This window comes from Nocardia sp. CA-135398, assembly GCF_050955845.1.
Taxonomy (GTDB): Bacteria; Actinomycetota; Actinomycetes; order Mycobacteriales; family Mycobacteriaceae; genus Nocardia.
The window spans coordinates 1,896,604-1,954,274 of record NZ_CP192084.1 but is presented as its reverse complement, the minus strand read 5'-3'; the positions used below and the strand labels follow the sequence as shown (position 1 = coordinate 1,954,274).

Below are 57,671 nucleotides of genomic sequence, written 5' to 3'. Positions count from 1 at the left end.
CGGACCGGGCACGATCGCACCGGATCAGACGGGGGCCAAGCTCCAGATCCTGTGGATCAATCTGTCCAATGGTCGCAGCGGCACCGAGGTGCTTTCCGAGCACAATGACGCCACGGTCGACACAACCATCCGCACCCGCCCGCTCGACACCGGTGGCGGCCTCATCGTCGGCGCGGTCTACGGCACGCTGTGGCACCGCTGGCCCGTCCCGGTCAGCGACGCCCACCCGGACGGTTTCGAGTACAAACTCGCCACCATCTCGGTTCCGTCCTTCGGATCCATCTACAACTGACACCCCGCACCCAAGCCCGGCACGGACGCCCGTGCCGGGCTTTGTGCTGATCGCGGCGGGTCATCAAGATCAGGTGGAACTGCTGGCGGGAGCTTCTCGCGGTTTGCCGCCCATGATCATCTGTCCAGCCCACCTCCTCCGGGGTTGTGTGATGTGGGTCATAGCGCTGATACGGTTGGTGAGACAGGACGGTTGTTCAGATCGCTTGGGCGTGTGCCGATGCGAGTTGCTGTAGAGGTGGTCGACGATGAAGTTGGCGCATGCGCTGGAGGTTGCGAAGGCATTCGGGGTGCTGCGGGCGCGCGGGGTCAGCGATCCCAAGAAGCCGCTGGAAACCTTGCGGACCGTGCGGGAATCGAAGGTCTACGGACCGCAGGCCACCTTGATCCGGCATTCGGCCCGAGTCGTGCCCGATGCCCCCGCGCTGGTCGACGAGCGCGGCGAACTGACCTACCGGCAACTGGACGAGCAATCGACCGCCATCGCGCGCGGTCTGCGACAGGCGAATCTGACCGAGGGGTCCGTGATCGGTGTGCTGGCCCGCGATCATCGCGGCCTCATTCTGGCCATGGCCGCGGCGGGCAAGCTCGGCGTGCGGGTCGCGCTGATGAATACCGGCTTCGCCAAACCACAGTTCGCCGAGGTCTGCGAGCGCGAGAAGGTCAAGGCCGTCCTGCACGACAGCGAATTCCTCGGCCTGCTCGACGCACTGCCGCCGAATCTGCCGCGCTACCTGACCTGGGTCGATGAGGGCACCGAATTGCCCGAGGGCGCACAGACTCTCGATGATCTCATCGCCGCCAACTCGACCGCTGACCTGCCCGCACCGTCCAAGCCGGGCGGGTTCGTCATCCTCACCAGCGGCACCACCGGCCTGCCGAAGGGCGCACCGCGCAGCAAGGTGACCCCGCTGGCCACCGCGCAGATGGTGGATCGAATTCCGTTCCCGGTCAGGGGAACTCAGGTCATCGTGTCGCCGATCTTCCACAGCACCGGACTCGGCACCTACCTGGTCGCCTCGGCGATGAGCAATAAGGTGGTGGTGCGCCGCCGCTTCGACGCCGAGGCCACACTGAAGATGGTGGCCGATCACAAGGCCGAAATGCTGGTCGCGGTGCCGACCATGCTGCACCGGATGACCGAACTGGCACCGGAGATCCGCGCCGAATACGACACCACCTCGCTGAAATGCATTCTGCTCGCGGGGTCGGCGCTCTCGCCGGAGTTGTGCGTCAAGGCCACCCAGATCTTCGGCCCGGTCCTGTACAACCTCTACGGCTCGACCGAATGCGCCGTCGCGACCGTCGCGAACCCGGACGATCTGGCCATCGCACCCGGCACCGTCGGCCGCGCGCCGATCACCTGCGAGGTCCGGCTCTACGACGATAACGACAAGCGGGTCAACGCGATCAACACCACCGCGCGCATCTTCGTCCGCAGTGGTGCGCCGTTCGAGGGCTACACCGACGGCAGGCATAAGCAGATCATCGACGGCTATATGTCCAGCGGCGATGTCGGCCATTTCGACGAGCACGGCCTGCTGATGGTGGACGGCCGCGACGACGACATGATCGTCTCCGGCGGCGAGAACGTCTTCCCGCAGGAGGTGGAGAACCTGCTGCTGGAGCGGCCGGATGTGTTCGACGCGGCAGTCGTCGGCGTCGATGATGTGGAATTCGGCAAGCGACTGCGCGCCTTCGTGGTTCCCGAGGACGGCCATTCCCCAGACGGCGAGGAAATCAAGGCCTACGTCAAGGAGAATCTGGCCCGCTACAAGGTGCCGCGCGAGGTCGTCTTCCTCGACGATCTGCCCCGCAATACCACCGGCAAACTGCTGCGCCGGGTGCTGGTGGAGTACGAAGTCAAGGCTTAGACCTGGGCCCGTAGCCACGCCCACCGGGACAACTGAGATACGTGACACAGCGAGTCACAGATGCTTGCTATTGTTAGCGGCAGCACTGGATCCCGAAGTTGCGGTCCACACCACCCCCGGTCCCGGTGGGTGGACCGCGGAAGGCGTTGACGAATGTCCCTATCCCTGCCTGCGTTGAATGACTCCGTCCGGAAGGCGGGCGATTTCGCCCAAGGCGTGAATGTCATGGTCAAGCGGCGCTTGTTCAATCCGCTCCGACCCGATCACGCGGCACGGTCCGCGTTCAATGTGCTCAAATTCGGCCCGTTCGCCGGTGTCGTCATGCACGCGGCGCAGACCAGACCGGATGCGGCGGCCATTGTCGACGAGCGTGGCGAGGTGAGCTTCGGCCAGCTCAACGAGCAGTCCAGCGCCCTGGCCCGTGGGCTCGAAGCGAAGGGAATCAAGCCTGGTGACGTCGTCGCGCTGCTGGCGCGCGATCACCGCGGCATGGTGTTGAGCCTGCTCGCGACCGGCAAGCTCGGCGTGCGCACGGTGCTGATGAATACCGGCTTCGCGAAACCGCAGTTCGCCGATGTGGCCGCACGCGAGAACGTCAAGGCCGTACTGCACGACAGCGAATTCCTCGACCTGATGAGCGCGATCCCGGCCGAGATCCCCCGGGTGCTCACCTGGGTGGACGAGAAGGACAATGTCGATCCCTCGGTCCCGACCATCGAATCGCTGATCCAGGGCCGCTCCACCACGCCGATGCCCGCCCCCGCGAAGCCCGGCGGCATAATCATCCTGACCAGCGGCACCACCGGCACGCCGAAGGGTGCGCCGCGCGACCGGGTCAGTCCGTTCGCCTCGGCCCAGTTCGTCGATCGGGTGCCGCTGCCCAATGGCGGCACCATGATCATGGCCGCGCCGATCTTCCACGGCACCGGACTTTCCCAGTTCACCCTGGGGCTTGCCCTTGGCAACCGGGTGATCTTCCAGCAGCGCCGGTTCGATCCGGAGCAGACGCTCGCGAATATCCAGCGCTACCAGGCGGATTCGCTGGTCGTGGTGCCGACCATGCTGCAGCGCATCCTCGATCTCGGCGACGAGGTGCTGGCCAAGTACGACCCGCGCAGCATCAAGGTGATCTTCGCGGCGGGTTCGGCCATCGCACCCGATGTGGTCACCCGCACCCTCGACTACTTCGGCGACAGCCTCTACAACCTGTACGGCTCCACCGAATGCGCGGTCATGACCGTGGCGACCCCGGAGGATCTGCGCAAGGCGCCGACCACCGCGGGCAAGGCTCCGGTCGGCATCCGGATCGTGCTGCTGGACGAGAACCGCAAGCCGATCACCGAGCCGAATGTCACCGGAACCATCTTCGTGGACAACGGTTTCGCTTTCACCGGCTACACCGACGGCCGCACCAAGGAGATCGTGGACGGGATGATGTCCAGCGGTGACGTCGGGCATTTCGACGCCGACGGCCTGCTCTACATCGACGGCCGCGACGACGACATGATCGTCTCCGGCGGCGAGAACGTCTTCCCGCTCGAGGTGGAGAACCTGATCGCCGGCCGCGACGATATCTTCGAGGCCGCGGTGGTCGGCGTGGACGATCGCGAATTCGGAAAGCGTTTGCGCGCCTTCGTGGTTCCGGGTCCGGACTGCAAGCGCGACGCACAGGAGATCAAGGATTACGTCAAGGCGAATCTGGCGCGGTACAAGGTGCCGCGCGAGGTGATCTTCCTCGATGAGCTGCCGCGCAATGCGACCGGTAAGTTGCTGCGTAAGCCGTTGGTCGAGATGGAAATCGACGCGAACTGATTTCAGGCTGAGCCGCACACCTGCGAAATTCGGCAGGTGTGCGGCTTTTGCATTTCTTCGGAGCTGGAAACTCGGAGCGTCCCGACCGCCGATCGGGTGGGAATCGGCGGGCAATTCGTCGGATATCATCAGCGCGTGAGTATCGAGTTCGGCCCGGCCGCTGCGGGGCATCGCAGCGCCGTCGCGCGGGTGCGCGGCGCATGTGCCGGTTCGATCTCCGGTGCGATATCCGTTGCGGCACACGGGTGGGCGTCCGGCGGAATGCCGACGGACAGCACTACGCTCGCGCTGCTCGCCGCCGCCTCCGCGGTTGTCGGCGCGCTGGTCGCCGGACTCGCACCGCTGCGCGACACCTCGATCGGACTGATCTCCGCACTCGTCGCCGGTCAGCTGCTCGGACACAGCACCATGGGCTGGAGTTCGGGGCATATGCATCACGGCGACGCCCAGCTCACGCCCGGTATGGTCGCCGCGCACATCGTCGCGGCCGCGCTCGCGGCGGTGGTTATCCGGGGTGCGGAGGCCACGTATCGGATCGGTTGCGCGGTGCTGTCGAGGGTGCTGCCGATGCGGTATCACCCGCCCGCGACACCCGGGCCGCTGCCGCTGCGCGTGACGCATCGCGATCGGGTGATTCTGCGCATATTCGCCGCGGAATCGCTGCGCACACGCGGTCCGCCGCTGGCGTTCGGTCGCTGATTCTCCTTACCCGGTGCACGGGCCCTGCTCGTGCGTCGTCGTTTCCGCGCGACGTCTTTGCGAAGGCGTGATCTCACATGACCATGTGAGATCGATGGCCTTTGCCGGTCGGTATTGCCGCCGATCTCGGCTCGCTTGATTGTTGCGTCGTGCTTCACGTCCGGTACATGCCGGGATCCGCTGTCGTCACCAATTTCGGCGTTCGTCGCCATGACGGGCCGCCAGGGGGTTCCGCCGTTCACGGACGGTCGACGATGTTCCGGGTTCTTCCGAACTCCAGAAACGAAATAACCATGAGCATTACGGACATCAGTCCGCCGGATGCCGAATCATCGGCTCCGACAAAGGAAACACGGCCGCGCAATGGCCTCTATCCCCTCGCGATGCGCTTGCATTTCTATGCGGGCATCTTCGTCGCACCGTTCATCCTGATCGCCGCGGTCACGGGAGCGCTCTATGCCATCTCCCCGACCTTGGAATCGATTACCTCGCAGGATCTGTTGAAGGTCGAGGCGAATGGCGCGATGCGGCCGCTGTCCGAACAGGTCACCGCGGCCGTCGCCACCGAGCCGAATCTGAAGCTGGTCGCGGTGGCACCGGCACCCGAGGCGGATGACACCACCCGCGTGCTGTTCGACGACCCGTCCCTCGGCGAATCCGAACGGCGTGCGGTCTTCGTGAATCCGTATACCGCGCAGCCGGTCGGCAGCGATGTGGTCTACGGCAGTTCGGGCGCGCTCCCGATGCGCACCTGGATCGATAGACTGCACCGGGATCTGCACCTGGGCGAACCGGGACGTGTCTACAGCGAGCTCGCCGCGTCCTGGCTGTGGGTCGTGGCGCTGGCCGGTCTGGTGCTGTGGATCCGGCGGGTGCGCGGACGCCGTAACCGCAACTCCGCCGCCTGGCTGCTGGCACCGGACGGTTCCGAGAGGGGCCGCGTCCGTTCGATGAATCGGCATGGAGCCGTTGGCATTTGGATCATGCCGGTGATCCTTTTGCTGTCGGCTACCGGGATGACCTGGTCGACCTATGCTGGCGAGAACATCACCGAACTGCGCGAGCAGCTCAGCTGGACTACTCCCGCGGTGAGCACCGCACTGCCGGGTGCCGCCACTCAGGAACACGCCGGAGGCGAGCACCACGGCGGCGGCCATGCGGCCGGGCCGGTCGATGTCCCGACCCGGATCGCGCAGCTGGACGGGGTTTATGCGGCGGCCCTTGCCAATGGCATCACCCAGGGTGCCGAGATCGCCATTCCGGCCAAGCCCGGCAACGCATTCGCGGTGAAGGAACGGCGCATGCCCGGCACCTATACCGTCGACGCGGTCGCCGTCGACGGTGCGACCGGCACGGTCACCGACGAACTCGCCTACACCGACTGGCCGATCATGGCCAAGCTCACCAACTGGGGCATCCAATTCCACATGGGCCTGATGTTCGGGCTGCTCAACCAGTTGCTGCTGCTCGCGGTGATGATCGGGCTGATCGTGGTGCTCGTGCTCGGCTACCTGATGTGGTGGAAGCGGCGGCCGACCCGCGGCGCTTCGTGGTTCGCCTTCGGACGCGCACCGCGTCGCGGTGCATTGCGCCGGACCTCGCCGTGGCTAGCGGCTCCCATCGTGGCGGCCGCGCTGGTTGTGGGCTGGTTCGTGCCGCTGGTCGGGCTGAGCCTGCTCGCCTTCCTCACCGTCGACGTCATCGTCGGCCTGGTCGTGGGCAAGCGCGCCACGGCCTGATGCCGCCTGAAACTGCCGGGGCGTGAGGGGCTCCGGCAGTTACATCAGCCCCTAGCCCGGTTGTGGCGGCCTCGGTATCAGACATCGCGTCGAACCTGTCGTCAGCGTCCGCCACGCATGGATTGTTCCGCGTCGGCGGATGTCGTGGTTCAAATCCGGTGCAGCTCAGTGTGATCGGTGTTCTGCGTGCTGCACAGAACAATCGCCGGGGATCAATGCCCGTGACTACCCGACAACCGCCACAGAATTATTGCTGAAGGTTCGCTGAGGTTTCGAACTTCGGCTGATTCCGGGTGGATTCGGTGGTGGCTTGTGAATGTGTCGGTGGTGTGCGGCATCATCTGTGCACGCAGCCATCCACGAATACCGCTCGGAGTGCACCATGCCGTCCCCACGAACGAAACCACAGCCGTTGTCGGACACTGAGATTCAGCAGATCGCCACGGACATCGCTGGCGGTCGCCCGCCGATGGTGTGGTTCACCGCGGCCGCGGTGGGCGTGCCAGAGGGACGGTCCGGCAAGGTGGTCGAGATCGGTGATCGATCCGAGAGTGACTTCCTGCGGGTCAAGCCGACCGGATCGAAGGATGTACTGTCCTTTTCTCCGACCGAAGTCACGTTGACCAAGCCGCCGCGGGACAAGGCGGCAACCACGAGCTCTGCCCAGCCGAAGTCGACAACCAGGAAGGAATCCACTGTGACCCAGCCGTCGACCTTGACGAGCACCGCCACACCCGCCCCGAGCCCTACCCCGCCCGCCCCGGCCTCGAAACCCGCTGCCCCCGCGGCGGAACCGGCCAAATCCGCGACACCCGCGAACACCGCGAAGCCCGCGGCGAAGGCGCCCGCCGCACGGAGCAAGGCGAAGGCGCCCGAGGTCACGGTGACGCTCACCGGTACCGCGGACGGCGAATGGTCGGTCGATGTGGTCAGCGGCAAGAAGAAGACCGTGCGCGGTCTGCCGGTGACCAGCTCCGCGGTGGCGCAGGCGGCCAAGGTGCTGCATCCGGAGGTGGCCGAGGTGGTTGCCGGAATCCTGGAGGCGGCCCGGGTGGTCCAGGAGTCCAAGGTGCAGCAGTTACAGGCGGAGTTAGAGGAAGCGCGGCGACTGCTCGAGGAACTGTCCGACTAGGTCGCGATGCCTGGACCACACTGCTCGACGGATCAGACCGCAGAGCTCGATCGAACAGATTGTGGTGCTCGACAGCGCGCAGCGCTCGGCTGATCAGACCGCGGTGCTGGCGGACTTGCCGCTGGCATTGCGCGACCTGCCGCTCGGGCGCCAGATCCGGCGTCCCGAGTCGGCGCCGCTGTAGCGTGCGTCGGTGCTGCGCGGCTCCGCACCGTGGCGCAGATCGTCGTGGAAGGCGTAGCCGAGCGAGTACTCCTTCGCGTGGTACATCGCCGAATCCGCGTCCCGGATGAGGTCGTAGATGGTGTCGTCGGAGCTGCGCGGGCTGCCGCAGGCCAAGCCGACGCTCGCGGTGATCGGAATTTCGCCCGCGCTCAGCTCGAACGGCCGAACGAAGGCGCCGAGTAGTCGCTCCGCGAGCATGGCGGCCTCGTGTCGGTCCAGCGGTGCGAGCACCACGAATTCGTCGCCGCCGTAGCGGGCCACCACATCGTCGCGCCGGATGATGTGCCGGATCCGGGATGCCGCATTGGCGATCAGCTCGTCGCCGACCGCGTGGCCGTAGCTGTCGTTGACCATCTTGAAGCCGTCGAGATCGATGAACAACAGACACAGCGGCTGCTCGATCCAGTGCTCTCGATTGCGATTCAGCGAGCGCAGCAGCGCGGCCCGGTTCAGCAATCCGGTGAGCATGTCGTGATCGGCCTGGTATTGCGCACGCCGTTCACTGCGCGCACTGCGGACGATCGCGCGTTCGCTGCGCACCAGCACGCCGATGAGCAGCAGCGCACACAATGACGAGACCACCACCCGATCAAGAGTGTCCAGACTGGAGCCGACCACGGGGATCAGCGAGGCCATGATCAATGCGACCGCGATGAAGCTGGCCCGCTGCCGCGAATGGTGCGGGTGAATGTGCCGGGGCGCACCGAGACTCGCCATGGTCGGATGCAGTGCCGCGATGCCGACGATCGGATAGGCCACCAGCAGCGGCACCAGCAGCAACTCGTGCGCGACGGGTGCCCGACCGACGGCGTCGAGACTGTATCCGAAATCGCCGATCAGCACAGCGATCAACCCGACGTGCAGCAGGCGAAGTGAGGTCTCCGAACGAGTCGCGGACGCCATCGAATGCGCGACCAGGGTCAGCAGCAGAGCGTCGAGCACCGGATAGGTCGCGGCCACCAGGGTGTTCGCGGTGCTGCCGTGCGACTGCAGGATCGGTGAGATCAGAAAGGTCCACGAGGCGAGCAGTGCGCCGAGACCGATGAGCGCCGAGTCGAGCAGTAGATCGTAGTTGGGTCTGACCTGGCGTGGGCGCAACCACAGCGCCGCGGCCACCCCGGTGCCGAAATAGCCTGCGAGAGTGAACAGGTCGTCGATCGGATGCAGCCCGTGGCGGTCGGTCTCGCGGATGGCCGTGCCCGCGGCGAACAGCACGGCCGATGCCGAGAGCAGGTACCAGGGCAGCGGCCGCTCGGGGCGATATCGGCGCAGGCCGATGCAGATCATGGTGAGCGCGCCGAGCACCACGGCGGCCATGGTGAGCAGCGACAACGGCCGGACATCAATGCGTAGCAATACCCCGAGACCGACTGCGGTCAGCGCGAGAAGTACTGTGCACCATCGCATTTCGAGGCGGTGCCGAATGGTGGTCGACTGCTCTTCGCTGACGGTCATCAGCCCCCCTTGGTCGCTCCATCCCCAGTGAACCGAGCCGCGTAGTAGGTCTGCGAATCCTCCACCGCGACTTCGACGTCCGCCTCCTGCTCATCGAGCACCGCTCGAATGCTGTCGGCGAAGGAAAACCGAGTGTTGTTATACGAGCAGATGTCCCAACCGACCGCCGCGCGCTCGGCCACCAATACCTGGACAACTGATTTGATCATGGCATGGAACGCGGCCCCTTGTCGGGCACTTGGCGCAACAAGGGTGAAACCCGCGTAATAGATCGCATCGCGCGCCGCGTGTTCGGGATAGCGGGCGGCGAAATACTCCGGACTAATCCACGGGACGGTCTCGAGATGTTTGGTCAAAGTCGTCACCCCGATGGGTTCGCCGGTCGCGGTGCGCGCCACATGTTTGACGACCCGCGGGTCGATCATCTCCGCGCGGAATTCCGACCGGTGCAGCACCTGTCTGGCAATGGCCTTGGTGCGCAAGGGTCCGAAGGCCTCCTCGTACAGCAGGTGGAACATGTCGATCCGGTCGTCCGGAATGGTCGATTCGATGGTGACCGTGAGTTCGGGCAGTGTCGCCCGCCCCATCGAATCGCTGCGCAGTGCGGTCATGGTCGTCCCCACGGTGTCGTGTGGTACGCCGCGAGCACCAGCGCGCAGGTCGGCGTGCCATCGGAGCGGGCTTCGGTGGTGCACAGCTGGATCGGGCCGAAGCGCTCCGGCCGGTTCCGGGTCATATCGGTCAAACTCGCGCGAATCAGCGCCGCGACTTGCGCGGCCGTCTCGGCCTCGTGCTCGACGAAAAGTCCGGCGCCGGAACCGTCGTCGCGCAGCACCCAGCCGATGCCCGCGCCCGCGCGCTCGCCTACCGCATCCGCATGCTGTGCGGCGTAGACGCAGTAGAGACGATCGCCCCAGCGGATCGGCTTGCGGACGCGGCCGGTGCGGGCCAGGACGGCGCGCGGTGGGATGACCGATGACAGGCGGATCAAGTTGGCATCACCTACTCCCAGGTCACGCAGTGCCGCATCGAAGGCCGACATAGCAGTCGGGCCAACCCCCGTCGCCGCGCCGATCTCGATCGTCAGTGGAGCTCCGGAGTCACGCTGATCGCCGCGATCCGGCCTGCCCATGGGCGGGAGTAGTCGATCGATCCACTGCAGCCCGAGTAGGCCGCCGCGTGGGGTTGTCAGAATCATAATGCCCTCCCGAAACCATCGGCCGGATTTTTTAGGCCGGTATTGCGTCAAATTCGACTGTGCGTCAAGACGATCGATCACGCATCCGCGCGGGCCGAAAGACATGATCCGGCGCATGGCTCGTAGTGCATTACCGCTGGTAGTCGAGTGTCGGGCAGAGGTGCGAACGGACGGGCAGGCCCGGGTGGTCTCGCGGCAGCGGCCGGGCGAGACGGTGCTCGTCGCGGTGAGTGATCTTGCCGCCGAACGGGATCGGGTGCCCGGATGGTCGCGATATCCGCTGGGCGTTGTGTCCGAAGTTGGTGATCGATACCGGACAGCCGCACACACTGATCGATGGTGGTTACGCACGGCGGCGCGCCTAATGCGAGGCGGCCGCAGCGGCACTCGACGTGCCCGCGCTGCGCGATATCGAATCGGCGGCGGCCGTGCACCGCATCGACGATGCGGTGCTGCGGCGCCGAGCGCGACATGTGGTGACCGAGAATGCCCGAGTGCTCACGATTGCCGAAAAATTGCGGAATGGCGCGGATCCGCGCGAGATCGGTCCGATCCTGACCGCGGCACACGAGTCACTGCGCGATGATTTCGAGGTTTCGACACCGGCACTGGATGCCGCGGTATCCGCCGCGCGCGACGCCGGAGCGCACGGCGCGCGCATGGTCGGCGGCGGGTTCGGCGGCAACGTGATCGCGCTGGTCGATCGGGACGACACCGCGTCGGTCGCGGACGCGGTGCGAGATCGGTTCGCGCGATCGGGTTTCGAGGCACCGCGCACCTTCGTCGTCGTGCCCGGTGCGGTGCGCACCGCATCGTTTGACCAACTGTCCAACTTTTGTGCGTGAATGTGCCGCGCGGGTACGGCACAATCACGCACAGTAGAACGCGAGACGCCCGGTTTCATCGCCTGGAGGGACGACGCTGTGCCGCTTGCCGATTCGACCGCTTTCTCATCCGCGCTCGATGCCGTCTCGGTACAAGCTGAGACGACGTTGCGCCTGGACGCGCAGCCCGTCGACTATGCGCTGGTAGCGCTGTATTTCGTCTTCGTACTCGGCATCGGTCTGCTGGCCAGGCAGCGGGTCTCGTCCAGTATCGACTTCTTCCTGTCCGGACGTTCGCTGCCCGCCTGGGTGACCGGCCTCGCCTTCATCTCCGCCAATCTCGGCGCGGTCGAGATCATGGGCATGTCGGCCAATGGCGCCGAATACGGCTTCCCCACCTTCCACTATTTCTGGATCGGCGCGGTGCCCGCCATGCTGTTCCTCGGCGTGGTGATGATGCCGTTCTACTACGGCTCCAAGGTGCGCAGTGTGCCGGAATTCATGCGGCGGCGCTTCGGCACCGGCGCCCATCTGGTGAACGCGTTGAGCTTCGCGATCGCGCAGGTGCTCATTGCCGGGGTGAATCTGTATCTGCTCGGCTCGATTCTGAATGTGCTGCTGGGCTGGCCGCTATGGGTGTCGGTGATCGTCGCCGCGGCCATCGTGCTTTCCTACATCACCCTCGGTGGATTGTCCGCGGCGATCTACAACGAGGTATTGCAGTTCTTCGTGATCGTCGCCGCGCTGCTGCCGCTGACTCTGGTCGGCCTGCACAAGGCCGGTGGCTGGGATGGGCTGCGCGACAAGGTGACCGCATCATCCGGCGGTGGCGCGCAACTGGAGTCCTGGCCGGGCAATGCGCTCAGTGGGTTCTCCGATAACTTTCTTTCGGTGGTCGGCATCGTCTTCGGGCTCGGATTCGTGCTCTCGTTCGGTTACTGGACGACCAACTTCGTCGAGGTGCAGCGCGCATTGGCGACACATTCCATTTCCGCCGCGCGACGGACGCCGATCATCGGCGCGTATCCGAAGATGTTCATTCCGTTGATCGTGGTGATTCCCGGCATGATCAGCGCGGTGCTGGTGCCGCAGATGAGCGAGTACAAGGCGGCGGTGACGGCCGATCCGAACTACTCCGGTGATGTCACCTACAACCAGGCGCTGCTGTATCTGATGAAGGACGTACTGCCGAACGGGCTGCTCGGCGTCGGGCTCGCCGGATTGCTCGCGGCTTTCATGGCGGGTATGGCGGCCAATATCTCCGCCTTCAATACGGTGTTCAGCTATGACCTGTGGCAACAGTATGTGCGGCGGGACCGGCCGGACGGGTATTACCTGACGGTCGGTCGCCTCGCGACGGTCGGCGCGACCGTAGCGGCGATCGGAACCGCTTTCATCGCAAGCAATTTCAGCAATATGATGGATTACCTGCAGACGCTGTTCAGCTTCTTCAACGCGCCGCTGTTCGCGACCTTCATTCTCGGTATGTTCTGGAAGCGGATGACCCCGACGGCGGGTTGGATGGGCTTGGTCTTCGGAACCGCCTCTGCCATCGTGATTTTCATTCTGCACAAGGCCGCTGTGTTCGAATTGTCCGGTCAGGGTTCGAGTTTCGTCGCGGCCGGTGTGGCGTTCGTGGTGGATATCGTGGTCAGCGTCGCGGTCACCCAGGTGACGCAGTCGAAACCGGATGCCGAGCTGGTCGGGCTGGTGTATTCGGAGACGCCGAAGCAACTGCGCCACGATCCGGATGAGGCGGATCTGCCCTGGTATCAACGGCCGGTGCTGCTGGCCGGGATCGCGCTGGTCCTGGTCATCGCACTGAATATCATCGTCGGATAAGGAGGCCAGTCGATGCTTTTCGATATCCGCACCATTGTCGGCGCGCTGCTCGGCAGTTACGCCGTCATCCTGGTCGTGACCGGGCTGGTGCACGACACCGGTGCCGAGGAGGCCAAGACCGGCGGGGTGAATGTGAATATCTGGGCTGGTCTCGGGATGGGGGCGGTGGCGGTCGCGTTCCTGGCTTGGGTGTTGTTGCGGCCGGTCGCGGTGCCGACCAAGGTGGACGCCGAGGCGCCCGATAAGGATGCACCGCCCGAGGCGTGACTTTCCGCTCGCGATTTCGCCGGTGTTACGGTCGGGGCATCCGAGATTCGCGAAGCGGTTGTAGGAGAGAGCATTGCGCCACGCCGACCCATTCCCACTTCAGCCGACACCGATTCACGTACCCGACGCGGTGCTCGCCGATCTGCGGCAGCGACTCGCGCTGACGCGCTGGCCCGATGATGTGGGCAACGATGACCGCTACTACGGCGTAGATCGCGGCTACCTGCAAGAACTCGTCGAGTATTGGCTGCACGAATTCGACTGGCGCAAGGCCGAAGCCACGATCAACGCCTATGAGAACTACCTCGTCGAGGTCGATGGCGTTCCGGTGCATTTCCTGCGCAAACCCGGTGTCGGGCCGAATCCGATTCCGCTGATCCTCACCCACGGCTGGCCGTGGACATTCTGGCACTGGTCCAAGGTCATCGATCCGCTCGCCGATCCGGGCGCTCATGGCGGCGATCCCGCCGATGCCTTCGATGTGATCGTGCCGTCCTTCCCCGGTTTCGGTTTCTCCGGTCCGCTGCCGAGGCATCCGGATATGAACTTCTGGAAGGTCGCCGACCTCTGGCACACCCTCATGACCGAAACCCTCGGGTACACCAGGTATGCGGCCGCAGGGTGCGATGTCGGCGCGATGGTCACCGGTCAGCTCGGCCACAAATACGCCGATGAGCTGTACGCCATCCACATCGGTTCGGGCCAGAAGCTGACATTGTTCGAGGGCGACCGAGCCTGGGACATCAGCGGCGGGCGTCCCATTCCGGACGGCCTGCCCGATGCCGTCTACGCCCGAATCATCGAGCTGGAGCATCGTTTCGGCGTCCACCTCGCGGCGCATGTCCTCGAACCGAGCACCCTGGCCTTCGGCCTGTCCGATTCACCCGCGGGGATGCTCGCCTGGATACTCCAGCGCTGGATGAAATGGAGTGACGACGGCGGCGATATCGAAACCGTCTTCACCAAGGACGATCTGCTCACCCACGCGATGATCTTCTGGGCCACCAATTCCATCGGCACCTCGATCCGCACCTACGCCAATAACAATCGCTACCCCTGGACCCCGTCGCACGACCGCCACCCCGTCATCGAGGCCCCCACCGGGATCACCTTCGTCGGCTACGAGAATCCACCCGGCGTCAGCACCGCCGACCGCGTCGAGCACTTCCGCACCAGCGATCGCGGCCCCTGGTACAACCACGTCAACCTGACCGCCCACGACCAGGGCGGCCACTTCATCCCATGGGAGATCCCGGACCTCTGGACCGAGGACCTGCGCCGCACCTTCCGCGGCCGCCGCTAGTGCCGCCTTCGGCAGGTCGCCGAACGTAGTGATATGGCGGTCGAATGCGGCGCGGGCGACCACCATTCGACTACGCTCGACGGGAACCCGCGCCCGAGCAGCGGGCGGCGCTAGCTCGGTTCGGGGGCTTGCAAGGCCGGGAACCAGATGTCGGTGAGGACTTCGGCGGCCTGGTCGGCGGAGACATCGATGGTGCCCTGCATGGCCCAGCGGGTGAAGAAGCGTTCCAGTTGGGCGACAAGGAGTTCCACGCGTAGGCGGGCCTCGTCTCGGCGGTTTTCGGGCCACCGCGCCAGGTAGGAGGTCATGGCATTGGGCAGGGCCAGGATGCCGCGGCGGGCGATTTCGCGGAATTCCGGCTCCAGCGCGGTGGCCTCGTCCCAGGCGGGCAGAAGGTCCTTGTATTCATGGAACCAGGCGATGGCGCGGGTCACCCAGTCCACGAATTCCGCGCGGGAGCCGGAGTCGAGCACCCGATCCAGATCCTCGTAGAAGTGCAGTGCGGTCGGCGCGGTGCTCTGCTCGGCAATGGCGCGCAGGAGCTCGAGCTTGCCACTGAAGTGCAGGTAGAAGGTGGCGCGGCTGCAGCCGACGGCGGCGGCGATGTCGTCGACCCGCACCGCCGCATAACCGCGTTCGGTGAACAGCGCCTTGGCGCCGTCCATCAGTTTGGCGCGGGTCTGCAGCTTCTGTTCGTCGCGCAGGCTCAGTCCGGGCGGGTTCGACTTGGTCGGCATAGTAGACATCATGTCATTCACTAGACACCGCGTCTAGCCAGTGCTAATTTGTTGCCTACGTCACTCCACGCGTCGCAGGCGGCGCGGGATGGTTCGCCGCACCGGATCCGGTGCCGCCCACGTGACGGCAATCCTTCGGACGAGGACTACGGAATTGACTCACAGCAATCTGCCCCGGGTATGCGTCATCGGCGCGGGCCCCTCCGGAATCACCGCCGCAAAACGCCTGCAGGACTTCGATATTCCCTTCGAGGTCTTCGAGGCGAGCGATGAGGTCGGCGGCAATTGGTATTTCAAGAATCCCAATGGCATGTCGGCCTGCTACCAGTCGCTGCATATCGACACCAGCAAGTTCCGGCTCGCCTTCGAGGACTATCCGGCGCCCGCGGAATGGCCCGACTTCCCGCACCATTCGCAGCTGTTCCAGTACTTCAAGGATTACGTCGACCATTTCGGTTTCCGCGACAAGATCCTGTTCAATACCAAGGTCACCGCGGCCGAGCGGCAGGACGACGGCAGCTGGCTGGTCACCGCGAGCGATGGCCGCACCCGGGCCTACGACGCGCTGATCGTCTGCAACGGCCACCACTGGGATCCGCGCGTACCGGACTATCCGGGCGAATTCGATGGTGTGCTGATGCACAGTCATGCCTACAACGATCCGTTCGATCCGGTGGATATGCGCGGTAAGAAGATCGTGGTGGTCGGCATGGGCAACTCCGGCCTGGATATCGCCTCGGAACTGTCGCAGCGCTTCGTCGCCGAGAAGCTCACCGTTTCCGCGCGACGCGGGGTCTGGGTGCTGCCGAAGTATGTGAACGGCAAGGTCGGCGACAAACAGAGTGTGCCGCCGTGGATTCCGCGCAAGGTCAGCCTCAAGCTCAAGCAGCGCTTCGTGCGCAAGTTCCGCGGCGATATGGAGTTCTACGGGCTGCCGAAACCGGATCACAAACCGTTCGAGGCGCATCCGTCGGCGAGTGAGGAGTTCCTGCATCGCGCGGGCTGCGGCGATATCGCCTTCAAACCGGCCATTTCGGCGCTGGAGGGGCCACGGGTGCGCTTCGCCGACGGCAGCACCGAGGAGGTGGACGTCATCGTCTGTGCCACCGGCTATCACATCAGCTTCCCGTTCTTCTCCGATCCGCAGCTGGTGCCGGACGAGCAGAACCGCATCCCGCTGTTCAAGCAGATGATGAAGCCGGGTGTGGACAATCTGTTCTATCTCGGTCTGGCCCAACCGCTGCCGACACTGGTGAATTTCGCCGAACAGCAGAGCAAGTTGGTCGCGGCATATCTGATGGGCAAGTACCTGCCGCCGTCGGAGGAGCAGATGAATGCCGAGATCGCGGCGGCCGAACAGCGCCGCACCGGACGGTATTACAACTCGCCACGGCACACGATCCAGGTCGAGTTCGAGCCCTATGTGCGCGATATGAACCGGGAAATGGCAAGGGGCGCGAAGCGAGCCGCCGCCGCCGGCAATGCCTTGCCGGTCCCCGCCAGAGCGCTCGAGAATGCGTGAGGGTCACCCGATGACGACCTCAGGCTTCTGTGCGGATGAATTCGCCGGTGTGCGAACGGAATTGGCGAACCAGCTCGCCACGGGCGAGGAACTCGGTGCATCGATCTGCGTGACCGTCGACGGCGAACCGGTCGTCGATATCTGGGGCGGGCACCGCGATCTCGAGCGGACCGAGCCGTGGACCGAGGACACCCTGGTCAATGTCTTCTCCATCAGCAAGACCATGACCGCGCTATCGGCGCTGCTGCTGGTGGACCGGGGTGAGCTGGATGTGCAGCAGAAGGTCGCGCACTACTGGCCGGAATTCGCCGCCAATGGCAAGGGCGATATCGAGATTCGCCATCTGCTCGGCCACACCTCCGGTGTCTCGGGTTGGGAGCGGCCGATCGAGCTGGCCGATATCTACGACACCGAGGCGGCGAGCGCGCGGCTGGCGACCCAGCCGCCGTGGTGGGAGCCGGGCACGGCGTCGGGCTATCACGCGCTGAACTACGGACATCTGGTCGGCGAGGTGATCCGTCGAATTACCGGCCGCACCCTTGGCCAGTTCTTCGCCGAGGAGCTCGCCGGACCGCTGAATGCCGATTTCCATATCGGCACCGCCCCCGAGAATCACCACCGCATCGCACCGCTCGTCCCGCCGCCGCTGCTGGAATTCGATATGGCCGCACTCGATCAGGACAGCATCCTGGTCAAGACGCTGACCAGTCCCCTGCTCGATATTCCGGAGGCCAATAGCGCCGCGTGGCGGGCGGCCGAGATCGGTGCGGTGAACGGGCACGGCAATGCGCATTCGGTGGCGGCGGTGCAGTCGCTGGTCGCCTGCGGTGGTGAGCTGCGTGGGCGAAGGTTGTTGTCGGAGAAGACAATCGATTTGATCTTCGAACAGCAGTCCGACGGTGCGGATCTGGCGCTGCTGCTGCCGCTGCGCTTCGGCCTCGGTTACGGGTTGCCCCAGTCGCAGACCGCGCCGGAGGTTCCCGACGGGAAAGTCTGCTGGTGGGCCGGATTCGGTGGCGCCATCGTGGTCAACGATCTCGATCATCGCGTCACCTTCGCCTACACCATGAACAAGATGGCGCCGGGACTCATCGGCTCCGATCGCGCGAACGCCTATCTGCGCGCGGTGTTTTCGGTGGTGCGCTCATGATGCGCGCATTGCAGCTCACCGAACCGGGCGTACTCGAACTGCGTAAGGTCGCGGTGCCCGCGATCGGTCCGACTGATCTGCTGCTGCGCGTCGGTGCGGCGGGTATCTGTCATTCCGATCTGCATGTGCTGCATATTCCATTCAAGCTGCGCGAGGAGCCGCTGACGCTCGGGCACGAGGTGGCGGGCACCATCGAGGCGGTCGGCAGTGATGTCGACGCTCGGGTGGTCGGTGAGCGCGGCATCGTCTATCTGTGCTGGTCGTGCGGCGTCTGCCGAGAGTGTGTGCGCGGCAATGAGAATGTGTGCGTTGCCGCCGGTCGCACCGCCATGCCGCCGTGTCCCGGACTCGGTCCGGACGGTGGGATGGCGGAGTACATCCGCATCCCCGCAAACTCTTTCGTGCCCATTGGTGAGCTGGAATTTCTGCAGGCCGCGCCGCTGGCCGATGCGGCGCTGTCCAGCTATCACGCCATCAACGGCGCGCGGGAACACTTGTATCCCGGGTCGGTCGCGGTGGTCATCGGCATCGGCGGACTCGGCCATGTGGCGGTGCAGATCCTTACCGCGACCAGCGCGACCCATGTGATCGCCATCGACGTGAGCGAGGACAAACTCGCCCTGGCCGCGCGCTGCGGTGCCGCCGAGCGCCTGCTCTCCGGTGCCGACACCGCACGCGAAATCCTGGACCGCACCGATGGCCGTGGTGCCGACGCCGTTTTCGACTTCGTCGGTGTCGATGCGACCGCCCGGCTGGCGGTGGAATCGGTTGCCCCCAATGGCGCGTATCGCATGATCGGGCTCGGCGGTGGCGCACCGGAAATCACGGCCGGACCGGCGGGCGGTCCGGGCTGGCCGTGGGGCGCTTCGATCCGAAAGTCCTACGGCGGCACCAAATCCGACCTGATCAACTCCGTTGCCCTGGCCCAGTCGGGTCGGCTGACCGTCGAAACCGAACGCTTCGACCTGGCGGACGGCCGCCCAGCCCTCGACCGACTGGAACGCGGGCTCATTACCGGCCGCGCCGTCCTGGTGCCCTGAACTCGTAAGGAATTTAACACTATGACAAAGCCTTTCGACCCACAGGCATTGGCCGCACAGGCGGTTGCACGACTGACCGGTCCCGGCGGGCAGTTCGAGATGACGGTCGAAGATGTGCTCGGCGCACCTATTCCGGTGGTCAAGGACCGGGTCCGCTCCTTGCGCGAAGTGCTCGTGGCGTCGGTCGCCCTTGGTGATCGCGACTACCTGGTCACCGAGGACCGGCGGATGTCCTATGCCGAGCATGCGGCCGCCGTCGGCGCGCTGGGTCGTGCGTTGCGGGACCGGTACGGCGTCGAAAAGGGCGACCGGATCGGCATTCTCGCGGCCAATACTCCCGAATGGGTGGTGGCGTTCTGGGCGGCACAGACGCTCGGTGCGATCGCGGTCGGCTACAACGCCTGGTGGATGCCGCGCGAAATCGCCTACGGCCTGGAGCACACCGGTCCGAAGGTCCTGATCGTCGATGCGAAACGCGCCGGTCAGGTGGCGGGGCTGGATATTCAGGTTCCGGTGCTCACTATGGAGCACGACCTGCCCGCGCTGATCGCCGAATTCGGCGACGGCGAGCTACCGAACACCGCAGTAGACGAGGACGATCCCGCGGTCATTCTCTACACCAGCGGCACCAGCGGCCGCCCCAAGGGCGCGGTGCATTCGCAGCGAAACCTGGTGGCGGTGATCGACTATCACCGTTTCAACGACGCGCTCGCCGCCACCTTCCAGGGTGGCGTCGACGACGGCAGTCCGAAGGGCCGCCGCTTCCTGCTCACCTCCCCGCTGTTCCACATCGCCAGCCTGCACAACCTGGTGCTGCCGCGCATGGCGACCGGCGATACCGCCGTCATCTACCAGGGCGCGTTCGATGCCGACCGGATACTGCGGCTGATCGAACGGGAACGGATCACCAACTGGGGTGCGATGCCGACCATGGCCAGTCGCCTGCTCGAAGTGGATCTGTCCAAGTACGACGTGACCTCGCTGGCCGCCTTCTCGCTCAATTCGGCGCCGTCCTCGGCGGCACTGCAACAGCAACTGCGCGAACAACTTCCGGTTGCCAAGACGGCTCTGGTGACCAGCTACGGCATGACCGAGTGCAGTACCGCGGCAACCATTGCCGCACCGGCCGAACTCGCCGCCTTTCCGGATACCGTCGGCCGTCCCGTCATCGGGGTCGACCTGCAGATCCGCGACGGGCTCGGCGAACCCGTCGGCGAGGGCGTCGAGGGCGAGATCTGGGTGCGCAGCCCGTATGTCATGCTCGGCTACTGGGCGGACGAGGCCGCGACCGCCGCGGCCATCACGCCCGAGCGCTGGTTGCGCACCGGCGATATCGGTGTCCTCGAACAGGGCCGACTCCGATTGTCGGGCAGGCGTTCGGATCTCATCCTGCGCGGTGGCGAGAATGTCTACCCGACCGAGGTCGAACAGTGCCTGGACGAACATCCCGCGGTACGCGAATCCGCCGTCGTCGGGGTGCCCGATGCCGATCTGGGCCAAGTGGTCGCGGCACTGGTTGTCGTCGAGAATGCCGCCGCCACAACAGAACAGGAGCTGGCGGAATTCGCGAAGCAGCGCATCGCCTACTACAAGGTGCCCGCACGGTGGCGGATCACCACGACTCCCCTGACCCGCAATGCGACCGGCAAGGTCGTGCGCGCCGGGATCGCCGAAACCCTGTCCGACACCCGCTCGGAGTGAAGTGATGTACGACACGATCATCAAAGGCGGACGGTGGTTCGACGGCACCGGCTCGTCATCGGCCATCCGCACACTCGGTATCCGGGACGGCAGGATCGCTGTCATCTCCGCCGAACCGCTCGACGATACCGACTGCCCGCACGTCATCGATGCCGCCGGGAAATGGGTGATTCCCGGCATGATCGATATCCACACCCACTACGACGTCGAGGTGCTGCAGAGCCCGGCGCTGGCCGAATCCATCCGGCACGGCATTACCACCGTGCTGCTCGGGTCGTGCTCGTTGTCGACGGTGCATGTCGATGCCTCCGATGCCGGTGATCTGTTCGGCCGGGTGGAAGCCATTCCACGCAAACATGTGCTCGCGGCAATGACCGAAATCAAGTCATGGACCTCGGCGCACGAATATGTCGAGGCGCTGGAGGCACTGCCACTCGGACCGAATCTGGCCGCCTTCATCGGACATTCCGATATCCGGGCCGCCGAGATGGGATTGGATCGAGCCACCCGCAAGGAGATTCGGCCGACCGAGGCCGAATTGGCCGCCATGGCGGCGAAACTCGATGAGGCATTGGATGCGGGCTTCGTCGGCATGTCCTCGCAACAGCTGCTATTCGACAAGCTCGACGGTGAGATCTGCCGATCACGCACCCTGCCCTCGACCTACGCGACCGCCCGGGAACGCCGCAGGCTCAATGCGATCCTGCGGCGTCGCGGCCGGGCGCTGCAAGGCGGCCCGGATGTGGCCCGGCCGCAGAGTCTGGTCGCGATGGCGGCGAGCAGCCTCGGCATCTTCCGCAAACCGCTCAAGGTCAGCCTGCTGTCGGCCGCCGATATCAAGGCCATTCCCGCGGTCGCCCAGATCTTTCCGTTGATCGCGCGGGTGCTGAATCGGCTGGGCGGCGATTTCCGCTGGCAGCATCTGCCGGTGCCGTTCGAGGTCTACTCCGACGGTATCGATCTGCCGGTATTCGAGGAATTCGGCTCGGGCGCAGCGGCGTTGCATCTGTCCAACCAGTTGGAGCAGCGCCGGGAGCTACTGCGCGACGAAGGGTATCGACGTCGGTTCCGTAAGGATTACGACAAGAAGTTCGGGCCGCGGGTATGGCATCGCGACTTCTTCGACGCCGAAATCGTGGAATGTCCGGACGCTTCGGTGATCGGCAAGACCTTCGGTCAGGTCGGGCAGGATCGCGGTGGCCTGCATCCGGTGGACGCGTTCCTGGATCTGGTCGTCGAATACGGTGGCAAAGTTCGTTGGCGCACAACCATTTCCAATCACCGGTCACAGGTGCGCGATAAATTCGCCGCCGATCCCGGTGTGCAGCTCGGCTTCTCGGATGCGGGCGCGCATCTGCGGAATATGGCCTTCTACAACTTCGGGCTGCGGTTCCTGCGCCGGGTCTACGACGCCGAGCGCGCGGGGCACCCGTTCCTGTCACTCGACCGCGCGGTGCATCGCATCACCGGTGAACTCGCCGACTGGTACGGCATCGACGCGGGCCACCTGCGTCACGGCGACCGCGCCGATCTGGTCGTCATCGATCCCGCGCATCTGGACCAGACCGTCGAGGCGTACGCCGAAGCCCCGATCGCCGTCTTCGACAATCTGTCGCGCATGGTCAATCGCAATGACGCCACGGTGGTCGCGGTGCTCGTCGGCGGGGAGTACGTCTTCGGCGCGGGCGTGGCGGCACCGGTCCTGGGCACCCGCCGCACCGGACGCTTCCTCCGGGCGGGCACCTGACCTCGCCCGACCCGCCGCTGGGCAATTCGCTTCGCGCCGGACGCCAGTCCGGACCGGCCTGGGTCGACGCCAGACTCCCGCTGGCGTCGGTGGCCCGCGGGTTGGCGCTGCCGGATGCGATCATCTCCCGGATCGTCGCCGATCAGCTCGGCGAGAGCGGGCGCAAGCTGCACCACTCATCGCGGCGCACTGGGGCGACAAGGGCCCGGTCGCAGGCGCTGCATGGCCTGGTGCAGGACTTCCCGACCTTTGCCGAGCTCGATGTTTTCACCCCGGCCCCGGATTCCCGCCGATCTGCACCATATGGGGCGAGCAGAATCGCATCCTGTCGGCCCGGGCTGGCGCCAGACTCGACGAGACACTGCATCCGCACACTCGAATTCAGCTCACGGAATGCGGCCACCTGCCTATGGTGGAGGATTCAGAGACCGTAACGAACATCATCACCACCTTTCTGTCCAGTACGGAGGTACGGCCGTTCGGCGCGACAGAACACCCGGTCAAACCCAGATTCGGGTGTTGATCTTGTTGTTTGACAGCGCCGAACGCGGTTACCCGAACCTCAGCCATCGAGGAAAGGGACGTCATGTTGCTACGCCGATTTGCCCGACCACTGCTGGCGACCGCGTTCGTCGCCGACGGGGTCGACGCGCTGGTCCACCCAGAGCCGCGCACCCAAGCGGCAGCGGCCCTGGTCCAGCAGGGTCAGCAGTCGCTGCCCGACAATATCGCCGCGAAATTGCCAGCCGATCCGGGGACGGTCGTGCGAATCAATGCGATCACCCAGGTCTCGGCGGGTGTACTACTTGCCCTCGGTAAGTTTCCGCGCCTGGCCTCGCTCACCTTGGCCGCGACGGTGATTCCCGCGACGATCACCGAACAGGATTTCTGGGCGGAGAAGGATCCGGAACGCAAGGCGGCCAAGCGCAATGCCTTCCTCAAGGATGTGAGTCTGCTCGGCGGCCTGATGATCGCCAGCGCGGATACCGAGGGCAGGCCGTCGCTCGGCTGGCGTGGTCGACGCGCCGCGAGCAATGCCACGGCGGCGGTTTCGGCCGCATTGCCGTTCACCGCAACGGATTCGGCGACCGGCGAGTCACTGCGACGGCATGCGGTCGATGCCGCCGTGCGGGCCCGCGAACTCGGCGATGTCGCGGCGACGCGGGTCGCGACGGTCGCGCAGGAGCGCGGCTCCGATATCGCGGATTCGGTCAAGGAGCACGGGCCGGAATGGGCCGAGTTGGCCAAGGAACGCAGTGCGAAGTTGGCCGAGAAGGCCGCTGAACTCGCCGAGCTCGCCAAGGAGCGCGGGCCCGAACTCGCCGCGACGGCGCGTGAGCGCGGTGCGCATCTGGCCGAAATGGCTCAGCATCGTGGGGCCGAACTCGCCGAGCTCGCCAGGGAACGCGGACCGGAACTCGCCTCGACCGCACGCGAACGCGGCGCCGAACTCTCGGAGAAGACGCAGAAGCGCAGTGCGCGCTTGGCGGAGAAGGCCCAGCACCGCGGCATCGAGCTCGCCGAGCTCGCCAAGGAACGCGGACCCGAACTCGCCTCGACCGCACGCAAACGCGGCGCCGAACTCTCCGGGAAGGCACAGAAGCGCGGTGCGCGCTTGTCCGAGAAGGCCGAGCGGCGTGCCAAGAAGGCGCAGCCGCGGGTCGACCGAGCGCTGCGCAAGCTCGATAAAGCTCAGGAGCGGGCGGCTCTCGCACAGGAACGGATCGCGAAGGCACGTGCCCGCGTGGAGGCGCGACTGGGCTGAATTCACGCGGACCCTACACCGGGGCAACGAATCCCGGTGTAGGGTCCGCGAGCGCCGCGGCCAAGGAGCCTACGCGGCGGAAGTTGGTGGCGAGTCCGGTGATCTCGATGGCGCGATCGACACAGCGCACCGTGGTGATCAAAACCATTCGGCGGTTGGCCTTTTCGGCCGCCGCCTGCGCCTCGACCAGGATCGTCAGCCCGGCGGCGGCGAAGAAGGTGACCGGTGACAGGTCGACGACCATGATCGAGCCCTGAGAACCGAAGGCGCGCAATAGCTTGTCCCGTAGTCGCGGCGCGGTCGCCACATCGATCTCGCCCGCGACGACCACCAGCGTGACATCACCACGCGGATGGCTCACCGTGAATTGGACGATCCGCGCTCCGGGCACGGTCGAAATATCGAGGCGCTCGCCGTGTTCGGTCTCGTCACGGTCAGCGGGTCTACCTGCCGGATAAGCGAAATGCGTGGACATGCGCTGGCTCCTGCGGTCCGGTCGGACCTGTCTCACCAGTCAAGCAGGGTCGTCCGGGTCTGTACAGGGATCCTGCGCGCCACCCGGTAACGGATGCGAAAAATTTTTCGGGAACCAGGGCGTGGCGCCGTACGACTAAGTGTTCATGCAGCATACAGCGGTGCGGATGCGCCCTACCGAAACCGGCGATCGCATCGAAAGACCGAAACCGCCATTGAAATGTGCCGCTGCGCTGGCCTTGGCCGTCGGCATCCTCGCCGTCGCCGGATGTTCGACCACGGTCACCGAATCCGCATCCACCGCGACCGCCGCCGCGACCGAGGGCGTCACGAAATATCCCGTCACCGTGGAGAACTGCGGTAAGAGCTATACCTTCACCGAGCCACCGAAGCGGGTCGTGGTGATGAACGGCGGTTCCATCGGCGAGATTTCGTCGCTGGTCGCGCTCGGCGTCGCGGACCGCGTCATCGCCAATGCCCAGTCCTACGGCTCCTCCGATGTGTCCGGCCGCGCCGATGCCATCGCGGCCCTGCCGACCGGCGGCATCATCCCGAACAACCTGCAGGACATCCCCCGCGAGGCCATGCTCGCTCAGCATCCCGACCTCGTCATCTCCACCGGAGGCGGCGGCTTCTCCGCCGATCAGGGTTTCGCCACGCGCGCAGAGTTGGCCAGTGCGGGAGCCAATACCTATGTGCCCCGCTCTAATTGCGGTATGAACGGTGCTGTCACGGGCACGCCGACCATCGAGGACAGCTACGCCATGCTGCGTGATTTCGGCATCATCTTCGATGTGCCCGGCCGCGCCGAACAGCTCATCGCGGACACGGAGCGCAAGATCGCCGAGACATCCGCGCGGGTGGCGGGACAGCCCAGGAAGAATGTGCTGCTGATCTTCCCGGATATGGGCATGGGTGATGGGGGCGACTTCTCGGCCATTGCGGCAGGCGGTATTTGGAACGACATTATCGAGCAGGCCGGTGCGCTGAATCCGTTCAACCGGACGGACGGAACCACTTTCGCGACGATCAGCAAGGAACAGCTGGCCGTCACCCCGATCGATGGACTCATTGTGGTCAACTACCGCAATTCCGATATCGATGGCGCGGCCAAGCGGATCCTCGAGCAATTTCCGCAGTGGAACGCGAGCAAGAGCACCAAATACACGGTGCTCTCGGATTCGATCTACCTCGGGCCGAGCAATGACATCGCGGTGGAGAAGATCGCCAGACTCGTCCACCCCGAACAGTTCTCATGACCAACACGCTCCGACGACAGCGGTTGCTGGCGACGACGCCGCTGCCGGTCGCGATTGCCGTCGCACTGGCAATTCTGTTGATGGTCATGCTGGTATCCATCGGCGCAGGGTCGGCAACGGTCTCGATTGCCGATACCTGCCGAGTCATCATCGCCCACTTGTCCAGTGGAACATCGGATGTCGGATTCACGGTCGACCAGATCGTCTGGAACTATCGCCTCCCTCGGGTCATCCTTGCCGCGCTCTGCGGCTGTGGCTTGGCGATCTCGGGCGTGATTCTGCAAGCGCTGGTGAACAATCCGCTCGCCGACCCCTATGTGCTCGGCTTGTCCTCCGGTGCATCGCTCGGCGCGATGACCGTCATCGTCACCGCGGGTGCGGCACTCGGCGGTATCGGCGTATCGGCCGCGGCCTTCATCGGCGCAATCGGCACCGCCGCAGTGGTTTTCGCACTGGGACAGCGACGCGGCACCTTGGCTCCGACCCGACTGGTGCTAGCCGGTGTCGCCGTCGGATATCTCCTACTGGCGGCGACGAACTATCTCCAGTTGCGCGCCACTCCGAATGAGCTTCGTGCGGTGATGTTCTGGACCATGGGCAGTGTCTCGGGCGCGAGCTGGTCCCGCCTCGGACCGGTGACGCTGGTGGTCCTCGTGGTCGTGACCGTCGTGCTGGCTTTCGGCCGTCGCCTCAATGTGCTCGGCACGGGTGACGAACAGGCGACCGCGCTCGGTGTCGATGTCCGCAGCACCCGGATCACCCTGCTGGTGCTGGCCTCCCTGCTGACCGGCGTGCTGATCGCGGTGGCGGGCGGAATCGGATTCGTGGGCTTGATGATTCCGCATCTGATACGGCTGGCATTCGGTATGGACCACCGCCGGGTGCTACCGCTGGCGGCACTGCTCGGCGCGGCATACCTGGTCCTGGTCGACCTGCTGTCGCGAACCATCGACGCCCCCAACGAACTCCCACTCGGCATCTTCACCGCCGCATTCGGCGCGCCGTTCTTCCTTTGGCTGCTCCGCCGCGAGGGAGGTCCCGCATGACCGGGCAACCCGCCCGCAGCACCGGATGCCCGGTCGAGTCACCGGGTGGCCGGATCGCCGAGTTGACGGTGGAAGGGGTATCGATCGCGTTCGGGGGCGCGCAGGTGTTGAATGCGGTGACGCTGCATGCGCCGCCGGGGTCGGTCGTCGGCGTGGTGGGGCCGAACGGGAGCGGTAAGACGACGCTGTTGCGCACCATCTATCGCTCGCTGCGACCGGAGCAGGGCACGGTGCTGATCGATGACACCGATATCAGTGCGATGTCGGTACGCGCGGCGGCACGTACCACAGCTGCGGTGCTGCAAAACGGTTCGGGTGCACCGGAATTGACAGTCGCCGAGCTGATCGGCCTTGGCCGCAATCCGCATCACGCCCTGTTCAGCCGGGACACCGCGGCCGATCATGCGGCGGTCGCGGATGCCATGGCGCGCACCGGTGTCACCGACTACGCCGAACGTCCGATCGGCTCGCTATCGGGTGGCGAGCGTCAGCGGGTGCTGCTGGCCAGGGCGCTCGCACAGCAACCGCGCCTGCTCGTCCTGGACGAACTGACCAACCATCTCGACGTGCGCGCCCGATTCGAACTGCTCGATCTGGTCCGCTCGACCGGTATCACCACGCTGGCCGTGCTGCACGAGTTGGATCTGGCGGTGCGCTGCTGTGATCAGCTGGTCGTCCTCGAGCACGGCAAGGTCGTCGCGGCGGGTGCGGTGCTCGAGGTCATGACGCCCGAGCTGTTGCGCGATGTCTTCGGTGTCAATGCCACTGCCGAACAGCACGACGATGGCGTCGTCCGGTTGCGTTATGCCGCATCGCCTTTGGCGGCTCGGTAATCCGTCGCATCGGCGCTCCGAATTCGTTGCTCGAGCCACTGCACCGCCCTGATGCATGCCGCCGAGATAGTGGCGGCACACCGAGGCAATCGCGCGGCCGGAGCACTCGGGATTCGTCACGCGGGGAAGCCGCGGCAGCTGCACTGTGCTCAATTCATCCCGCCAAAATGGCAGCGGCACGCCTAGCCGTTGCCGCGGCTGGTCGGTTCCGGCAAGCACGGGACGGCTCGACAGCGGTCGACCGAAGTCAGCCGTTGGCGCGACGCTTACCGCCGAAACGTGTTGCGGCGACGAGGTCTTCGCGGGCGCGTGCGACTCGGGACCGCACCGTGCCCACCGGACATCCGCACACCGCTGCCGCCTCGGCATACGACAGCCCGAGCACCTGGGTCAGCACCAGCGCCTCCCGCCGCTCCGCGGACAGATCCGCGAGCAGTAGCTTCAGCTCGACAATGTCGGCGAGCCCATCGCGCCGCGCCACCTGACGGTCCGCCGCGGCCACCCAGTCGACGCCATGCGCGATGCTCGGCCGCGCCACGGCCATCCGCACCTGATCCACGACGACGCGACGCGCGATGGACAGCAACCAGGTCCTGGCGCTGGAACGACCCTCGAAACGCTTGATGCTGCCCAGCGCGCGCAGATAGGTCTCCTGGGTCAGATCATCGGCACGCGACAGCTCGGTGAGATGAGCCGTCAACCGCCAGACATCCTTCTGGGTAGCCCGGATAAAAGCTTCCAGAGCTCGTCGATCCCCACGCGCCGCCGCCAGTGCCAGCTGAGTCGTCTCGTCATCCTCGGCGGGCGTCGGCATGAGTTCGACAATAACCCGGGCGCGCCCCGGGAACTTTCTGGTACTGGCGGACGACAAACTGGACGTGGAGTGCAAGGTATGCCGGACCGCGCTGTCGGCCCGGATCGATGGCGAACGCGAAACCGCGCCCGCGGCGCGCGTCGACGAACACCTGGAACAGTGCGCGCAGTGCTGTTCCTGGTACGCGGCCGCCGTGGAGACGTCGCGCCTGTTGCGCGGCGGTTCGACGTACGCACCCGACCTCACCGACGCCATTTTCGCCGCCGCCGAGTTGGAGCGCCCGCGCGGATCGCGGTGGTGGACATCACTTTTCGCGATGCAAGGGATCAGGCTGCTGCTCGGCATGCTCGGGGTCGTGCAATGCGCGCTGGCGATCGGCCAGTTCGCCGGATTCGACTTCGGTATGACCCATCACCACGACGCCGCGATGACCCAGCATCTGATGAACGAGTCGACGGCATGGAGCCTGGCGATCGGCATCGGATTCATCTACTGCGCGCTGCGGCCGCAGGCCACCTCCGGTGTGCTGCCGGTGCTCGGCGTGCTGGTGACAACGCTCACGGCCTTCGTCATCGGTGATCTGTATTCGGGGGTTGTGCCGGTTTCCCGGGTGCTCTCACACGGCATTCTGGTCGCCGCGCTGGTGCTGGTCGTGGTGGTGCATCGCACCCGCCGACCCGAGACCTCACCGCCGACCCGGACCAGCAATCCGGCACCCACCGATCTCGCATTGCCACCCGGCGCGCGATTCGGCCACCGCACCCGCCATCTGCGCTCGACCCGAGATTCTGCCGCCTGAGACCGAACGGAATTGAATGAACACAGCATTGCGCAGCGATTCGATGAGAGGCGGCGGTCGGGCGGCGACTGGGCCAGATCCCGCCACCCGTCCGGAGCGCGAAGCCACCCGATTTTCGCTGGCGGTATCCGGAATGACCTGTGCCGCTTGCGCGAACCGGGTGGAACGCAAGCTCAACAAGGTCGACGGCGTACTGGCCTCGGTGAACTATGCGACCGGCGTCGCCACCGTCGATGCGGCCCAGGACATTTCGGCCGATCAGCTCTGCGCCGAGGTGGTCGCGGCGGGCTATGGCGCGGAGCCGATAACCGATAGCACCGGGCCGGTCTCCGCCGCCCCGGAGGAGGCCGCGGTCCGGGATCTGTTCCGCCGCCGCTTGGTCGTCGCGCTCCTGCTGTTCTTTCCCCTCGCCGATCTTTCGGTGATGTTCGCGATGGTCCCGGCCACTCGGATCACCGGCTGGCAGGTCATCCTGACCGTGCTGGCGCTGCCCGTCGTGGTGTGGGCGGCGGGCCCATTTCATCGAAAGGCCCTGGCGGGCGCGAAGAATTTCAGCGCAAGCATGGACACCCTGGTATCGGTCGGCGTGACGACCGCGACGCTGTGGTCGCTGGACACCATGTTCCTGCACGCCGACCGAACCGAAATCCCGAACGGGGTGTGGGACGCGTTCTGGTCCGGCGATTCGATCTACCTCGAAGCCGCCGCGGGCGTCACCACGTTCGTGCTCGCCGGACGGTATTTCGAGGCGAAGGCCAAGCGTTCGGCAGGCAGTGCGCTGCGTGCGCTCGCCGCGCTCGGGGCCCGCGAGGTCACGGTGCTGACCCGCGACAACCGCGAAATGCGGGTCCCCATCGGCGAACTCGTCGAGGGACAGCGCTTCGTGGTGCGTCCCGGCGAGACCATCGCCACCGACGGTCTGGTGGTTTCCGGCGAGTCGAGTGTGGATGCCAGCGCCATGACCGGCGAATCCCTTCCGGTCGAGGTGAGCGAGGGTACGGCGGTCGTCGGCGGCACCACCGCGCTCACCGGTCGGCTCATCGTGGAGGCGGCGGCGGTCGGCGCGGATACGAAGCTGTCCGGCATGATCCGGTTGGTCGAGCAGGCGCAGACCGGGAAGGCGCGCATGCAGCGCGTCGCCGACCAGGTCTCCTCGGTCTTCGTTCCGTTCGTCTTCGCCGTCGCGGCAGGCACTTTCGCGACGTGGTGGCTGCTCGGTTCCGGTGTGGACCTGGCCGCCTCGGCCGCCCTCGCGGTGCTCGTGGTCGCCTGTCCGTGCGCGTTGGGGTTGGCGATTCCGACGGCGCTGATGGTGGCCTCCGGGCGCGGGGCCCAGCTGGGCATTTTCATCAAGGGCCATCAGGCGCTCGAGGCCACCCGCGATGTGGACACGGTGGTGCTGGACAAGACCGGAACCGTCACCAACGGCGCGATGAGCGTGGTGGGGGTAACCGTGACGGATTCGGTGACCGAGGACGAGGTACTGCGGTTGGCGGGTGCGGTGGAGGCGGCCTCCGAACATGCCGTGGCCGCGGCCATCACCCGATATGCCAGGACCGTGCTCGACGAACTGCCGGATGTCGAATCCTTCACGGCGCTGACCGGTTTGGGTGCACGTGGTGTGGTGGCGGGTCGCGAGGTCATGGTCGGCCGCCTGCGCCTGTTGAACGAACGCGGTATCGATGTTCCGCAGACGCTGAGTCGTGCTGTGCGCCAAGCGGAACGCGCGGGACGCACGGTGGTCCTCGTGGTAATCGACGGTGCGGCCCGCGCGGTGATCGCGGTCGCCGATACCGTGAAGGACACCGCCGCCGATGCCGTCGCCCGGCTGCACGCGCTCGGCCTGCGCGTCATGATGTTCACCGGTGACAACGCCTATGCCGCGCAGTCGGTCGCGGATGAGATCGGCATCGACGAGATGGTCGCGGAACTGCTTCCGGAGGGCAAGGTCGAACTCATAACGCGCATGCAGGAGCAGGGCCGGCGCATCGTCATGGTCGGCGATGGCATCAATGACGGCGCCGCACTGGCCACCGCCGACCTCGGCATGGCCATCGGGGCCGGTACCGATGTCGCGATCGCGGCCGCCGATGTGATCCTGGTCCGCGACGATCTCGCCGCCGTAGCCGATGCCATCGAACTCGCGCACGCCACCCTGCGCACCATCAAGGGAAATCTGGTGTGGGCCTTCGGTTATAACGTGGTCGCCATCCCGGTGGCGGTGCTCGGCCTGCTCAATCCGTTGATCGCCGGTGCGGCCATGGCGTTCTCGTCGTTCTTCGTGGTCTCGAACAGCCTGCGGCTGCGAAAGGTTCGGATCGCGCGCTGAGTCAGCGGCGCGACTGCGCCAGCTTCTCCAGCATGGCGTTGTAGGCGGCGAGTTCGGAGTCTCCGTACTCGTCGTCCTTGCGATCGGTGCGCACCGCGGTGCGGCGATCCTGCGCCACCCATTGCGTCAGCAGCGCACCGACCACCAGCAGGATGGGGATTTCGCCGGAGACCCAGGCAATGCCGCCACCGACCCGCTGATCGGCCAGCGGGTCCAGATGCCAGGGCAATTGGAGTTGTTCGTAGAAACGTTCGCCGATGATCGTATTCATCGACATCACCGCGACGCCGAAGAAGGCGTGAAAAGGCATGATGGCGAACAACATACCGAGCCGACCCAGATGCGGCAGGCGGCGCGGGCCCGGGTCGATGCCGATAATGGCCCAGTAGAACAGATAGCCGATGATCAGGAAGTGCACGTTCATCAAGACGTGCCCCCAGTGATACCGGATCAGATTCTGGAACAGCGGTGTGAAGTACAGGCCGTAGAGCGAGAGTACGAAGGCCGTGATCGCCGTGCCGGGATGGGCCAGAATCGCGGTCGAGCGCGAATGCAGAATCCACAGAACCCATTCGCGCACACCGGGAACCGCGTCCTTGGGTGCGGCGGGGACGGTGCGCAGCAGCAGGGTGACCGGCGCGCCGAGCACCAGCAGCACCGGTACGAACATATTGAGCGCCATATGCGTGATCATGTGCATGCTGAACATGGCGTAGCCGTAGGCGCCGATGCCCGAGGACGTCGAAATCAGCAGGGCCACACAGCCGCTGGTCCACGACAGCGTGCGCCATGGCGACCAGCTGTCGCCGCGCCGACGCAGCCGCAGCACCCCGGCGGCGTACAGCGCGATACCGGCGAGAGCGGCGGTACCGAGGACGATATCGAAGCGCCACATGGTCATCAGTCGCCAGACATCGGCCTGCCCCGGCAGATCGAAGCCGAGGAACACTTCCTGCGCGGTGAACGAGCGATCGGCGAAGGCCGGAGCCGGTTGGACAGCCATCGACACCAAGGCGGCCGCCGCGACTACGGACAGCGCGCCAGTTCCCGCGATCAGTGTGCTCGAATCATGTTCGGCGGCGACCCTTCTCAGCATGATGCCGACGGCGACGGCCGAGCCGACGACCACCAGAGCCAGCCGACCGTAGCCCGTGCTGAACAGCGCCGACCACGGCAACAGGATGGCACCGAGCACCAGCCCGGTGAGCGTGGCCGCGGCCAGACACAACAGCCCGATGAACACGTATCGCCGAACCGCGGTCGCCACCTCGGAACCATTGCGCCGCACCTGCGCCGCCACACACCACGCCACACCGGGCAGCACCGAGACCGCCAGTTGGAAGATGATCATCGCGCCGGTGCCGAAGTCGTGATTCGGCCCCTCCCCCGCATTGCCGACCATGGCGGGTGGCAGCACCGCGATCAGTGCCAGCCCGGTCGGCACCACCAGTCCGGTCCACGCCAGGGTCAGCCGCGTCAACAACGCGACGACACCCGCCAGCCCCACGACCACGATCCACGCCTTCGGCTGCTCGCTCGCATCGATCAATGCGCCGACCGCCCCCCGCGCCAGCGCGGCACTCAGCGATAACCCGCCCACATTCGCCGCGCTCACCGGAATCAGGACCAGCGCCGAGCCGAGCCACACCAGGCTCGCCCGTTCCGCCACCCGAACCCCGGCATAGCCGTCCACGTCGACCTGACCGCGCGCGGTGACCACAGTGCAGCACAGCGCGTAGATCAACGCACCGAGCGTGAACGCGCCCGCCAGCGCGGCGACAACCCGTAGCGCGACATAGAGCAGGACATCCAAAAGCCCGGGATACGCGATACCCGCCGACCGGTAGGGCATATCGCCGGCCGCGAGCACCGAGCCCAGTACGAGCGCAGCGGCGGCTATCGCCGCGACCAGCCAGACGACATGCTCGAGCGATCGCTTGACCTGCACGTTTTCCACCAATCCTCGATAGCGGAGATCCGCGACGGGCAATGCACGTGCCAGCCCTCGCACACAGGTCGGCCGCGGCCCGCCGCTGGTTCCTGGGCGGCGACCGGTGCGACGCACCTCACATGGCGGATCCGGCAGGCGTCACAGCCGAACGGCGACGGGATACATGGCGCCGAAGGTATCCGAGCGCGCACCGCACCCGGCGCATTGGAATCGCACGCCCATGGCGAAGAAGCAGTGGATGCGGAAATAGCAGGTGTCGCACATGAGGTCGACGCCGCTGGGCTGGCAGCAGGGGCGTCGGCGGATATGCCATTCGGCGCGATGTCGGCATGGCACATTGTCGAAGCGGAAGGTGCAGCCGGGCAGTCGGTCCAACGATTCGACGACATCTTCGAAAATCGTTGGGGCCGTGGCGGTATCCATCGGCAATGCCTCTCTACGGCTCGATCCGGAATGCGGTGACCGCATGCGTCCCCACGCTCCGAAAATCGTTAGCCAATCGTTAGCCGTTACTCGTGATATGCAGCACACCACCGTTTGCGGCATGCCCAGCGACACCGGATCTCGCCTACGCGCGGAACGCGACCACAACCGGAATATGCTGGGAGCCAAGCGCAGAAACGAGTGCGGCAATGGCGCAAAGCGCGCATATCGGAGACCGAACAGGCGCATAATCCGGACAAGGCTGATCAGCGATCGGAAGGTGGCGACGGCCGTGGTTACGACTGAACTCGAGGTTGTACGGCCCTATCCGCAGCGGGTCGGGCCGAAGGGCTCCTATTTCTGGAAAATGCTCACGACCACCGATCCCAAGGTGCTCGGGGTCATGTATCTGACCAGCGCGATGACCTATTTCTTCATCGGTGGTCTCATCGCGCTGCTGATGCGCGGTGAATTGGCGCGCCCCGGTATGCAATTCCTGTCGACCGAGCAGTTCAACCAGCTGTTCACCATGCACGGCACGATCATGCTGCTGTTCTACGCGACGCCGATCCTGTTCGGCTTCGCCAACTGCGTGCTGCCGCTGCAGATCGGGGCGCCGGATGTGGCGTTCCCCCGACTCAATGCCCTCAGTTATTGGCTGTACCTGTTCGGCGCGACCATCGCCACGGCGGGCTTCGTCACGCCTGGCGGCGCCGCCGACTTCGGGTGGACCGGGTATGTGCCGCTGAGCACCATCGAGCACGCGCCGGGCGCGGGCGCGGACCTGTGGATCCTCGGCCTCGCGGTCTCCGGTGTCGGCACCATCCTCGGCGGCGTCAATATGATCACCACGGTGGTCTGCCTGCGCGCCCCAGGTATGACCATGTTCCGGATGCCGATCTTCACCTGGAACATCCTGGTCACCAGCATCCTGATCCTGCTTGCCTTCCCGATTCTGACCGCCGCGCTGATGGCGCTGGCCTTCGACCGCCACCTCGGCGGTCACATCTACGATTCCGGCACCGGCGGCGTCCTGCTGTGGCAGCACCTGTTCTGGTTCTTCGGCCACCCCGAGGTGTATATCGTCGCGCTGCCGTTCTTCGGCATCGTGACCGAGATCTTCCCGGTATTCAGTCGCAAGCCGCTATTCGGTTACACCACATTGGTTTACGCGACGCTGGCCATCGGCGCGTTGTCGGTCGCGGTGTGGGCGCACCACATGTACGCCACCGGCGCCGTGCTGCTGCCGTACTTCTCGTTCATGACCTTCCTGATCGCCGTCCCGACCGGTGTGAAGTTCTTCAACTGGATCGGCACCATGTGGCGCGGCCAGCTGACCTTCGAGACGCCGATGCTGTTCTCCCTCGGCTTCCTGGTCACCTTCCTCTTCGGCGGTCTGTCCGGCGTCATCCTGGCCTCCCCGCCGCTGGACTTCCACGTCACCGACAGCTACTTCGTCGTCGCGCACTTCCACTACGTCCTGTTCGGCACCATCGTGTTCGCCACATTCGCGGGCATCTATTTCTGGTTCCCGAAGATGACCGGACGCATGCTGGACGAGCGCTTGGGCAAGTGGCACTTCTGGACCACACTCGTCGGCTTCCACACCACGTTCCTGGTGCAGCATTGGCTGGGCGCCGAGGGTATGCCGCGCCGCTACGCCGACTACCTGCCGACTGACGGATTCACCACGCTGAACACGATTTCCACGATCGGCGCCTTCATTCTGGGCGCGTCGATGCTGCCGTTCATCTGGAATGTGTTCAAGAGCTACCGCTACGGCGAGGTCGTCACCGTGGATGATCCATGGGGTTACGGCAACTCGCTGGAGTGGGCAACCACCTGCCCGCCACCACGGCACAACTTCTACGAACTGCCCCGCATCCGTTCCGAGCGACCGGCCTTCGAACTGCACTACCCGCATATGACCGATCGCCTGCGCTCCGAATTGCACGTCGGCTGGGGTTCGGGCGCCAAACACGCCGCAGCGGTCGCCGAACAGCCGAAGGCGGAGACGCCGGCGTCGGAGTCCTGACGCTGATTACCGCGCGGCGGCGGGTATCGCGTCACTTGCCGAACGGCGCAGCTGAACGGCGGCCGCGCCGAACAATGCGAGCGTCAGCCAGATGTATCCGTTGTGGACGAATGTCGTGAGGTGGTTTCCCGAGGGATAGTCGTAGATACTGCTCATCGTCGGATCGAAAAAGGCGATCACACCCCCCGACGCGACCAGCACCGCGATGAGCAGGCCGACCGACGCGATCACGCCGCGGCGACGCAAGGCGAGGTCGGCAAGATAGACCAGCAGGGGCGCGAGCCAGACCCAGTGATGAACCCAGCTGTACGGCGAGACCGCGGTGGTGGTGAGTCCGATCAGTACCACCGCGGGCAGTTCGTATCCGTTCAGCGACAGTCGACGTGCCAAGTACAGGCAGGCCGCGGCGATGACGAAAGCGCCTGCCAGCCAGAGCAATTGGTGTACACCCTCGACACCGACGGTGCGCGCGAGCAGACCGCGCAGTGATTCGTTGCGTGGATTCTCCGGCACACCGACCCGCTTGGGGTCGGCGAACGCACCGCTCCAGAAGGTCAGCGAATCCTTGGGCATGGCGGCGAGGCCGACGAGTACGGTCGCCGCGAACGCGCCGACGGCCGTCCCTGCCGCCCGGTACCTGCGGGTGACCAGCAGATAGACCACGAAGAAAGCGGGCGTGAGTTTGATGCCCGCCGCGATCCCGGTCAGCACGCCCTTCCAGCGCGATGTATCGGGCAGCGCCATATCTGCGATCACGAGCAACAGCAGGAAGATATTGATCTGGCCGAAGGCCATGGTCTCGCGCACCGGCTCGCACCACATCAGCAGTCCGGCGATCGGCACGCCCATCAGCACGAGCCGCAGGTCACGCCGGTAGCCGAGCATCGACAGTGCCGCCAACACCGACACGGTCAGCATGGCGAAATTGCCGAACGCACCGACATAGGTGAAGACGTCACCGTGCAGATTCACCAGCGGCACGAACAGCAGCGCCGCGAACGGCGTGTAGACGAATTCCCAGGCACCGCGGGTGTGGCCCAACAGGGGCGTGTCGTAGATGGAGACACCGTCGACGACCCGGTGCCCGGCGATCTGATAGACGCCCAGATCCATCAGATGCATCATCACCTGCATCGTTTCGCGCACCTGGTGGATGTAGTACCCACCGGCGACGGTCCCGAGGACCGAGATCACCCAGAACGCGGCGGTGGGGATGGTGCGGCGTTCGGGCTCGGTCGCTGCCGCGGACAGCGCCGCCGCATTCTCGATCGTCGATACAGGCACGCTCATCTCCCAGCGATCGGGGTCCGGACTCGCCGACCCACGGTAGTGGCACCGCGCGTGCGGCGCACACCGCCCTGACTCAGCGCCGCGGCCGAATATTCTCGCGGACCGCGGCGATATCCGGATAGCCGTTCACCGCCATGAGCAGATCCGCCTCCGCCAGAATCATCCGCAGCACGTGCACCAGTCCCGAAACCCCGCCCAGTGCGAGGCCGTACACATACGGACGGCCGATGCCGACCATCGTCGCACCGAGCCCGAGCGCCTTGATGACATCGCTGCCCGATCGCACCCCGGAATCGAACAGCACCGGCACCCGGTCGGCCACCGCTTCGACCACGCCGGGCAGCGTCTCCAGCGCGCTCAGGCCGCCATTGGCTTGGCGCCCACCATGATTCGAGCAGAAGATCCCGTCCACACCGGCATCGATCGCACGGCGCGCGTCGTCGGGATGGGAGATGCCCTTGAGCACGATCGGCAGCTCGGTCAGCGAGCGAAGCCATTCGAGATCGTCCCAGGTGAGCGGATTTCCGAAGGTCTGCACCCAGTGCAGCACGATGGCCTGCGGATCGTCCGAGCCGACCATCTCCTGGAATACGGGATCGGAGGTGTAGTTCTTCAGCACGTGTCCGCGCAACTGTGGAAAGTTCCCGGTCGACAGATCACGCGGCCGCCAGCCCGGAATCCAGGTGTCCAAGGTGACCGTGATACCGCGATATCCGGCCGATTCGGCCCGGCTCACCAGGCTCGCGGCGAGGTCGCGATTCTTGGGTGTGTACAGCTGGAAGAAGCTCGGCGTCGCACCCGCGTGGCCGATGACCTCCTCCAGCGGATCCTCCATGAGCGTCGAGAAGACCGCTGGCACACCGGATTTCGCCGCGGCCTCGGCGACCGCGATGTCACCGTGTTTATCGCCGACCAAGCCGATCACACCCACCGGAGACATGAAGATCGGGCTGGGAAAGGTCAGACCCCAGGCGTGCACCGACAGGTCGCGCTCGGTCGCGCCGACCAGCATGCGCGGAACCACGCCCCAGTCCTCGAATGCCTCGACATTGCGCCGCTGGGTCAGCTCGTCACCGGCTCCGCCCGCGATATAGGAGTGCAGCCCGGGGGGCAGTGCGGCCGAGGCCTTCGCCTCCAGCGTCGCGAAGTCCATCGGAAACTCCGGCAGCTGTCCGCCGAGTGCGGCGAAGTAGATCTCGTTCTGATAGTCCGCGAACGCCACTGTTCTGCCCTTCGGTGGGAAGTCGATCGGAGAGGTAGTCTCCGCTTGCCGGATAATCAGACGCTGATGTCCATGATCAACGCCGGACGAACCGCGAAACATTCGACCACGGCACAGCGAGGAACTCGGTGCGATGTGCGTCACTTTTCGGGGTCGTCGCACCGGATGACCTGCACATCGAGGTCCGACGGTCGTACCTGCTTCAGCACGGGTAACCGCCGGAGCGCCGGGTACTCCGGAGCAGCTGACAGATTGTGAGAACCGCCGTGAAACTCGACTACCTCGCCCGAACCGATGACCACGATCTTCTGGTGGCCGATCAGATCAAGAGCCGTCCGGTACGCCGCCTCGTGCATCTGGCGCTCGGCCTATCCACCGAGTCCATGGACCTACTCACGGCACTCACCGACCGATTACGCACCGCGGAGGGCGCGCTCGACGACCCGGCGACCAGCGGCGAGTTCTAGACCGGTACCGCCTCGATAATCGAATGCGGCCCGGCCGTCGCGACCACCCGGCGCAGCGCAAAACCGCCGCGGGCGAGCAGGTCGCCGTATTCGGCCGCGGTGCGTTCCCGGCCGCCGATGGACAGCATGACCTCGAGGTCGAGCCACAGGCTGAAGTGCGCGCGGTTGCGCGCCGGGACGACGCATTCGATCAGCAGCAGCCTGCCGTTCGGGACGATCGCGGCGCGCACCGAGTGCAGGATGCGCAGGGCAGGTTCGTCGGGCCAGTCATGGATGATGTGTTTGAGCACATAGGCATCCGCACCCGACGGCGCGGAATCGAAGAATGAGCCGTTCGCTATCGTGCCGCGCTCGCCCACTCCGGCGCGCTCGAAGATCTGCGCGGTGGTCGCGGTGGCCGAATCCAGGTCGTAGACAATGCCATGGGCGCGTGGTGCGGCGCGCAGGATGGCGGCGAGCAGATAGCCACTGCCACCGCCGACATCGATGATCCGGTCGAAGCGGTCGAAATCGTAGGCGGCCAGTATCGCGCCGACCGAGAGCTGGGTGGTCGCCTTCATCGCCTCGTGGAAGCCGATGGCGAATTCCGGATTTTTCGACAGATAGTCGAATCCGGTTGCCCCGTGGGCCAATTCGTGTCCCGATCGGCCGGTTTCGACCGCATGGACGAGTTGGCCCCGTGACGCCCATACCGCCGGGTGGCCGAGCATCATCAGCACCGGACGCACGGTTGTCGGCGAATCCGCGCGCAGGGCTTCGGCCATCGGGGTGAGCGTGAAGCGGCGATCGGAGAGTTCGGCGAAGACGCTTCGGCTGGCCAGCGCCCGGAGCAATCGATAGGTGGCGTCCGGATCCGCGCCGACCACGGCCGCGATCCGGTCGGCGGGCAACGGGCCGTCGGTGAGTACATCCGCGATGCCGAGTGCGGCGGCGGTATAGAGAGCCTGCGTCATCATCCAACCCTCGGCCAACTCCAGCACGCCGACCGGCGCGGGTGCCAGACGTTGGGCCAGCCGTCGGAGCCGGACCCGGATGCCTTCGACGGCATGTGCGATACGCGGCGGCGGCACAGTTGTTGGCGAGTACATCATCGGCCTCCCTCGAACATTGTCTCCCCGCCTCCCGCCGAACACCCGGTTCGGTTCCGCGACCATGGCACCCCAGCGACTCCGGCAGGCCAACCCCTACCGCTGTCCCCTATCTATCTGCGTCCGAAAGTGAACCGGGCGAAGGGTTTTCGCGGTTACTGGGCGATTACCGCAGGTCGATACCGTGATTTCGGGTTCGTCGACAACACCCGTGGCCGCCCGCACCCGAAATCCAGGAGCACATGATGTCGCAGTCCACAATGGAATCGAGCACGATCGGACTCCCGACGGTCATCGGCGAACATGCGCGGCATCGGCCGGACGCGGTGGCGCTGATCTGCGGTGCGCAGGAGACGACTTATGCTGCCCTGCACCGCAACTCGTGTCGAGTGGCCAATGCGCTACTGGCCGAGGGGCTGGTCGCGGGCGATCGGATCGGCTATCTCGGACACGACAGTGCACGGTTCTACGAGCTGGTGGTCGCGGCGGCGCATACCGGAATCGTGCTGGTGCCGATCAATTGGCGACTCACCGTCGCCGAAATCGCCCATGTACTCCTGGATTCCGGTTGCAAGCTGCTCTTCGTCGACGCGGGCCGCGAGGCCGCCGCCGCGAGTGCACTGCCGGAGGTGTCCACCGAGTTGGTGCTGCGTCGGATGGATCTCGCCGGAACCGCGGGCGCTGGATTCGCCGCATGGTATGCCGATCAGCCGGATACGCCGCCGCAGAGCGCGGTTTCGCGCTTCGATCCGCTGCTGCAGATGTACACCAGCGGTACGACCGGGAAGTCCAAGGGGGTGGTCATCGCGCAGCAGAGCCTGTTCGCGGTGCGCGATGTGCGCCACGAATCGGAGCTGGCGTGGCTGGAGGTGCCCGAGGACGATGTCGCGCTGGTCGTGATTCCCGGATTCCATATCGCGGGGCTGGCCTGGGTGGTGCAGGGGCTGATCGATGGCATCGTCACGGTGGTTCTGCCCGAATACACGCCCGGCCTGTCGCTGGAGGCCATTCGGACGCGCGGGGTCACGGCGGTATACGCGGTGCCGATCATGTTGGCGCTCATCCTCGTCGAGCCCGGGGTGCGCCCGGCCGATTTCGGCAAGCTGCGGTTGGTCGCCTACGGTGGGTCGCCGATTCCGGAGGACATGCTCGCGCAGTGTATGACGCAATTCGGCTGCGAGTTCCTGCAGTTCTACGGGATGACCGAAACCGCAACACCCATCACCTTTCTCCCACCCGATGACCACTGGGTCGGCAATCCGCGTCTGCGCTCGGCCGGGCTCCCGTATCGGGGGGCGCGGATCCAGGTGCTGGATCGGAACGGAAAACCGTTGCCGCCCGGCGAAGTCGGTGAGGTGGTTGTGCACGGCCCCGCGCCGATGGTGGAGTACTGGAGGCGACCGGAGGCGACCGCGGCCACGCTCATCGACGGCTGGGTCCACACCGGCGACGCCGGATATCTGGATACGGACGGTTATCTGTATATCAGCGACCGGATCAAGGACATGATCATCGTCGCAGGTGAGAATGTCTATCCGGCCGAGGTGGAGAATGTCGTCGTCTCCCATCCGGCGGTACGCGAAGCCGCGGTCGTCGGCGCGCCCGATGAACGATGGGGTGAGACAGTGCATGCGTTTATCGCACTCGTTCCCGGACAGAGCGTGACGCCGCATGAGCTGTCGCTGTTCCTGCGCGACAAGCTGGCCAGTTTCAAACGGCCGCAACACTTCGTCTTCATCGACTTCCTGCCGCGCAATGCCAGCGGCAAGATCCTGCGCCGCGAGCTGCGCGATCAGTTCTGGCAGGGTCGCGAGCGCGCGGTCAACTAGTGCTACTGCCGCGCACCGACCGCTTCTGCCATATCGCTGCTCGGACAGCGGGTTCCGTCGAACGTAGTCGAATGGTGGTCGCCCACGGCGAATTCGACCGCCATATTCCTACGCTCGGCGAGCTGACCGGAGGCGGACGGCGCGGCAAGCAATCTGGGCGCGGCGCTGGTAAGGGGCCGCGGGTAGGGGTACCTCGGCGGGCAGCGCCCCTGATACACCTGGTTGATACCGCTACAGTGGCTCGATCGGGAGGCGGCGCAATGGAATTCCGTATCCTCGGTGCGCTGGATATCAGCGCCGACGGCAGCGAGATCGATCTCGGCGGGGTGACCCGCCGGGCGGTGCTCGGATACCTGCTCCTGCACGACAATCAGGTCGTCCCGACCAGCCGCATCCGCGATGCGCTGTGGCACGGCGATCCACCACCCACCGCACGCAAGATCGTCCAGAACGCGGTCTCCGCGATCCGCAAAGTGCTCGCCGGTCATTCCGCGACCCTGCTGACCCAGCTCCCCGGCTACCGACTCGACGTCGATCCGGAAACGGTGGACCTGCACCGCTTTCGCAAGCTGACCCGACTGGGCCGCGCCGAACTCGATGCGGGCGCACCGGCCAGAGGCAGGCTGCACCTGCGCGAGGCGATCGGCATGTGGTCCGGAAACGCCCTGGCCGACCTGGTCGAAACCGGCATCGCCTGGAGCGAATTGACCGCCATCGAAGACGAGCGCCTCAACACCTACGAAGACTGTTTCGACGCCGAACTGGCGTGTGGACGGCACCGCGAGATCACACCCGAACTCGAATTGCTCACCACCACAGCACCATTGCGCGAAAGCTTCCACCGGCAGTACATGCTCGCGCTCTACCGCTCCGGTCGCCAGGCCGACGCCCTGAACGTCTATCACCGCTCACGCAGCGCACTTGTCGATACGTTGGGCATCGAGCCGGGGCATGAACTGCAGCGGCTGCATCACCTGATCCTGACGCAAGATTCTTCGTTGCAACCGAGGGTGTATCGCGCTCCGGCATGAGCCCGCTGCCTACGACGACGCTTCATCGCCGGGCACCAACGCCAGCCCGCCCGTGCAGACGGGCCGAATCCGCTGTGCCGACAAGCAACTCTGCGCTTCGTCTGGAGCCGAATCATCCTTTCCGTAAATAGTTGCGTCGACGGCGGCTAGATGGGTTCGGAGCAGTCTCGGCGTATCGAGCCCCCGTACGTCGAGCCACTGCTCGAGCCGGTCGAGGCTGCCGCTGCGTACGGTCATCCCCTGCTCGTTCAACAGATTCCAGCCATAGGGTGGATCGGGTTCACGACGCACGCGCCAACCTGGACCGGCGGCGGCCTCGAGTGCAGCTACCCAGTCCCGGATCGCGTCGAGCGCTGGAGAACCTGGTCGGGGTGTCTGTGGTGTGGGCTCGGCGATCACGGCAATGTCTCGTGTGAGCGTGAATGTGGCTGTGATGTTGCGAGCGGGCGAGGTCGGGCCCATGCTCGGGCTGTCCCGCGCCGCGCAACGCGATGGCACGGAACTCAGCCCGACTGTTCTCGCGCTGGCTGTTCAGCAGGAAGCACGTGGACTTGCCCTTGACGGCGATATCGACGCGATGGAAGCCAAACTCGACGAGGCTGCCGAGCTGATCGCCCGCGGCGACTCCGACCGACCCGACGCCCAGTACTTCTATTCCGACTCGCTGATCGAGATGCAGCGCGGTTTGGCCTACCGTCTGGCCCGGCGGTGGGACAAGGCGGTGGTGTCGCTCCAGCGCGGCTTGGCGGGCTTCGATCCCGATTTGCTCATATCCGAGTGGGCAACCTGGTATGTCGCCGAATTGGCATGTGCGCTGGCCGGTATCGGCGAACCCGAAGCCGCCTGCCGACGCGCATCGGATGCGCTGCGAATCGGTATAGCTACTCCTGGCTCACGACTGAGCGGTTTCATCAGGGTCCTCCACCGCGAAATGGCGGCCAAATGGCGGACGAATGCTGCCGTCAACGCGTTAGGCGAGGAACTACGGTAACGACGACGTACGGGGATAGACCTCACTCTCCAGGAGCTCCATATGAGCAGACGGCGTGATTATTACCGAGACCCGAACGCGCCCAAGGCCAACAGTCTAGTTCCGGGAGGGTCGGCGCTCGTCGCCGATGAGCGTGGCGCGATCCTCATGCAGCGCCGCAGCGACTCCGGTAATTGGTCGTTGCCCGGTGGCGTTATGGAGATCGGCGAGACTCTGGAGCAGTGCGTGGTTCGGGAGACCAAAGAAGAGTCGGGGTTGGATATCGAGATCACGGGATTGCTTGATATCTATACCGACCCTGAGCACATCATCGCGTATGCCGATGGTGAGGTACGGCAAGAGTTCAACATCACGTTCTACGGCCGTGTTGTCGGCGGCCGGATCACAGTCAGCGATGAATCCACCGAGGTTCGATTTCTTGCTCAGGACGAGCTTGCGGATGTGCCGGTGCACGAGACCGTCCGGCTTCGGCTGCGACATCACGCTGAACATCGTGGCCGGCCTTATCTGGGATAGGGACCGGCGGAGTTCACGCAAACCTTCGATCCGGTCACAGACCGACACTCCGCAGGGCACGCCGGGCCGAAAACCAGAAGCTCTGCGCGAGCGCTTTGGCGCGGCGAAATGTTATACCGGGAGAGTCGATTTCAGCTGGGTCAGCAGTTTGTGGGCGGCTTCGAGGCCAGAGCGACAGGACGCCTCGAGTGGCGCACCGCGCAGATAGTCGCCGGCTAGTTCGAGGCCGGGGGTTGCGGCGACTTCGGAGTGCAGCTGGGATAGGAACTTTCCGTGGAACGGGACGTAGGCGCAGTAGGCCGCGTCCCAGATCCGCTTGACCGTATGTACTCGCTGGACGTTTTCGATGCCGAGTAGGCAGGTGAGGCGGTGTTCGGCGTCGTCGATCCACTCGTCGAGGACGGTGTCGGTGGGGGCGGGGCGGGCGTGGCGGCCGCTGAAGGTGTAGCGGACGATGTGTAGGTCGTTGATGCCATAGACACCGGCGTTGCTGCAGGGGCCGTCGTCCAGCACGATGGCGCGGACCTCGGAGCCGAAGACCGGGCGGTCGTACTCCACCAGCACTACCGCGGCGGGGAAGTATTTGACCTCGGCGAGTAGATCACTGAGTGCGGGCAGCTCGGACTTCACGATTTCGGCGGTCGCGTAGGCGGGCGAGGCGAGTACGACGCCGTCGTAGTAGTGGTCGGTCAACGGGCCGCCGTGTTCGGAGATGCCGAGGCCGACCACGCGTCCGTCGCGGATGAGCAGCTGCTCCACCTTGGTGCTCGTGCGCACTCGCACCACCTTCGACAATTCATCGATGATCGGCGAAATGCCGTGGGTGAGTTGGTCGTAGGTGTCCATGATCATGTTGAGATTGGTGCCGAAGGTGCCGAGGTAGACCTCGTCGGGTTCGGCGCCGTTCATACGGACGTTCATGGGCCGGAACATATTTCGGACGATGCGCGGGCTGAAGTGCGCGCTCAGCGGCCGGTCGTCATTGCGGTCGGCGATTCTGGCGAAGGCCGCCGAACCCAGGAAGCGGTTCTCTTCCTTGCGGCGCACCAGGAAGCCGAGATAGGCCAGTTTCAGCAGGTCCCGGGCCGGGCCGAGGCGGCGCAGGCGACTGATCTTGTCCCAGGCGCTTTGTTTGCTGTCGAGGGTGAGGATTTTGCCGTCCAGCACCCGGGAGGTGTTGATGCCGAACTCCTCGTATTCGGGCTCGCCGAATTCGGCCAGGAATTCGCGCAGCGCACGGTATTTGCGGCCGAGATTCTTGCCGCCGGTCATGACCGGGCGGTCGCCGAGCCGATCGACACCGAAGCGTCCGCCGAGCACCTCCATCCGCTCGATCAGTTCGACCTCGTATCCGGCCTTCTGTAGATGCAGTGCCGCCGTCATGCCTGCGATACCGGCGCCGACGACCGCGAGCCGCCGGTCGGCCGTTTTCGGGTTTTCCATCGCGGGTCTCCTCAGTTCTTCGGGTCGGATGGGTAGGGGGTGAGTTCGATGCGGCAGTCGGCGATCCGGACGCCGAACTGGGACAGCGCCAATTCGACGTCGGCGCCGAAGTCCGGGTCGGCCTCGACGCGATAGGTGAAGGTGAGCGGACCGTCCAACTCCGCGAAGCCGGTAAAGGTGGCCTCGAGCGAGCCGAGTGCGAACGGCTCGCCCGCGGCCACCAGGGCGGCCTGTCGGAAGCCCTCCACTATCAGCGGGCCGGGGACGTGATCGTAGGGGTGGTCGAAGAAGGATGGATGTCGGCGATCCACCAGTAGTTCGAGATCGCCGCCGACGACGACATTGCGTGCGTCGCGCCGTCCCACACGGTCCGGCGCTGCGGGTGCGGGAGTTTCGGTCGGCACCGCTTGTTCGGGGCGATTGCGGCGTTGGTGGTCGCGGAATTCGGCGTAGGTTTCGGGTGGGAAGGCGATGCCACCACCACGCACCGTGAGCGCTGGCACGGCTCCTACGGTCAATGTGGCGTCGAAGGAGTGATCGGCGAGATAGCCTGGTCCGCTGACTGATCCGAGGTCGGTGCGGATGCGCACGATGCCTTCCAGTGGCGTAGTTCCGGTGTCGCGCAGTGCGCTGTGATCCTCGATTTCGGCGGTCATCCGCTGCAGGCTGAGTGCGGTGCCGAGGGGAAGTCCGAGATATCGGTGTCCGAGTACGGTCATGGCCTGGCGGATTGCCTCGACCGCGGCGAGCGGGTCGTGGAAGTCCGTTCGGCGATCCGACCACAGGGAGTGCGCGCGCGGAATCTGGATCGCGGCGAGGTACTCCCCGGGCCCGACGGCCGCGGTATCGGCGACGAAAACCTCACCGAGACAACGTCGATGAGCCAGGGAGCACGGTACGGTTTGTTCGAAGCTCAGGGTGCTGGTGAGCAGTTCCTCCGGCATTGCGGTCTCCTCAGATTCCGACGCGCACGGCATCGTCGGCGACTTCGACCAGGACCAGTTCGGCGAGTGCGCGTGGGGTCGGGTTGTCCAGGAACCCCTCGACCGGAATACCGGAACCGGCGAGCGCATTCATCCGGTTGCGTAGTTCGAGGACCGAGAGGGAGGTCAGTCCCGTCCCGAGAACGCCGGTATCCGGGTCGATTTCGCTGTCGTCGGCGCGGTCGACGAGTATGGCGGCGATCTGTGTGCAGACCGTATCGAGGACGAAATCGGATCGTTCCGGTTCGGTGAGTGCGAGCACCCGGGCTCGGAATTCGGTGCTGGTATCCGATATTTCGCTCGGCTCTTCATCGTGCCGCAGCGGTGCGATGCGCTCGCTGGCGCACCAATAGTGTTGGGTGCCACGCCAATACCTGCGGTGTTGGAAGGCGTAGGTGGGCAGGTCGACGGTGCGCGCACCGGAGTCGGCGTAGACCGCCGCCCAGTCCACCCCGACGCCGCGCACCCAAGCGCCGGCGACGGCACGCATGAGGCCGTCTGGTTCGGGTTCGCCGGTGCGCAGGGTCGGCAAGGAGACGCAGGAGCGATCGCCCGCACATTCGTAGGTCATGCCGGACAGCACGTCACCCGGGCCGATCTCCACGAAGGTATCGACCCCGGCATCCAGCAGGTGATGCATGCAGTCGTGGAAGAGTACGGTGCCGCGGGCTTGGCGGACCCAGTACTCCGGTGCGCACACTTCGGCGGCAGTGACCGGCTTACCGGTGACATTGGACAGCAATGTGATCGAGGACGGCTTCAATTCGGCGGCGGCCACGATCGTGCCGAATTCATCGAGCAGGCCGTCCAGATGTGGGGAGTGGAAGGCGCGTTCGACCCGCAGGCGGCGGATGCGTCTGCCCCGAGCGCGCCACTGTTTGGCCAGGACGCCGATCGCGGCTTCGTCACCGGAGATGACCGTGGCATGGGGGCCGTTACTTGCGGCGACGGATACCTGATCGTGGTATCCCGCAAGCGATTCGGTCACTTCGTCGAGCGTTGCGCGGACCGCCAGCATGGCGCCTGGACCGAGCCGCTGCATGAGCTGGCCCCTTGCCGACACCACCGCCGCGGCGTCGGCCAGCGAGAACACGCCGCCGATATGTGCTGCGGCCAGTTCGCCGATCGAATGACCGAGTAGGAAATCGGCTGTCAGTCCCCAGGATTCGAGCAGTCGGTAGGTCGCGACCTCGACGGTGAACAGTGCGGGCTGGGTGAATTCGGTGCGGTCCAGCGCATCCGGATCGAAGATCACCGTGCGCAGCGGTCGGTCGAGATGTGCGTCGAAGGCGGCGCACAGGTCGTCGAAGGCCGCTCGGAAGGCTGGGAATGCCTCGTACAGTTGCTGTCCCATGTCAGGGCGCTGACTGCCCTGCCCCGGCAGCAGCAGGCCCAGCTTCCGACCTGCCGCAGCCGAACCGGTGACCACGTCTCGGTCGACCACACCACGCGCCGCCGCTGACGCCGCGTTGCGCAGTTCGTCCGTATCACCGGCGAGCAAGACGGCGCGGTGATCGAACACGGTTCGGGTGGTCGCCAACGAGAAGCCCACATCCGCGATATCCGCCGCAATGGAATCCAGACGCGCGGCCTGATCCCGCAGCGCCTGCGGTGTCCGGCCCGAGACCACACAGGGATACACCGGATACCGCTGAACGGCGCGCTCCGCCGAATCGGCAGAGCTTTCCGTCGGGTCGTATTCGACGATGACATGCGCGTTGGTGCCGCTGAATCCGAATGCCGACACCCCGGCCCGCCGTGGGCGTCCGGTCTCCGGCCACGGTTGCGCCTCGCTGGCCAGCCGGACCCCGCCGACCGACCAATCGATATGCTCCGAGGGTCGATCCACATGCAATGTCGCGGGCACGAGCCCGTGCCGCATGGCCAGCACCATCTTCATCAATGCCGCTGTGCCCGCCGCAGATTGAGTGTGTCCGATATTCGATTTGATGGACCCCAACCACACCGGCTGCTCCGGATCGCGATGACGGCCATATGCGGCGAGCAGGGCCTGCGCCTCGATCGGATCACCCAGCGGAGTGCCGGTGCCATGGCCCTCGACCACGTCCACATCGGATGGTGACAGTTCGGAATTCGCGAGCGCCTGCCGGATAACCCGTTGCTGCGCTTGACCATTGGGCGCGGTCAGCCCATTGGACGCCCCATCGGAGTTGATCGCGCCGCCACGGATCACGGCAACCACCGGATGTCCGTTGCGCCGCGCGTCGGACAGTCGCTCCACCACGAACATGCCGACGCCCTCGGCCCACGCCGTGCCATCGGCGGCCTGTGCGTACGGTTTGCAACGGCCATCGGGTGCGAGTGCGCGCTGCCGGGAGAACGCTATGAACGGCGACGGCAGCGACATCACCGTGACGCCGCCGGTCAGCGCCAGCGAACACGCACCGCCTCGCAGGGATTCGACCGCCTGATGCAGCGCGACCAACGCACCCGAGCAGGCCGTGTCGACGGAGACGGCCGGACCTTCCAATCCGAGCAGATAGTTGATCCGTCCGGTGGCGAGGCTGGCCTGGGTGCCGAGCACGTAGTACGTCTCGAATCCGTCCCAGTCCGGCGACCAGTCCGAATAGATCTGATCACTGACCGCGGCGAAGACCCCGGTATCGGTGCCGCGCAGGGTGGTCGGGTCGATCCGCGCCCGTTCGATGGCCTCCCACGCGACCTCGAGCAGCAGCCGCTGCTGCGGATCCATTGCCCCGGCCTCGCGTTCGGATACCCCGAAGAATCCGGCGTCGAAATCCGCTATGCCGTCCAGGAATCCGCCGAGGCCGATGGTCGTCATACCGGGTTCGTCATGCGCGGCCGCGGGTCGCCAACCCCGGTCGGTCGGAAACTCCGAGACCACCGATCGCTGGTCGATGACCAAGTCCCACAGGGCCTCCGGCGATCGGACGCCGCCCGGGAACCGGCAGGCCATGCCGATAATCGCGATGGGCTCGGACTGTTTCGCCTGTACCTCGCGCAGCTTCTGCCTTGTCTCGTGCAGTTCTCGCACGGCGCGGCGCAGATATTCGCGCAACTGTTCGTCATCGGCCACGGTAATGCACCTCCCTCCGGCGTCCGGTCAGTCCAATTGATCGATGAATTCGAACAATTCGCTGTCGTCGGCCGCGGCGAGGTCGGCGATGCTCTCGCTTTCCGCACCGCCGTCCAGTTCGCGCAACACGGCCCGCAGCCGGGTGGCGATATCACGTCGGTCGTCGGGATCCAGCGACGTCACGGCGCAACTCTTGGCCAATGCCTCTACCTCGGATTTGATCCGGGCGGGTGCGTCGTCGACGGGTGCGATTTCCTGGCGGATGTATCCGGCCAGTGCGGCGGGGGTCGGGTGGTCGAATACCACCGTCGTGCCCAGATTGATGCCGACCGCGGACTTCACCCGGTTGCGGAACTCCATCACACCGAGCGAGTCGAATCCCAGTTCCTGGAACGGTCGCTCGACGTCGATGGCATCCGGGGACTGATGACCGAGTACGGCCGCGGCCTGTGCGCGAATCGCGTCCACGATGACCCGCTCCTGCTCGGCCGGATCGAGTCCGAGCAGACCGGACGCGAATTTGGCCGATTCACTGGACCTGGTCGCCGCGGCCCGCCGCGAGGACCGGGCCAGACCACGCAGCATCGCGGGCATATCGCCCGGATCCATGGCCGAGAGCACCGACATGTCCAGGCGCGCGGCAACGGTGGCCGCCTGTCCGCTCGCGAGCGCGGCGTCGAACAATGCCATACCGTGCTCATCGTCGATGGGCAGCATGCCTTCGCGACGCATCCGCTCCCAATCCTGATCGCCCAGTTGAGCCGTCATTCCGCTGGCCCCGCGCCAGGCACCCCAGGCCAGGGCGGTGGCGGGCAGCCCGGCAAGGTGACGACGGCGGGCCAACGCGTCCAGATAGGCATTGGCCGCCGCGTAATTGGCCTGTCCCGGTCCGCCCAGTAAGCCCGCGATGGACGAGTACACAACGAATGCGGCCAGGTCGAGGTGCTCGGTCGCCGCGTGCAGGTGATATGCGGCATCGACTTTGGGGCCGAAGACCGCCGCGACTTGCTCGGCGGTCATGGAGTCGAACATGCCGTCGTCGATCACACCGGCGGTGTGCACCACCGCCGTCAGCGGATGCGCCACTGGAATCGCCGCCAGCAGTGCCGATATCGCGGCCGGATCGGCCACATCGGCGGCGACGATATGGACATCCGCACCGTGCGCGGTCAGTTCGGCGGCCAGTTCTGTGGCGCCCTCGGCGGCGGGACCGCGGCGGCTGGCCAGTAACAGTCTGCGCACGCCGCGCACGCCGACCAGATGTCGGGCGACCACGGCGCCGAGCCCGCCGGTGCCGCCGGTCACCAGGACCGTACCCTCGGGGTCCCACCGGGGCGGCACCGTCAGGACGTTCTTGCCGATATGCCGGGCCTGGCTCATGAACCGGAATACCTCCGGTGCTTCGCGCACGTCCCACGCGGTGACCTGAATCGGTTGCAGCACACCGGAATCGAAGAGGCGAAGCAGTTCGGTCATGATCTCTTGGAGTCGGTCCGGACCCGCCTCCATGAGGTGGAAGGCGCGGTAGTAGACGCCGGGATGTTCGGCCGCGACCTTGTCCGGTTCGCGTCGATCGGTCATGCCCATTTCGATGAAGCGGCCACCGCGCGGCAGCAGGCGCAGTGAGGCGTCGACGAATTCATCGGCCAGCGAGTCCAGCACGACATCGACGCCGCGGCCCGCGGTGGCCTCCAGGAATCGCTGTTCGAAGTCGAGGGTCCGGGTGTCGCCGATGTGATCGTCATCGAAGCCCATGCCGCGCAACACATCCCACTTCGGCTTACTCGCGGTGACATAGAGTTCCGCGCCGAGATGTCTGGCCAACTGCACCGCGGCCATGCCGACACCACCGGTCGCGGCGTGCAGCAGCAGGGTCTCGCCGGGCTGTAGTCCGGCCAGATCGACCAGGCCGAAATACGCGGTCGCGAAGACCACAGGTGCGGCTGCGGCCTGTGCGAAGGACCAGCCGCGCGGCATCGGGACCACCAGTCGCCGATCGACGACGGCGGTGGACCCGACCACCGGCAGGAAGCCGAAGACCCGGTCGCCGGGCCCGAAATCGGTGACGTCCGAGGCGACTTCGAGGACAACCCCGGCACCCTCGCCACCGATCGGCGCATCCGGATCCGGGTACATGCCGAGCACGATCAGCACGTCACGGAAGTTCACACCCGCCGCGCGCACGGCAACGCGGACCTGGCCGGGTGCCAGCGGGGCCGTCGCGTCGGGGTCCGGTGTGAGCGTGAGATTGTCGCCGGTCAGCGTGCCCTTGCCCAGTGGGAGCAGACGCCAGTCACCCGCATCCAGGGGTGTGCTCGTCTCGACGATATCGGCGGCGGAGCGGCTCACGCGAGCCGCGTGCAGAGTGCCGCGCCGCGATGCGAGCTGTGGTTCGGTCGCCACCACTACGGCCTGTTCAACGGCTGCTCGGTAATTCGCCCAGTCGTCGACATCGACCAGCAGCATCCGGCCGGGATTCTCGTTCTGAGCGCTGCGCAACAGGCCCCAGGCCGCAGCGCCCGCCAGATCCGCGTCCTCTGCGCCGTGTACGGCCACCGCATTGCGGGTGACCACGACGAGGATCCGTTCGGCTGCCTCCTCGGCGGTGATCAATTGCTGCACGGTCGTCATCAGGTCGGTGACCCATGCGCGCACCGACTCCGGTGTGGTTCCGCTCGATTCGGTGGTCGGGGCGGACAAGACCGCGCATCGTTGCCCGGCCACCGTCACGGACTCCCGACTCTCCGCCAACCGCGCCGATGGCTGGTCGGCCGCCATGGACTCCCGACCCTCACCCAACCACCCCGACGGCTGGTCGACCGACATGGTCTCCTGGCTGTCACCCAACCGCGCCGACGGCTGGTCGACCGGCACAGACTCCCGACCCTCACCCAACCGCCCCGACGGCTGGTCGACCGACATGGTCTCCTGGCTCTCCCACAGCCGCGCCCACGGCTGGTCGATCGGCGCGGTCTCCGGCTGCGGCACGGTTATCCATGTCGTGCCGAGCAGATCCGCATTAGTGGACGACTTGACCACCAAGGCCTCGCGCGGCAGGGCACGCAATGCCAGTGCCGCCACCTCGGCGACCGGACCACCACCCGCATCGGCCACAGTGAGCGAGATCCGGTCCGGTGCGGGTGCGGCCAGTCGTACCCGCAGCGAGGACGCGCCCACCGCGTGCAGCGATACGCCCTCCCAGGAGAACGGTACGGAAACCTCGCCGTCGTCAGTCGTGGCACCGCCGAGGGCAAGAGCGTGCAGCGCCGCATCCAGCAACGCGGGGTGGACACCGAATCGTTCGGCCGAGGACCGCGCCTGCTCGGGCAGATCCACCTCACCCAACAATTCCGCACCGCGCCGCCACAGTGCGGTCAGCCCGCGGAACAGCGGACCGTAGCGGTAGCCGGCTTCGGCCAGATCGTCATAGCCGCCGTCGAGTCCGATCGGCTCCGCACCTGGCGGTGGCCAGGCCGCGAAATCCGCGCTCGCCGTGGGCGATTCGTCGGAGGGCTCGACAACGCCGACGGCATGGCAGGTCCACTCGAGCTGCCCGTCGTCCTGTGGACGGGAGTACACGGTCAGTGCCCGGCCACCGGTTTCCTGTGCTGCGCCCACGACAACGCGCAGCTCGATTCCACCGGTCGCGGGCAAGGGCATGGGTGCCTGTAGCACCAGTTCGGCCAACCGCGCGCAATCCACCAAAGCGCCCACGTGCAGCGCCATTTCGACGAACGCAGTACCCGGCAACAGCACCGTGCCCGCGATATCGTGGTCGGCCAGCCACGGATGGCTGCGCAGCGAAAGCCGTCCGGTGCAGACGATTTCATCGGATTCCGGCAGCCGTACCACCGCGCCGAGCAGCGGATGCCCGGCATCCTCCAGTCCGGACTGTCGCACATCCGCGATACCCGCGGATTGCAGCCAGAACTGCTGCCATTGGAACGGATAGGTCGGCAGGTCTACTGTCGTGGCGCCGCTGCCAGCGAACAACTCCGACCAATTCACCTGTGCGCCAGCGCAATACCCGGCCGCCAGCGCCGCGACGAGACCAGAGACTTCACCGTCCGCTCCGGGCGAGCGCAGCACCGGTTTGGTGGTCGGCACCGGCTTTTCGGCCGCGGCGGCTGTTTGCACCACGAGCGTGGTCAGCGCCGCGCCCGGTCCGGCCTCCCATGCGACACCGACCCGTTCACCGATCAACCGCTGAGCCGCCGCCATGAAACGTACCGGTCGACGGACTTGACCGACCCAGTAGGCCGGGGAACGCAATTCGTCATCAGTCGCCGGTTCGCCGGTCACGGTGGAGATGATCGGGATGGTCGCCTTGTGATAAGTCAGTCCGGCACAGACCTTTTCGAAATCTGCGAGCATGGGCTCCATGCGCGGCGAATGAAAGGCGTGGCTCACCACCAGTGGCTTGGTCTTGCAGCCACGCTCGGACAGCAGTGCCGTGATCGCGTCGACAGCGTCCTCGTCACCCGAAAGCACCAGCGAGCGTGGCCCGTTCACCGCCGCGATGCCCACCCGATCCGCGCGATCGGCGATAAGTTCGGCCACCTCGTGCTCGTCGGCGGTGACCGAAACCATGGTGCCGCCCTCCGGCAGTGCCTGCATCAGCCGTCCACGGGCGGCGACGAGCGCGCACGCATCCGATAGCGACCACACCCCCGCGACGAAGGCCGCCGATATCTCGCCGATGGAGTGGCCGACCAGATAGTCGGGGTTCACACCCCAGGACTGCAGCAGCCGGAACAGCGCCACCTCGATCGCGAACAGTGCGGGCTGGGTGTATTCGGTCCGGTCCAGCAAGGCTGCCTCCGCGGTACCGGTCTCGGCGAAGATCACGCTGCGCAATCCCACGGTCCACTCCGGATTGGCGGCATCCACCTGTGCGCACACCTCGTCGAAGATTTCGGCGAACAGCGGATAGGCCTGATATAGCCGAGTGCCCATACTCGCGCGCTGGGCACCCTGGCCGGGGAACAGCACGGCGGTCCGAACATCGCGCCCGGCGACACCGCGCACCACATTCGGCGAATCCTGCTGTGCGGCCAGTGTTTCCAGCGCGTTGGCCAGCTCATCCTCATCGGAGCCGAGCAGTACCGCACGATGTTCGAATTCCGATCGGGTCGCGGTCAGCGAGTAGCCGATATCGGTCGGATCACTGTCCGGAAACTCCTTCAGGAATTCGGACAACCGCTGCGCCATCGCGGGCACGGCCGCATCGGTGCGTCCGGACAGTACCCACGGTGTCACTGGTGGCGCGAGCCGTGCCGGGTTCTTCGGCTCATCGACCGGCGGTTCCTCGATGATCAAATGAGCATTGGTGCCGCTGATGCCGAATGAGGAAATTCCGGCTCTTCGCGGTGTCGCCCGACGCGGCCACGGTTGCGGTGCGGCGAGCAGCCGCACATTGCCCTCGGTCCAATCCACGTGTTCGGTCGGCTGCTCGGAATTCAGTGTGCGCGGAAGCATTTCGTGCCGCATGGACAGCACGGTCTTGACGATGCCTGCCACACCTGCGGCGGCCTGGGTGTGCCCCATATTCGATTTGATCGAACCGAGCCACAGCGGCCGGTCCGGATCGGGCCGCGTCCGGCCGTAGGTGGACAGCAGCGCCTGCACCTCGATGGGATCGCCCAGTACCGTTCCGGTGCCGTGGCCTTCGACCATGTCCACATCCGCGGCGGTGATCCTGGCGTCGGCCAGCGCGTCCCGGATCACTCGCTGCTGGGCCGGACCGTTCGGCGCGGCCAAACCATTCGACGCGCCGTCCTGATTCACCGCCGAACCACGCACCAATGCCAGAATCCGGCGGCCCTGCGCACGGGCCCGCGACAACCGCTCCAGCACCAGTACCCCGACGCCCTCGGACCACACGGTGCCGTCGGCGCCCTCGCCATAGGATTTGCACCGTCCGTCCGGCGCAAGCCCGCGCTGCATGCTGAAGGAGATGAACGGCGCGGCCTTCGCCATGACCGTGACGCCACCGGCCAGCGCGGTATCGCACTCCCCCCGACGCAATGCCTGGGCGGCCAGGTGCACCGTCACCAGCGACGACGAGCAGGCCGTATCGATGGTCAGCGCGGGCCCCTCCAGACCGAGCGCATACGAAATACGTCCGGACGCAACACTTCCCGTCATGCCGGTCATCAGGTAACCGGCAAGATCCGCGGGCGCGGTGTCATCGGCGTAATCGTTGTAGAACATGCCCGCGTACACGCCGGTGCGACTGCCGTGCATCGAACTCGGGTCGATGCGCGCGTGCTCCAAGGCTTCCCACGAAACCTCCAGCAGCAGGCGCTGCTGCGGATCGGTGGCCAAAGCCTCGCGCGGTGAGATGCCGAAGAAGCTCGCGTCGAATGCCGCCGCGCCGTCGAGAAATCCGCCGGAGCGGACGTAGGTCTTGCCCTCGGCACCCGGTTCCGGATCGTAGAAGTCGTCCCAGCCACGTTCCGGCGGGAATTCCGAGGTCACCTCGCGACCCGCCATGAGCATGCGCCACATGTCCTCCGGCGAGGCGATGCCGCCCGGGTAGCGGCAGGCCATACCGACTATGGCGATCGGCTCCTCGGGATCGGTCGCCGGTGTGTCATAGCCATTGCCCGCGGGCGCGCTCTGCGCGCCGATCAGTCTGGTGCGCAGCAGTTCGGTGAGCCGGTCGATGGTCGGATAGTCGAAGGCGACCGCCGCCGTCAGCTCCACACCGCTGGCCCTGCGCAGCCGGTCGCGCAGCTCGACCGCGGATCGCGAGTCGAATCCCAGATCCCGGAACGAGGCCGACACATCGATGACCTCCGGCGCGATCCCACCGAGCACATCCGTCACCTGCTGGACCACCAGCTCGCGCAGCAGCCGCCGCTGCTCCTCGGGTGAGCGACGGCCGAGCTCATCGCGTTCGAGCACCGCGCTGCTGTCGCCATTCGACTGTGACATTCCGACTCCTCGAATGTGGTTGCGCTCCACCGGAAAACCTTCGGCTTTCGCCGACTGTTCGAGCGTAAATAGCCACCGGTCTGTGCCGGTCCACCGTGCGGTAATCGGTGGGCCATCGCCGACCCTGATTCCGCGATTTCCGCTGTAGTTTGCGTATTCGAGGACACCTATGTGGCAGGAGTACGACAATGCCGGTTCCGGAATCCAGTGTTTTCCAGCGTTTGAGTCGACTTGCCTCGGTCACCGACCACGACGGCTCCCCAACCACCACGATCGACGAGGTTTTCACCGGACGTCCACTCGGGCAGGTGCCGCTGGCCGATGCCGATGACGTACACCTGGCGTTCAGCAAAGCCGCGGTAGCACAGCATCATTGGGCTGGGCTAGCGGTTCGCGATCGAGTCGCGGTCATCAACCGCTATCGCGCACTGGTCCTCGAAAACCGTTACCTACTGCTGGATATCATCCAGGCCGAAACCGGAAAAGCGCGCTGGGGCGCACAGGAGGAAATCCTCGGCATCCTGGCCG

Annotated in this window: 43 protein-coding genes (2 of these 43 only partly in view); 28 read left to right on the top strand and 15 right to left on the bottom strand. The window is 65.7% G+C overall.

Going from position 1 to position 57,671, the window contains the following annotated elements; genetic code table 11:
• From ACQP1T_RS08735 to ACQP1T_RS08710, 6 genes are all read left to right on the top strand, one after another.
• Positions 1-292: the final stretch of a hypothetical protein gene (locus ACQP1T_RS08735; RefSeq protein WP_433759432.1), read on the top strand. It extends 335 nt beyond the left edge of the window; the window shows 292 of its 627 coding nt (coding positions 336-627); its start codon lies beyond the left edge, outside the window; its stop codon occupies positions 290-292.
• A gap of 247 nt (positions 293-539) precedes the next feature.
• A complete protein-coding gene (locus ACQP1T_RS08730; protein ID WP_433759431.1) occupies positions 540-2,165 on the top strand; it encodes an acyl-CoA synthetase in 1,626 nt (541 codons plus the stop codon).
• A gap of 153 nt (positions 2,166-2,318) precedes the next feature.
• Positions 2,319-3,977: an acyl-CoA synthetase gene (locus ACQP1T_RS08725; protein ID WP_433759430.1), complete on the top strand. Its 1,659-nt coding sequence runs from the start codon at positions 2,319-2,321 to the stop codon at positions 3,975-3,977.
• A 135-nt stretch (positions 3,978-4,112) separates the two neighbouring features.
• Positions 4,113-4,676: a hypothetical protein gene (locus tag ACQP1T_RS08720; protein WP_433759429.1), complete on the top strand. Its 564-nt coding sequence runs from the start codon at positions 4,113-4,115 to the stop codon at positions 4,674-4,676.
• 293 nt (positions 4,677-4,969) lie between these two features.
• Complete coding sequence (locus tag ACQP1T_RS08715) at positions 4,970-6,415, top strand: PepSY-associated TM helix domain-containing protein (protein WP_433759428.1); 1,446 nt, start codon at positions 4,970-4,972, stop codon at positions 6,413-6,415.
• A 316-nt stretch (positions 6,416-6,731) separates the two neighbouring features.
• On the top strand, positions 6,732-7,547 hold the full coding sequence (locus ACQP1T_RS08710; RefSeq protein WP_433759427.1) for a DUF6319 family protein: 816 nt from the start codon (positions 6,732-6,734) through the stop codon (positions 7,545-7,547).
• Positions 7,548-7,640: 93 nt separating this feature from the next.
• Here the strand turns inward: ACQP1T_RS08710 and ACQP1T_RS08705 are convergent, their stop codons facing one another.
• The 3 genes from ACQP1T_RS08705 to ACQP1T_RS08695 are packed head-to-tail and all read right to left on the bottom strand — an operon-like array spanning position 7,641 to position 10,425.
• Positions 7,641-9,227 (bottom strand): diguanylate cyclase domain-containing protein, encoded by a 1,587-nt coding sequence (locus tag ACQP1T_RS08705; protein ID WP_433759426.1) that lies wholly within the window; start codon positions 9,225-9,227, stop codon positions 7,641-7,643.
• Positions 9,227-9,838, bottom strand: a complete 612-nt coding sequence (locus ACQP1T_RS08700; protein WP_062984573.1) for a hypothetical protein — start codon at positions 9,836-9,838, stop codon at positions 9,227-9,229. Before ACQP1T_RS08700 ends, ACQP1T_RS08705 begins: the two co-directional genes overlap by 1 nt.
• Positions 9,835-10,425, bottom strand: a complete 591-nt coding sequence (locus ACQP1T_RS08695) for a pyruvoyl-dependent arginine decarboxylase (protein ID WP_433759425.1) — start codon at positions 10,423-10,425, stop codon at positions 9,835-9,837. The genes ACQP1T_RS08700 and ACQP1T_RS08695 overlap by 4 nt, the downstream gene beginning before the upstream one ends.
• Before the next feature lie 392 nt (positions 10,426-10,817).
• On the opposite strand from ACQP1T_RS08695, the gene ACQP1T_RS08690 reads away from it, so the two are divergent.
• The 4 genes from ACQP1T_RS08690 (at position 10,818) to ACQP1T_RS08675 (ending at position 14,661) form a co-directional block, all read left to right on the top strand.
• On the top strand, positions 10,818-11,270 hold the full coding sequence (locus ACQP1T_RS08690; RefSeq protein ID WP_433759424.1) for a hypothetical protein: 453 nt from the start codon (positions 10,818-10,820) through the stop codon (positions 11,268-11,270).
• Between the two features lie 147 nt (positions 11,271-11,417).
• Positions 11,418-13,091, top strand: coding sequence for a sodium:solute symporter family protein (locus ACQP1T_RS08685; protein WP_433762101.1), 1,674 nt, complete (start codon positions 11,418-11,420; stop codon positions 13,089-13,091).
• Positions 13,092-13,103: 12 nt separating this feature from the next.
• The gene (locus ACQP1T_RS08680) at positions 13,104-13,358 is read left to right on the top strand and encodes a hypothetical protein (RefSeq protein WP_062984571.1); all 255 of its coding nucleotides are present in this window, start codon (positions 13,104-13,106) and stop codon (positions 13,356-13,358) included.
• Between the two features lie 73 nt (positions 13,359-13,431).
• Positions 13,432-14,661: an epoxide hydrolase family protein gene (locus tag ACQP1T_RS08675; protein WP_433759423.1), complete on the top strand. Its 1,230-nt coding sequence runs from the start codon at positions 13,432-13,434 to the stop codon at positions 14,659-14,661.
• Positions 14,662-14,771: 110 nt separating this feature from the next.
• Here the strand turns inward: ACQP1T_RS08675 and ACQP1T_RS08670 are convergent, their stop codons facing one another.
• Positions 14,772-15,398, bottom strand: a complete 627-nt coding sequence (locus ACQP1T_RS08670) for a TetR/AcrR family transcriptional regulator (protein ID WP_433759422.1) — start codon at positions 15,396-15,398, stop codon at positions 14,772-14,774.
• Positions 15,399-15,552: 154 nt separating this feature from the next.
• Here ACQP1T_RS08670 and ACQP1T_RS08665 point away from each other — a divergent pair, with 154 nt between their 5' ends.
• The 6 genes from ACQP1T_RS08665 to ACQP1T_RS08640 all read left to right on the top strand — a co-directional run bounded on the left by ACQP1T_RS08665 (position 15,553) and on the right by ACQP1T_RS08640 (position 24,323).
• The gene (locus ACQP1T_RS08665) at positions 15,553-16,920 is read left to right on the top strand and encodes a flavin-containing monooxygenase (protein ID WP_433759421.1); all 1,368 of its coding nucleotides are present in this window, start codon (positions 15,553-15,555) and stop codon (positions 16,918-16,920) included.
• Between the two features lie 10 nt (positions 16,921-16,930).
• The gene (locus tag ACQP1T_RS08660) at positions 16,931-18,070 is read left to right on the top strand and encodes a serine hydrolase domain-containing protein (RefSeq protein WP_433759420.1); all 1,140 of its coding nucleotides are present in this window, start codon (positions 16,931-16,933) and stop codon (positions 18,068-18,070) included.
• A complete protein-coding gene (locus tag ACQP1T_RS08655) occupies positions 18,070-19,110 on the top strand; it encodes an NAD(P)-dependent alcohol dehydrogenase (protein WP_433762099.1) in 1,041 nt (346 codons plus the stop codon). The genes ACQP1T_RS08660 and ACQP1T_RS08655 overlap by 1 nt, the downstream gene beginning before the upstream one ends.
• A 21-nt stretch (positions 19,111-19,131) precedes the next feature.
• Positions 19,132-20,811 (top strand): class I adenylate-forming enzyme family protein, encoded by a 1,680-nt coding sequence (locus tag ACQP1T_RS08650; RefSeq protein WP_433759419.1) that lies wholly within the window; start codon positions 19,132-19,134, stop codon positions 20,809-20,811.
• Positions 20,812-20,815: 4 nt separating this feature from the next.
• Positions 20,816-22,558, top strand: coding sequence for an N-acyl-D-amino-acid deacylase family protein (locus tag ACQP1T_RS08645; protein WP_433759418.1), 1,743 nt, complete (start codon positions 20,816-20,818; stop codon positions 22,556-22,558).
• A gap of 586 nt (positions 22,559-23,144) precedes the next feature.
• Complete coding sequence (locus tag ACQP1T_RS08640; RefSeq protein WP_433759417.1) at positions 23,145-24,323, top strand: DoxX family membrane protein; 1,179 nt, start codon at positions 23,145-23,147, stop codon at positions 24,321-24,323.
• 13 nt (positions 24,324-24,336) lie between these two features.
• Here the strand turns inward: ACQP1T_RS08640 and ACQP1T_RS08635 are convergent, their stop codons facing one another.
• On the bottom strand, positions 24,337-24,798 hold the full coding sequence (locus tag ACQP1T_RS08635; RefSeq protein WP_433759416.1) for an STAS domain-containing protein: 462 nt from the start codon (positions 24,796-24,798) through the stop codon (positions 24,337-24,339).
• Between the two features lie 166 nt (positions 24,799-24,964).
• Between ACQP1T_RS08635 and ACQP1T_RS08630 the strand changes: the two genes are divergently transcribed.
• Genes ACQP1T_RS08630 through ACQP1T_RS08620 form a run of 3 tightly spaced genes read left to right on the top strand, consistent with a single transcriptional unit; the run spans position 24,965 to position 27,935 of the window.
• The gene (locus ACQP1T_RS08630; RefSeq protein WP_433762097.1) at positions 24,965-26,056 is read left to right on the top strand and encodes an ABC transporter substrate-binding protein; all 1,092 of its coding nucleotides are present in this window, start codon (positions 24,965-24,967) and stop codon (positions 26,054-26,056) included.
• Positions 26,053-27,102: a FecCD family ABC transporter permease gene (locus ACQP1T_RS08625; RefSeq protein WP_433759415.1), complete on the top strand. Its 1,050-nt coding sequence runs from the start codon at positions 26,053-26,055 to the stop codon at positions 27,100-27,102. Before ACQP1T_RS08630 ends, ACQP1T_RS08625 begins: the two co-directional genes overlap by 4 nt.
• Entirely contained in the window at positions 27,099-27,935 is an 837-nt protein-coding gene (locus ACQP1T_RS08620; protein ID WP_433759414.1) for an ABC transporter ATP-binding protein, read from the top strand. Before ACQP1T_RS08625 ends, ACQP1T_RS08620 begins: the two co-directional genes overlap by 4 nt.
• A gap of 247 nt (positions 27,936-28,182) precedes the next feature.
• Here the strand turns inward: ACQP1T_RS08620 and sigC are convergent, their stop codons facing one another.
• Positions 28,183-28,749 (bottom strand): RNA polymerase sigma factor SigC, encoded by a 567-nt coding sequence (gene sigC, locus ACQP1T_RS08615; protein WP_433759413.1) that lies wholly within the window; start codon positions 28,747-28,749, stop codon positions 28,183-28,185.
• On the opposite strand from sigC, the gene ACQP1T_RS08610 reads away from it, so the two are divergent.
• Together ACQP1T_RS08610 and ACQP1T_RS08605 are read left to right on the top strand one after the other, a co-directional pair.
• A complete protein-coding gene (locus ACQP1T_RS08610) occupies positions 28,748-29,548 on the top strand; it encodes a DUF2275 domain-containing protein (RefSeq protein ID WP_433759412.1) in 801 nt (266 codons plus the stop codon). The genes sigC and ACQP1T_RS08610 overlap by 2 nt on opposite strands.
• 16 nt (positions 29,549-29,564) lie before the next feature.
• Positions 29,565-31,877, top strand: a complete 2,313-nt coding sequence (locus ACQP1T_RS08605) for a heavy metal translocating P-type ATPase (protein WP_433759411.1) — start codon at positions 29,565-29,567, stop codon at positions 31,875-31,877.
• Position 31,878: 1 nt separating this feature from the next.
• On the opposite strand, the gene ACQP1T_RS08600 is transcribed toward ACQP1T_RS08605, so the two are convergent.
• Together ACQP1T_RS08600 and ACQP1T_RS08595 are read right to left on the bottom strand one after the other, a co-directional pair.
• On the bottom strand, positions 31,879-33,825 hold the full coding sequence (locus ACQP1T_RS08600; protein WP_433759410.1) for a cytochrome c oxidase assembly protein: 1,947 nt from the start codon (positions 33,823-33,825) through the stop codon (positions 31,879-31,881).
• Positions 33,826-33,966: 141 nt separating this feature from the next.
• Positions 33,967-34,251, bottom strand: a complete 285-nt coding sequence (locus ACQP1T_RS08595) for a hypothetical protein (protein ID WP_433759409.1) — start codon at positions 34,249-34,251, stop codon at positions 33,967-33,969.
• 280 nt (positions 34,252-34,531) lie between these two features.
• On the opposite strand from ACQP1T_RS08595, the gene ctaD reads away from it, so the two are divergent.
• A complete protein-coding gene (gene ctaD / locus ACQP1T_RS08590; RefSeq protein WP_433759408.1) occupies positions 34,532-36,286 on the top strand; it encodes an aa3-type cytochrome oxidase subunit I in 1,755 nt (584 codons plus the stop codon).
• A gap of 6 nt (positions 36,287-36,292) precedes the next feature.
• Here the strand turns inward: ctaD and ACQP1T_RS08585 are convergent, their stop codons facing one another.
• Entirely contained in the window at positions 36,293-37,576 is a 1,284-nt protein-coding gene (locus ACQP1T_RS08585; RefSeq protein ID WP_433759407.1) for a glycosyltransferase 87 family protein, read from the bottom strand.
• A gap of 73 nt (positions 37,577-37,649) precedes the next feature.
• Entirely contained in the window at positions 37,650-38,798 is a 1,149-nt protein-coding gene (locus ACQP1T_RS08580) for an alpha-hydroxy-acid oxidizing protein (RefSeq protein ID WP_433759406.1), read from the bottom strand.
• A 254-nt stretch (positions 38,799-39,052) separates the two neighbouring features.
• On the opposite strand from ACQP1T_RS08580, the gene ACQP1T_RS08575 reads away from it, so the two are divergent.
• Positions 39,053-39,265 carry a hypothetical protein gene (locus tag ACQP1T_RS08575; RefSeq protein WP_433759405.1) on the top strand — a complete coding sequence of 71 codons (213 nt, stop codon included), beginning with the start codon at positions 39,053-39,055 and terminating at the stop codon, positions 39,263-39,265.
• On the opposite strand, the gene ACQP1T_RS08570 is transcribed toward ACQP1T_RS08575, so the two are convergent.
• Positions 39,262-40,356 (bottom strand): methyltransferase, encoded by a 1,095-nt coding sequence (locus ACQP1T_RS08570; protein WP_433759404.1) that lies wholly within the window; start codon positions 40,354-40,356, stop codon positions 39,262-39,264. The two genes, ACQP1T_RS08575 and ACQP1T_RS08570, sit on opposite strands and share 4 nt — an antisense overlap.
• A 239-nt stretch (positions 40,357-40,595) precedes the next feature.
• Between ACQP1T_RS08570 and ACQP1T_RS08565 the strand changes: the two genes are divergently transcribed.
• From ACQP1T_RS08565 to ACQP1T_RS08550, 4 genes are all read left to right on the top strand, one after another.
• Complete coding sequence (locus ACQP1T_RS08565) at positions 40,596-42,182, top strand: long-chain-fatty-acid--CoA ligase (protein ID WP_433759403.1); 1,587 nt, start codon at positions 40,596-40,598, stop codon at positions 42,180-42,182.
• A 260-nt stretch (positions 42,183-42,442) separates the two neighbouring features.
• Complete coding sequence (locus ACQP1T_RS08560) at positions 42,443-43,213, top strand: AfsR/SARP family transcriptional regulator (RefSeq protein ID WP_433759402.1); 771 nt, start codon at positions 42,443-42,445, stop codon at positions 43,211-43,213.
• Between the two features lie 418 nt (positions 43,214-43,631).
• On the top strand, positions 43,632-44,204 hold the full coding sequence (locus ACQP1T_RS08555; protein ID WP_433759401.1) for a hypothetical protein: 573 nt from the start codon (positions 43,632-43,634) through the stop codon (positions 44,202-44,204).
• Between the two features lie 42 nt (positions 44,205-44,246).
• On the top strand, positions 44,247-44,720 hold the full coding sequence (locus ACQP1T_RS08550) for an NUDIX domain-containing protein (protein WP_433759400.1): 474 nt from the start codon (positions 44,247-44,249) through the stop codon (positions 44,718-44,720).
• A gap of 111 nt (positions 44,721-44,831) precedes the next feature.
• Here ACQP1T_RS08550 and ACQP1T_RS08545 read toward each other — a convergent pair whose 3' ends face one another.
• From ACQP1T_RS08545 to ACQP1T_RS08530, 4 genes are read right to left on the bottom strand one after another with little or no spacing between them, the layout of a single operon-like run.
• On the bottom strand, positions 44,832-46,163 hold the full coding sequence (locus tag ACQP1T_RS08545) for a protoporphyrinogen/coproporphyrinogen oxidase (protein WP_433759399.1): 1,332 nt from the start codon (positions 46,161-46,163) through the stop codon (positions 44,832-44,834).
• 11 nt (positions 46,164-46,174) lie between these two features.
• Positions 46,175-47,107, bottom strand: coding sequence for an AfsA-related hotdog domain-containing protein (locus ACQP1T_RS08540; RefSeq protein WP_433759398.1), 933 nt, complete (start codon positions 47,105-47,107; stop codon positions 46,175-46,177).
• Between the two features lie 10 nt (positions 47,108-47,117).
• Positions 47,118-50,204 (bottom strand): type I polyketide synthase, encoded by a 3,087-nt coding sequence (locus ACQP1T_RS08535; RefSeq protein ID WP_433759397.1) that lies wholly within the window; start codon positions 50,202-50,204, stop codon positions 47,118-47,120.
• 27 nt (positions 50,205-50,231) lie between these two features.
• Positions 50,232-57,143, bottom strand: coding sequence for an SDR family NAD(P)-dependent oxidoreductase (locus tag ACQP1T_RS08530; protein ID WP_433759396.1), 6,912 nt, complete (start codon positions 57,141-57,143; stop codon positions 50,232-50,234).
• Positions 57,144-57,331: 188 nt separating this feature from the next.
• Between ACQP1T_RS08530 and ACQP1T_RS08525 the strand changes: the two genes are divergently transcribed.
• Positions 57,332-57,671, top strand: partial view of a succinic semialdehyde dehydrogenase gene (locus ACQP1T_RS08525; RefSeq protein WP_433759395.1) — the 5' portion only. It continues 1,214 nt past the right edge of the window; the window shows 340 of its 1,554 coding nt (coding positions 1-340); it begins with the start codon at positions 57,332-57,334; its stop codon lies off the right edge, out of view.

What these genes read in the sequence shown, in the direction of transcription:
- ACQP1T_RS08730 (WP_433759431.1), top strand. Translation starts at nt 540, where the DNA reads ATGAAGTTGGCGCATGCGCTGGAGGTTGCGAAGGCATTCGGGGTGCTG.
- ACQP1T_RS08725 (WP_433759430.1), top strand. Translation starts at nt 2,319, where the DNA reads ATGTCCCTATCCCTGCCTGCGTTGAATGACTCCGTCCGGAAGGCGGGC.
- ACQP1T_RS08715 (WP_433759428.1), top strand. Translation starts at nt 4,970, where the DNA reads ATGAGCATTACGGACATCAGTCCGCCGGATGCCGAATCATCGGCTCCG.
- ACQP1T_RS08710 (WP_433759427.1), top strand. Translation starts at nt 6,732, where the DNA reads ATGTGTCGGTGGTGTGCGGCATCATCTGTGCACGCAGCCATCCACGAA.
- ACQP1T_RS08705 (WP_433759426.1), bottom strand. Translation starts at nt 9,227, where the DNA reads ATGACCGTCAGCGAAGAGCAGTCGACCACCATTCGGCACCGCCTCGAA.
- ACQP1T_RS08700 (WP_062984573.1), bottom strand. Translation starts at nt 9,838, where the DNA reads ATGACCGCACTGCGCAGCGATTCGATGGGGCGGGCGACACTGCCCGAA.
- ACQP1T_RS08695 (WP_433759425.1), bottom strand. Translation starts at nt 10,425, where the DNA reads ATGATTCTGACAACCCCACGCGGCGGCCTACTCGGGCTGCAGTGGATC.
- ACQP1T_RS08680 (WP_062984571.1), top strand. Translation starts at nt 13,104, where the DNA reads ATGCTTTTCGATATCCGCACCATTGTCGGCGCGCTGCTCGGCAGTTAC.
- ACQP1T_RS08670 (WP_433759422.1), bottom strand. Translation starts at nt 15,398, where the DNA reads ATGCCGACCAAGTCGAACCCGCCCGGACTGAGCCTGCGCGACGAACAG.
- ACQP1T_RS08660 (WP_433759420.1), top strand. Translation starts at nt 16,931, where the DNA reads ATGACGACCTCAGGCTTCTGTGCGGATGAATTCGCCGGTGTGCGAACG.
- ACQP1T_RS08655 (WP_433762099.1), top strand. Translation starts at nt 18,070, where the DNA reads ATGCGCGCATTGCAGCTCACCGAACCGGGCGTACTCGAACTGCGTAAG.
- ACQP1T_RS08650 (WP_433759419.1), top strand. Translation starts at nt 19,132, where the DNA reads ATGACAAAGCCTTTCGACCCACAGGCATTGGCCGCACAGGCGGTTGCA.
- ACQP1T_RS08645 (WP_433759418.1), top strand. Translation starts at nt 20,816, where the DNA reads ATGTACGACACGATCATCAAAGGCGGACGGTGGTTCGACGGCACCGGC.
- ACQP1T_RS08640 (WP_433759417.1), top strand. Translation starts at nt 23,145, where the DNA reads ATGTTGCTACGCCGATTTGCCCGACCACTGCTGGCGACCGCGTTCGTC.
- ACQP1T_RS08635 (WP_433759416.1), bottom strand. Translation starts at nt 24,798, where the DNA reads ATGTCCACGCATTTCGCTTATCCGGCAGGTAGACCCGCTGACCGTGAC.
- ACQP1T_RS08630 (WP_433762097.1), top strand. Translation starts at nt 24,965, where the DNA reads ATGCGCCCTACCGAAACCGGCGATCGCATCGAAAGACCGAAACCGCCA.
- ACQP1T_RS08625 (WP_433759415.1), top strand. Translation starts at nt 26,053, where the DNA reads ATGACCAACACGCTCCGACGACAGCGGTTGCTGGCGACGACGCCGCTG.
- ACQP1T_RS08620 (WP_433759414.1), top strand. Translation starts at nt 27,099, where the DNA reads ATGACCGGGCAACCCGCCCGCAGCACCGGATGCCCGGTCGAGTCACCG.
- ACQP1T_RS08610 (WP_433759412.1), top strand. Translation starts at nt 28,748, where the DNA reads ATGAGTTCGACAATAACCCGGGCGCGCCCCGGGAACTTTCTGGTACTG.
- sigC (WP_433759413.1), bottom strand. Translation starts at nt 28,749, where the DNA reads ATGCCGACGCCCGCCGAGGATGACGAGACGACTCAGCTGGCACTGGCG.
- ACQP1T_RS08605 (WP_433759411.1), top strand. Translation starts at nt 29,565, where the DNA reads ATGAACACAGCATTGCGCAGCGATTCGATGAGAGGCGGCGGTCGGGCG.
- ACQP1T_RS08595 (WP_433759409.1), bottom strand. Translation starts at nt 34,251, where the DNA reads ATGGATACCGCCACGGCCCCAACGATTTTCGAAGATGTCGTCGAATCG.
- ACQP1T_RS08585 (WP_433759407.1), bottom strand. Translation starts at nt 37,576, where the DNA reads ATGAGCGTGCCTGTATCGACGATCGAGAATGCGGCGGCGCTGTCCGCG.
- ACQP1T_RS08570 (WP_433759404.1), bottom strand. Translation starts at nt 40,356, where the DNA reads ATGATGTACTCGCCAACAACTGTGCCGCCGCCGCGTATCGCACATGCC.
- ACQP1T_RS08565 (WP_433759403.1), top strand. Translation starts at nt 40,596, where the DNA reads ATGATGTCGCAGTCCACAATGGAATCGAGCACGATCGGACTCCCGACG.
- ACQP1T_RS08560 (WP_433759402.1), top strand. Translation starts at nt 42,443, where the DNA reads ATGGAATTCCGTATCCTCGGTGCGCTGGATATCAGCGCCGACGGCAGC.
- ACQP1T_RS08550 (WP_433759400.1), top strand. Translation starts at nt 44,247, where the DNA reads ATGAGCAGACGGCGTGATTATTACCGAGACCCGAACGCGCCCAAGGCC.
- ACQP1T_RS08545 (WP_433759399.1), bottom strand. Translation starts at nt 46,163, where the DNA reads ATGGAAAACCCGAAAACGGCCGACCGGCGGCTCGCGGTCGTCGGCGCC.
- ACQP1T_RS08540 (WP_433759398.1), bottom strand. Translation starts at nt 47,107, where the DNA reads ATGCCGGAGGAACTGCTCACCAGCACCCTGAGCTTCGAACAAACCGTA.
- ACQP1T_RS08530 (WP_433759396.1), bottom strand. Translation starts at nt 57,143, where the DNA reads ATGTCACAGTCGAATGGCGACAGCAGCGCGGTGCTCGAACGCGATGAG.